Source organism: Tepidibacter sp., assembly GCF_025210165.1.
GTDB lineage: Bacteria > Bacillota > Clostridia > Peptostreptococcales > Peptostreptococcaceae > Tepidibacter_A.
In genome coordinates this window covers 1-41,908 of sequence record NZ_JAOASI010000048.1, presented here as the reverse complement: position 1 = coordinate 41,908, position 41,908 = coordinate 1, and the positions used below count along the sequence as shown (strand labels likewise).

Below are 41,908 nucleotides of genomic sequence, written 5' to 3'. Positions count from 1 at the left end.
TATAACAGATAAAGCAGATATAAAACTTGATGGGGAGAAATTAGTTATAACATCAAAGTCAACAGGAGAAAGTTCAAATATTAAAGTAGCAATTGGAGGTACAGATGCAGATGATGTTAAAGGTGTATTTGGACTTGATGCAGAAGAGGCTAAAGGAACAGATAAAGTAGAAGCTAAAGAAGGTGGAGAAGGTGGAACTTTCACTGATAAAGCTACTGTAACTAATGGAACTGATAGCAAGAATATAGAATCAGCTCTTGATGTTTCAAATCATGAAAACGCTACTAATGCTATAGAAACAATAAATGAGGCTATAACAAAAGTATCTACTCAAAGATCTAAGCTTGGAGCATTCCAAAATAGACTTGAGCATACTATTAACAACTTAGGTACTGCTTCTGAGAACTTAACAGCAGCAGAATCAAGAATAAGAGACGTTGATATGGCTAAGGAAATGCTTGCATTCTCTAAGAAGAATATATTACAACAAGCTTCTCAAGCTATGCTTGCTCAAGCTAAACAAGCACCACAAGGTGTACTTCAATTATTAAGATAGTAAATTTTTAGAGAATAGAGCCGAAGAAATCTTCGGCTCTTTTTTTAAACACTGCAAAATTTAGAGAAAATTGGATAGAAAAGGAAGTCTATCTTACAAATTCAAGGAGGTAAAATCATGATTATTAATCACAATATGAATGCTATTAATGCTCATAGAATGATGAGTTCAAATACAGTAGTATCTGGAAAATCTATGGAAAAATTATCTTCAGGTCTTAGAATAAATAGAGCTGGAGATGATGCAGCAGGACTTGCCATATCTGAGAAAATGAGAGGTCAAATAAGAGGACTTAATCAAGCTTCAAGAAACTCTCAAGATGGTATTTCTTTAATACAAACTGCTGAGGGGGCTTTAAATGAAACTCACTCTATACTTCAAAGAATGAGAGAACTTGCAGTACAAGCAGGTAATGATACGTATACAAGTGAAGATAGAGATCAGATTCAAAATGAGATTAACCAATTAACTTCAGAAATTAATAGAATATCAAGTACGACAGAATTTAATAAAAAGAAGCTTCTAAGTTCTGGAAGTGGTGAAGACGGTGGTGTAAATGAGACTACTGCAAAAGCTAACATTATAAAAGGGCTTAAGAATAGTGGATGGCTTGAAGTAGCAGCAAATAATATAAAAGAAGCTTATGGGTTAGAAGGTTCAGGAAACAATGATATAGAAGTAGAATTTGTATCTAATGAAAAAGGAGGAGCAGCAGCTACAGCTATTCGTACTGCTGAGGGAAAATTAAAGCTTCAAATAGATTTAAAGGATTTTGGTGAGAGCAGTGGTGAGAATGGAGATACTGGTGGAGGCCTTTATGCTGACCGTATAATAGCTCATGAAATGACTCATCTTATAATGTATGATTCATTTGGAGATAAGGTAGGTGGAAATACAGGAATACCTACTTGGTTTATGGAAGGAACAGCTGAAGGAATAGCTGGAGCAGATGAAAGACTTAAGAATGTTATAGGAAAAGATGACCAAAGTGGAATAAATACTACTAAGCTTGATGCATTGGTAGATAGAGCATATGAGTTATTAGATGGTAAAGAATGGGATGCGAGTGGCGATGATAAGGCACAAATGGAATATGCAGCTGGTTATGCTATGCTTAAGTTTATAGCCTCAACAGCCAATGATAATTCAAAATCTATGAAGGACATAATGTCTGATATAAAATCATCTAATAAAACAGGGGCGGAAGCTCTTAAAGATGCTATTGAAAATAATATAGCTGGAAGTTACTCAGATTTTAAAAATGATTTTAAAACTAATTTAAAGGCATATCTGCAAAATACTGGTAAAGTAGAACTTAACTGGGGTTCTAAAGAATCAGATGTTGGATCTATACTTGGTAAAGATCACGGTGGAGCTACTAAATTAAATGCAGAAGATGTAGTTGATGAAAGTAAGTCTACAGGAAAAACTGTTAATGGCTTTGATATTAAATGGCCAGAGGAAGAGTTGGCATCATCGCAGATTGTTTTACAAATAGGAGCGAATAAAGGACAATCAATGACAATAGAGTTACAAGATATGAGTGCATCAGCACTTGGAGTATCTAGTACAGGAGGAACTGGAGCAACTGAGGAAACAGAAGGTGAAGAAAAAGAAGCAGTAGCGGCTAGTAAGGATTTCCAAATCACAACTCCTAATAAAACTTTAAAAGTTTCTATGGGAAAATCAGCAGGAGCTAAAGGAAATGATATAGAAGTAGAGTTTACAAAAAGTAATGGTGCTACAACAGCAACTTGGACAGGAAATAAATTGACTATACAACTTTCTGATGATACTCAAAATGAAAATACGGATGCTAAAATAAATGCAGCTATACAAGCCGCAGTAAATACTCCAGAGGGAATAAAAAAAGATGAGATAAATGTATCAGGATTAGATTCTACAGCTACAGGTGAGGATTTATCAGGAGCAACTCTACCAGCAAAAGCAAAACTTGAAGGTGGAGAGGATGCAGAAGAAGCTAAAAAAGGTCAAGATGGTAAAAGTTCTTTCACTAAAGAAGCTGGTGTAACTAATGGAACAGACAGTAAGAGTATAGAATCTGCAATAGATGTATCTACTCACAAAAATGCAACTAATGCTATTGAAACAATAAATAATGCAATAAGTAAAGTATCTACTTTTAGATCAAAGCTTGGGGCGTATCAAAATAGATTAGAGCATACTATAAATAACCTTAATAATACAAGTGAGAATTTAACAGCGGCAGAATCAAGAGTTAGAGATGTGGATATGGCTAAGGAAATGCTTACATTCTCTAAGCAGAATATATTACAACAAGCTTCTCAAGCAATGCTTGCTCAAGCTAAGCAAGCGCCACAAGGTGTACTTCAGTTACTAAGATAATATTTTATTAATTAAAAAAGAGTGGGGGAAAATATCCTCAGCTCTTTTTGAGAATAAATTTAAATTTTCTGATCATTATAAAAAAGAAAAGAGATGATATTAATGTCTGATAAAAAGCAAAGAAAGGTATTAATTCCTCAATACATGAATCAATTTAGATGTATAGGGTCTGAATGTGAAGATACATGCTGTGTGGGATGGAATATAGAAATTGACAAAAATACATATAAAAAGTATAGAAATTGTAACAATAAAAATTTAAAAGCAAAACTTAAAGATAAAGTTAAGAGAAATAGATCTAATACATCTGAATTTGATTATGCTAAAATAAAATTAAATGAACATGGCTCATGCCCTTTTTTAGATGATAATAAGCTATGTAGCATTCAGAGTAGTCTAGGCGAAGAATATTTATCTTTGGCATGTACTATTTATCCTAGAAATCCTAATAAATTAAATAATTCATTTGAAAAATCTGGGAGTATATCGTGTCCAGAAGTAGCTAGATTAGCTCTTTTGAATCCAAAAAAAATGGAATTTGATGAAATTTATGAGGATATAAAACCGAGGCATATTACAAAACGAAGTCTACATAATAATAAATTTACTGAACATTTTTGGAAATTTAGAATATTTACAATATCTTTATTGCAAAACAGGAATTTTAAATTATGGGAAAGATTGATAATTTTGGGGCTTTTCTATGAAAAGGTAGAAGAATATATCAAAGAAAATAAATCTAATGATATACCAAACCTTATAGCTAAATATACTAGCATGATAGATAATGGAGTTTTTGATGGAATGCTAGACAATATTCCAACTCAAACTACTTTACAAATGAAAATTCTAAAGGAATTAATTGATGAAGCAATATATAAAGGAGTTAGATCTAAACGATATATAGAATGTCTTAAAGAGTGTTTGTATGGAATTGGTTATGTTAAAGGAACGGATATAGAAAAAATCGGATAAATATATAAAAATATCTACAAAAAATATTACAATTCTTATATGAATGAAAAAGAATATATTTTAGAAAATTATTTGGTTAATTATGTATTTGAAAATCAATTCCCTTTTGTTGATATAAATAGTACTGTATTTGAGAATTATGTGATGATGGTTATTCATTACTCATTAATAAAATTGAATTTAATAGGAATGATAGGATATCATAAAGAAAGTTTTTGTGACGAGCATATAGTAAAGTTGATACAATCTCTAGCTAAAAATGTAGAACATAATAAAAAATTCTTAAATCATATAAAGGAACTTTTGAAAAAAAATAATGCTACATCAATGGCATATATGTCTATATTAATCAAAAACTAAACGCAGAGTCGAGTTAATTTTTCGACTCTTTTTTTTATGTAGTATAAACATAAATATGCATAATACCGATAAATAAAATATATATAATTTATGTAGGAGGAAGAGTTTAATGAGAATTGATTCTAACACATTTGACAATCAAATGACAGGGTTTAAGTCAGAGGTTTTTGACCAAAAAAATAATACTAATAAAGAAGAAAAGGTAGATTTAACTAAAAAAATTCAAAACAAAGAGGAAAATGTAGCTCTGCCAGGGGAAAAAAGACTTATAGAAGCTATTGAAAAGGCTAACAAGGGAATGACAGGTGAGAATACTAGCCTAAAGGTTTCTATACATAAAAAAACTAATGATATAGTGATTAAATTAATTGATAGAGAGACTAAAGAGGTTATAAAGGAAATACCATCAGAAAAAATAATAGATATGGTAGCTGAGATGTGCGAGAGAGCAGGTATTTTTGTAGATAAAAGAGGATAAGGGGGGGTGATTATATGGCACCAATGAGAATCGGTGGATTGGCATCAGGGATGGATACGGATGCAACTGTGAAGCAGCTTATGGATGCTGAGAAAATAAAACTTATTAAATATAATCAAAATAAGCAGATTAAGTTGTGGACTCAGGATGCTTATAATAGTATAAACAAAGATATGGCAAATTTTATAGTAGATACTAAAAAGGATTTAGATGTAGGTATAACTGGAAGTATAAGCGGAGCTTCTTGGCTTAAGAAGGCTTCTTCATCTGATGAGGATATATTTAAAGCAAGTACTAGAGCTGGAGCTGTTCCTGGAAATCATAAAATAAAGGTTAAGAAATTAGCGGAAAATGTAAACTTAGCAAGTACTAAAGCCGTTGATGAATCTACTCGAACAGAGGATATTACTTTTAAGATAAGAGGAACCGAAATTACTTTTAAAAAAGATGAAAGTTATTCTGATTTAGCTAAAAAGATAAATAATTCAGTATCAGGTGTAAGAGCTAGTTATGACTCTAAGTCGAAAAGGTTTTTCTTATCTACGTCTAAAACTGGAGAAGATAATAGTTTAGAATTGGATAATGAAAGCAAGATTTTCACAGAAAAATTAAATTTAAATTTAGCAGGGTTTACAGATGTAAATATAGCTTCAAGTAGTGAAGATATAGAGAATAAAAAACTAAAGGATTTAGGAATAACATTTCCATATAGCTTAAAAATAGAAGGAAAAACTATTAAGCTATCAGAAAATGATAATATGGAAAGTGTAGCAGAGAAGATAAATGAAGAAATGGAAAAAGACCCACCTTTAAATGTGGAAGCTAGATATGAAAATGGAAGGTTTCATTTGGTAAATAAAACAGGAGCAAATATAAATCTACAGGAGGATTCACAAAAGCTTTTTGAGAATAAATTAAAAATAGCTGATATTAATGGTAAACTCCATAAATCAAAAGCTGGTGAAAATGCCATAGTAGATTTTGATGGAGCAGAGAATATAAAATATTCTTCAAATCAATTTACAATCAATGGTATAAGTGTTGATTTAAAGTCACTTCCAGCAGATACTGATAAAGAATATAATATAAATATTGAAACTGATGTTGATGCTGTTTATGATAAAATAAAAGGTTTTGTAGATAAGTATAACGAGCTTGTAGATAAATTAAACAAAAAAATATCAGAAGAAAAATATAGAGATTATAAGCCTTTAACTGCTGAAGAAAAAGAATCTATGGGAGATAAGGATACAATAAAGCTTTGGGAGGATAAAGCTAAATCTGGGCTTTTAAGAGATGATAGTAGTATAAATAGAATATTAAATTCAACAAGAACAGGTCTTTATGAGAGTGTTTATTCTGATTATACTGATGATAATGATAATAATAACGATGAAAAGCTAATAGGATTTTCTCATTTAACACAAATAGGTATAACTACAGGTAAATATCAAGAAAATGGAAAGCTACAGATTGATGAAGATGACTTAAGAGAAGCTATTGGAAACGATATAGATGCGGTAGTTGATTTATTATTTAGTAAATCTGATATAACTGAATTAGATATAAGGAATGCAAAAACAGCAGATGAAAAAAATAAATTAAGAGTTCAAAAACGAGCAGAATCAGGTCTTATAACTAGGCTTTATGATGATATTGCTGATGGAATGAAAGGAATAATAGATAAGTCTGGAACTGGAGGAGAATCAGATCTTTATAGAAAGGTAAAGTCTAATATTCTTGTGGATTTTGTTACTAAGGGTGGATCAAAGAGTTCAATTGATAAGGATTTAGTAAAAATAGAAAAGCAGATAATTAGTGAAAAGAAGAGATTAGCTAGAAAGGAAAATAATTATTACAAAAGGTTCGCAGCTCTTGAAGCCGCTATGAACAAGATGAACTCTCAAAGTGCATGGCTTGCATCTCAATTGGGAGGAAGTTAGATAAATTTAAAGGAGGAATAAACTATGGCAATGAGAAATCCCTATGCACAGTATAAGAATCAATCAGTGAATATAGCAACTCCAGAGGAACTTACATTGAAATTATATGAGGGCTGTATAAAATTTATAAATATAGCTATGATTGCAATAGATGAAAAGGATATTCAAAAATCGAATACTAATATAATAAAGGCTCAAAATATAATAAGTGAGCTTAATATAACATTAGATATGGATTATGAAATATCTAAGAACTTAAGACCAATATATGAATATTTACATTCAAGACTTATAGAGGCTAATATTAAAAAGGATAAGAATATACTTGAAGAGGTTAAAGAATTTGTAGTTGAATTTAGAGAAACTTGGAAAGAAGCTATGAAACTTGCAAGACAAGGAAAGTAGGTAATTTTGATGAGTGTGAATGAATTGATAGATATTTTAATTCAAACCAGTGAAATTAAATATAATCTAATTTCTGAAGTATATGAAATAACAAAAGCTCAGAGTGCATGTATAAATAATTCTAATACTGATTATCTTCTTGAGAATATAGAGAAGAAGCAACAAAAAATAAATGAGATAAATGATATAGATAAAAAGTTTTATTCAGCATATATAAATGTAAAAGAAAAGCTAAAAATAGAATCAATTGAAAGTATAGACACTCAAAAATATCCTAATATTAAGGATTTAAAGAAAAATGTATCAAATATATTACGTGTTACTAAGAATATAGATGATTTAGATAGAATTAATAATCAAAGTGTAAAAAAAGAATTTGATAAAGTAAAAGAAGAAATGAATAATATCAAAAAAGAGCATAAAGACTTAAACAAAAATATAAAGGCATACAAAGGATATAATACAAAATATAATCATACCCAGGGAGTTTTTATGGATTATAGAAAATAAAAAGGTGGGATAATTATGGATATTGGAGCTATGTCTATAGGACTTAGTCAAGCTAAGCTTGCACAACAAGTAAGTCTTTCTGTTATGAAGATGGCTATGAATACATCAAATCAAAAATCGAATGTTATAAATGAAATGATTAATACAGATGCTAAGGTTATGGAAAAATCTATTACACCTCACCTTGGAAATACTATTGACATTAAATTATAAATTTGATAAGATATTATGGTTGATATTATAGGTCTGTGGTTGAAAGTCCAAGCCAGTCGCAGGCAAAAGGATCCACGTAAGTTAATTCAAAAGCGAGTTAATGATCATGGTGCGGCTTAGATGTAAGTCCTGCCGATACAAAATCGAGAGGGTTAGTAGTGAGGCAAACCCGAGCGAAATCTCCAGCAGGCGAGTGTGGGGTCAAAAACCAGGTCAGCTATAATATGAAAAAAGAGCATCTATAATAGATGCTCTTTTTTCATATTATATAATAATCAATAGTTCGACAATTTAGAAAAATTAAAAACTAACAACCTTGTGGACTTTCGTCAAAAAAGTCCACAACTAAAAAGCAGTTATAAACTTTATTAACAGGTTTATACACATTATCCACAGGTATACTTAGAAGTTATCCACTACAGATTTTAATGATATTAATCATAAATATTAATAAATTAATATATTGTATAATATTAATTCATTTTGATTTTAAAAAGTTTTGCCTGTAAAATTCTTTAAAAAAAGCATTAATTTAATTTTAAAAAACTGTTTTAATAATATATTAGTGGGTAAAATAATATTAATAAAATTTATTTTAAAATAACTATTTTTAAAATCCAAATTTTGTATTATAATAAGTATAATTTCAAAGATATTTACATAAATAAAATTATTTATGTGATATATGCAACAGTTTAGATAATGGAAGGGGATGGCTTATATGAAATTAACTATAGTGGGAAAAAACATTGAATTAACAGAAGGAATCAAATTATCAGTAGAAGAAAAGTTAAGTAAAATAGAGAGATATTTTAACGATGATATAGATGTCAGAGCAACTGTTAGTGCTAAAAAAAGTAGACAAACTATAGAAGTAACAATAATCCCTGTAAGTGGAAATATAATAAGAGCTGAAGATTCAGAAGAGAATTTATATGCAGCTATAGATGTAGTTGTAGATAAGTTAAGTAAGCAGCTTAGAAAATATAAAACAAAGCTTATAAACAAGCATCAAGATAATGCAAGTATTAGATTTGAGAATATAGACAGTTCAATTGAACGTGATAGTAATAGTGAAATAAAGATAGCAAGAAGGAAAAGATTTGGCATAAAGCCTATGCATGAAGAAGAAGCAATACTTCAAATGGAGCTTTTAGGACATAGTTTCTTCGTATTTACAAATGCAGAAACTAATGAAATGAATGTAGCATATAAGCGTAAATCAGGTGATTACGGTATAATAGAACAGGCATAAAAAAGGTGGGATACATATCCCACCTTTTTCATTTTAATGTAATTGCAGTGAACAATCTATAAAGGGAATTTTTGCATATAATTTAGAAATTTACATTAATATAATTTTATTTATTAACTTCGCTATGTTAAAATATATATTAATGAAAATTAATACAAAAGAGAGGTAAATAATATGAGCTTTTTAGAAGATTTATTTGGATTTTCGGGAAAAAGAGAAATAAAGAAGATTGAAAAGGTTGTAGATAAGATAGATCAGGTGGAAAGTAAGTTTGAAAGTATGAGTGAAGAAGAGCTTAAAGATATGACTAATGTATTCAAGGAGAGATTAAGAACTGGAGAGACACTTGATGATATATTAGTTGAAGCATTTGCTGTTACTAGAGAAGCATCAAAGAGAGTTCTTGGAATGAGACATTATAGAGTTCAGTTAGTTGGAGGAATAGTTCTTCATCAAGGAAGAATTGCTGAAATGAAGACAGGAGAAGGTAAGACTTTGGTTGCAACAGCTCCTGTATACCTAAATGCTTTAAGTGGAGATGGGGTACATGTAATAACAGTTAATGACTATCTTGCTAAGCGTGATAAAGAGTGGATGGCAAAATTATATGAATATCTAGGATTAAGTGTAGGGGTTATAGTTCATGGGCAAACTCCAGAAGAAAGAAAAGAACAATATAATTGTGATATAACCTATGGTACTAACAATGAGTTTGGATTTGATTACTTAAGAGATAATATGGTTATACATAAGGAACAGATGGTTCAAAAGAAACTAAACTTTGTAATAGTTGATGAGGTGGATTCTATATTAATAGATGAAGCTAGAACACCTCTTATTATATCTGGTGCTGGAGATAAGTCTACAGGGCTTTACTTTGCAGCAGATCAGTTTGTTAAAATGTTAAAGAATGAAGATGATTATGTAGTAGATGAGAAAGCTAATTCTGTATCACTGACTGAAGATGGTATCCAAAAGGGAGAAAAATTCTTTGCAGTTGAGAATTTAACTGATATGTCTAATATGGAAATATACCACCATATAAACCAGGCTCTAAAAGCCCATAATCAAATGAAGAGAGATGTTGATTATGTAATTAAGGATGGAGAAATAGTAATAGTAGATGAATTCACTGGAAGACTTATGTTTGGAAGAAGATATTCAGATGGACTACATCAAGCAATAGAGGCAAAAGAGGGACTCAAAGTACAAAGAGAATCAAAGACTCTTGCTACTATAACATTCCAGAATTACTTTAGAATGTATAAGAAGATTTCAGGTATGACAGGTACTGCCAAAACAGAAGAAGAAGAATTTAGATCTATATATGGTATGGATGTTGTTCAAATTCCTACTAATAAACCTATTCAAAGACAAGATGGATCAGACTCTATATATAGAACTGTAAATGGAAAGTTTAAAGCAGTGGTAAGAGAAATAGAAGAAAGACATAATAACAAGCAGCCTGTTCTTGTAGGTACTATATCTATAGAAAACTCTGAACTGTTATCTTCTATGTTAAAGAAAAAAGGGATACCTCATAATATTCTTAATGCAAAACAGCATGAGAGGGAGGCAGAAATAGTATCTCAGGCTGGAAAATTAGGTGCAGTAACTATTGCGACTAACATGGCTGGTCGTGGTACAGATATTATACTTGGAGGAAATCCTGAATTTTTAGCTAAGAATGAATTAAAGAAAAAAGGATATAAGGATGATATATTAGCACTTGTAACATCTCATATAGAAATTGATGATGAGTATATTCAAATGGCTAAAAAAGAGTACAATAAATTATATGCTGAAATAAAAAAGGAAACAGATAGAGAACAAAAAGAGGTACTAAATGCTGGAGGTCTTTGTATAATAGGGACAGAAAGACATGAATCAAGAAGAATAGATAATCAGCTTCGTGGTCGTGCTGGACGTCAAGGAGATCCTGGAGTATCAAGATTCTATATAACACTTGAAGATGACCTTATGAGATTGTTTGGTAGTGAAAAAATTATGGGAGTTGTAGACAAATTAGGAATGGACGAAGATACACCTATAGAGCATAAGATACTTTCAAAATCCATAGAAGGAGCTCAAAAGAAGGTAGAGGGCAAGAACTTCTCTATAAGAAAACATGTTCTTCAATATGATGATGTTATGAACAAGCAAAGAGAAATAATATACAAGGAAAGAAGAAGTGTTCTTGAGGGTGAGAATATAAAAGAAAATATAACTAATATGATAAAAAATACTATAGACAGTTCAGTTATGATATATACAGCAGATACTGATTATCCTGAAGAGTGGGATTTAGAAGGATTAACGGATCATTTATATAATATATTTTTACCAAAGGGAAGTATAGAATTTAATAATATAGAAGAGCTTGATAGAGATAAGATAAAGACAGATATAATGAACATAGCCATTGATTTATACAATCAGAAGGAAAAAGAAATAGCAGATGAAAGAATGAGAGAAATAGAGAGAGTTATCCTACTTCAAGTAGTAGATACGAAGTGGATGGATCATATAGATGCTATGGAACAATTACGTCAAGGTATAGGTCTTAGAGCAATAGGTCAAGAAGACCCTGTAAGAGCATATCAATTTGAAGGATTTGATATGTTTGAGGAAATGATAAAGTCTATACAAGAAGAAACTATCAAATACTTATATAACTTTACAGTAGAAGAAAAAATAGAAAGAAAACAAGTTGTTGATATAGACAACTTATCTACTGCATCAGATGAGCCTGGTAATAAGACTGTTGTAAAGAAAGACGAGATAGGAAGAAATCAAGTTTGTCCTTGTGGTAGTGGTAAGAAGTATAAAAAATGCTGTGGAAGAAATGTATAGGAGTGATTATAAGTGCTTAATATACAAGAATATAATCAAAGAATAGATGAGATGAAAAATTCAATAGAAGAATTGAGGGCTTCTCTTTGACATATCAAAAATAGAATATAAGATACAAGAACAAGAAAAGAAAATGTCCGAGCAAAATTTCTGGGATAATAATGAAAAAGCTCAAAAATTACTTCAAGAAAACAAGCTGCTAAAAGAGAATATAGAAGAATTTAGAAATCTTGAAAACTCTTTAGAAGATATAAATGTATTAATAGAGATTTCTCTTGAAGAAGATGATTTATCTCTTGAAAAAGAGGTAAATAAATCTATAGAAGATTTAGTCTTGGATATAGATAAAATGAAAATAAAAACTCTTTTAAATGCAGAATACGATAAAAACAATGCCATAATGTCTATACATGCAGGAACAGGTGGACTTGATGCTCAGGATTGGGCAAAAATTCTACTTAGAATGTATACAAGATGGGCAGATAGTAAGGAATATAAAGTTTCTTTACTAGATATAATATCAGACCCTGAAGCTGGAATAAAAAGTGCTACATTATCAGTAGAAGGAATTAATTCATATGGTTATCTAAAAGGAGAAAAGGGAGTTCATAGATTGGTCAGAATTTCTCCCTTTGATACATCGGGAAAGAGACATACATCATTTGCATCTGTAGATGTAATACCAGAGCTTGATGATGATACAAGTGTAGATATAAATCCTAGTGATTTAAAAATAGACACCTATAAGGCATCAGGAGCTGGGGGACAGCATGTAAATAAAACAGAATCAGCTGTTAGAATAACTCATATACCAACAGGGGTTGTGGTTCAATGTCAGAATCAAAGATCACAGCATTTAAATAAAGATAAAGCTATGAAGATGTTAATGGCAAAGCTTATAGAGCTTAAAGAACTTGAACAAAAAGAAAAAATAGAAGATATACAAGGTGAGTATTCACAAATAGCATGGGGAAGTCAGATAAGATCATATGTATTTCAACCATATAAGTTAGTTAAAGATCATAGAACTAATCTAGATATTGGAAATGTTCAAAGTGTAATGGATGGGAATTTAGACCCATTTATGAATGAATATCTAAAATATACTAAAAAATAGGGAAGAGACTAAGTCTCTTCCCTATTTATGTGCTACATCATAATATCAACCAACATACCTTTTATTCCATCAAGTTTTTTTATTACAGAAAGTCTATCAACTTCTTGCCCTATAAATTCTTTAGTTAATGAACTAAGCTCTCTATCTACATTTTTTACAATTCCATAAACTCTATGACGGCCTCTTCGATCTAGAAAGTTTTGTTGAGAGAAGGAATGAGAATTATTAACTGCCACATTTAGGAATTCTTTTACTAATTTTTTATATTCAATCAAATCCTTAAGATATAGCTTTTCACCTATCTTATCAGATTGCTCACTTATTTTGTCATAAAGCTCTGTAAGATGCTCTTTTACTTTATCAGATTTTATATTTTCAAACTTAGCTTTAAATTCGGCTCTTTTGATTTCTTTTGACTTATTAACTTTATTAACATTAGATATCTGATTTATATTATTAACCTGATTAACCCTATTCAAAATCCTATCTCCTCTCTTTTACGGACTATATTTATATTATCGGCAAAATAAATACAAATTTTATATGTTATTTAATATATTTTAAATATAACCTATGTGAGTCTTTAAATCAAATTAATAGCCTAAACTTATAATTAATTCATGTCGATAATTAATTATAACTAATTAAAAAAGGGTGAGAACATGATAAATAAAGTTTCAGCAGAAGCTGCATATAGTGCTGTAAGTGATGCCTATAATAATTTGAATACAACTTCAAAGGTTAGAGGTAGGGTTGTTGAAATTAAAGAAGATAACGTAACTATAGATACGGGTGATAAGAAGCTACTTAATTTAAAGCTTAAAGATAAGATAGATGCAAAAGAGGGAGATACAGTAGTAATAGATAAAAAAAATATAATAAAGTCTAAGAAAATAGACGATATTAGATATAAAAAAACTACTGAGAATGAGAAAATAGAATACTCAGACATACTAAAAAAACTAGATATAGATGTAAGTGATGAAAATTTAGAAGCAGTTAAGACTCTAAAAAACAATGATATAAGTATAACTAAAGAAAATATCATGTCCTTTGTATATAGTAAAAAATCACTGGATGACATTATAGTAAATTTAGATTATGATAGTGCTGTTAAGATAATGGATAAGGGCATTGATATTGAGAAGGATTCACTTCAAAAGATATCAGATACTATACAGGAGGTTAAGAATGAGAAGGATAATTTTTCATTTTTAAAATTATTTAAGCATAAAAAAGAGCTTACAACGGATGAAGCTGAGAAAATAACTGAGAAATTGTATGGAAGTAAGATGGGTAAGGATATAACTGATATAGTAAAAACTCTACACAAAAAAGGTGTCAATATAACTAAAAAAAATATAGAAAGAGTAAACGATATATTCTATAAATTAGATAAATTACAAGATGTAGAAGAAGATACCTTTATAGACACACTTAAAAATAGTATAACTCCTACAATAGATAACTTGTACAACATAAAGAACTTTGTAAAAAAAGGAGCAATAAAGGTTGCTGATAAGATAAATTCTATATCTACTAAAGCTTATGAATCTTTTTTACCTAAGGTAAATAATATTACACAAAAGCAGCTTGATTTATTAAAGGATGATATAAAAGAAAGTCTAGATAGAATGCAAATAAGTGTTACAGATGATAATATAAAGCTTTCTCAGAAAATGATACGAAATGAGTTAGATTTTACAAAAGAAAATATTCAAAGTATAAAGGAAATGAAAGAATCACTAGATTATGTAATTAAGAATTTAAACAAAGAAAATCTAGCATCTATGATAAAAGAAAACATAGATATAGAAACTATGGATATAAGAGATATAGCTAATGAATTGAAAAATATAGATAATATTAGCATAGTATCTAGCACGTATGAAAAAGAAGTGGATAATATAATAGAAAAATTACAGAATTTAAAAGAATTAGATGAAACTGATTTAGTGAAGCTTATAAAAAAGGACGTAGATTTTAATTTAAATAAATTAGACAAGGTTGTATCAAATTCTAATAATGATAAAATTAAAGACATTGATAATTTAACTTATAATTTAGAGAATATAGATAACAAGGAAGCTGATACGCTTATAAAAAATAAAGATTCTGCCATAGAAGAAACTATTAATATAGATAAAGAAATTAATGTAGATAAAGAAATTAGTGTAGATAAAGAGATTAATGTAGATAAAGAAATTAGTGTAGATAAAGAGATTAATGTAGATAAAGAAATTAATGTAGATAAAGAAATTAATGTAGATAAAGAAATTAATGTAGATAAAGAGATTAATGTAGATAAAGAAATTAATGTAGATAAAGAAATTGATGTAGATAAAGAAATTGATGTAGATAAAGAAATTGATGTAGATAAAGAAATTAATGTAGATAAAGAGATTAATGTAAATAAAGAGATTAATGTAGATAAGGAGATTAGTATAAATAAAGATATAGATTTTGTTGTAGAAGAAGCTAATGTTGAAAATAATATAGAGTTAACAGCAAAATCTATAAATAAAATAACTAATATATTCAAGGATGTAAAGAATTTGGGATTTAATAATATATCTTTTAACTTAAGGAATTCAATACCTATGACATTAAACAATATATATGTATCCCATAAAGTTCTTAGTGGGGAAAAAATGGAAAATATTGATTATAGAAAATTAGAAATTCCTACAAAGCTTCAACAAAACAGTGAAAATATAGTTGAAAAACATGTGAAGGACAATATCAATTTATTTAAGACACAAGATAATGATAATAAGGTTATGAATTTAAATAAGGCATTTGAAGTAGCTAAGTCTTTAATTCAAAATAAAATGAATTTAAGTAGAACTAATATCCAAAAGGTATATAGTGCATATAATCAATATGAATATATAAAAGATAATTTAACAAGTAATATGATTAAAGAAAGTATAAAGCAGAATAATCCTATAGAAAATATGAGCCTAAAAGAAGTTGATAATTATATAAGAGAATTTACTAATACGGATAGAGTAAATATTAAAATAGATAAGTATATTAAAAAGCTAACTGATAATATAAAAAACATAAATAAAGAAAAAAATAATTGTATAGCTTTTAATATAAAGAACAATAAAGATATGACCTTAAAAGAATTTCAAAGTACATCTGACTTTTTTAAAAATAAAAATCAGCTAGGCCATAAAATATCAAGCCTTATAAATGCAATAAAAAAGAATGGTAAGCTTGAGAAAAAAGAAGAGGGTAAATTGAAAAAGTATACAAGTCAAATAGAGAATACAGTCAAAAAATATTCTGATAAAATAAAAAAAGGAGATTTTAAGCCTCGCAAGGCTTATGAAGATATAAATGAGGATATAAAAAATATTAGAGAAAATATAGATTTAACCAAAGAACACAACAAGGATATTGATGAAAGACATAAGGAAGCAAAGGAATCACTTGATAGAAGCTATATATCAAATAAGGATGAAAAGTTTATTCAGTATCCGATTATGATAAATGAACACTTCTCGAATTTAAATATGTACTATAAAAATAGAAAAAATTCATCTAAAAATATAGATAAGGATGATATGGATGTAGTTCTTAGTCTTGATACTAAGAATTTAGGTAATATAAATATTCACTTAGGAGTAAATAAGTCTAAGGTTAAAGTGAAGATTGGATTAGACGATAAAAATAATATAAATTATATAAAAGATAATAAAGATATATTAAATAGTTTTTTAGAAGATATAGGGTATAATCTAGAAAACATAGAGTTTGATTTTGATAAAGAAAATATAATGGATATAAAAAATGAACAAGAAATAGAAAGTGATATTAAGGGATTTTTAGATGTGAAAATTTAGAGGTGATACTATGGATGAACAAAAACTAAAAAGTGATAATGATTTAAATGAAGATATTCCTGAAGAATTAATAGATATTGTGTCTAAAGTCCTACTTTTTGTTGAAAATATAGACGAAAGAAGGAGTAAAAAAGGTTAAAGTTTTTGTTAATATAGGACGATAAAATATATGGAATTAAAAATAAGGGGAGGAATTAATAAAATGAGAATTAATCATAATGTACCTGCTATGAATGCACATAGATTACTTAATGTTAATAATGCTTTTGCAACAAAATCACTTGAAAAATTATCTTCAGGTAAGAGAATAAATAGAGCTGGAGATGACGCAGCTGGAATGGCTATAACAGAGAAGATGAGAGCTCAAATAAATGGACTTAAAATGGCTTCAAGAAACTCTCTTGATGGAGTATCTTTAGTTCAAACAGCAGAAGGAGCTATGGGAGAGATTCACTCTATGCTTCAAAGAATGAGAGAACTTTCTGTTCAAGCTGCTAATGGTACAGCAGCAGATTCTGATAGACAAGCTATACAAGATGAGATAAACCAATTGACATCAGAGGTTAATAGAATAGCAAATGGAACAGAATACAATACAAGAAATATATTAAAGGGAAATGAGGGACCAGACAGTAATACTTCAGTTCATAGAATGTCTACAGGAAAGCCAGCTCAAGCTAGAGGATCTGTAGATATAAATTCACTTGCACCAGGAAGTTTTGATCTTAAAAGTGAGCAGTTATCTATATGGATAGATGGAGAGGAAAAGGTAGTTAATTTAACTCAAACTAATGGATCTACTACAGTAAAAGATTTTATGGAGCTTGTAAACGATGCTTTAGGAGATTCAGCAAAAGCTGTAATAGATAAAAATGGAAGTATAGAAATAACAACTTCTTCGATAGGTGGATTAAGCAATATAGAAGTTAAAGGTAGTACTGCAGTAATTACTAATGTATTTGGAGCATCTCCTACAGCAGCGGAAAAAACAGCAGATGCTGATTTGAGTGGTTCAGTTGGATTTGATAATGCTACAAAAATTAAATTAAACGGAGTAGATGTACCGCTAATAAATATAAAGGGTCTAGGTGCTGGATATGATGCTAAAACTAACATTGATACAGTTGTAGCTAAATTACAACAAGACATAGATACAACTTCACTAAATGGGAAGTATAAGGTATCTAAATCAGGAGATAAGTTGGTTATAACTTCTACTGAAAAAGGACATTTAGAAAAAGTAGATTTAACAGGTTCAGATACAGCAACAGGTGCAACTTTGCTAGGTTTTACTACTTTAACAAAGGTAGATGGTACAGGATTCAATTCCAAGGCTACGGGAGTAGCAGAAAATGCAACTAATATAGCAACGGGAAGTTTTTACTTTGATGGAGTTCCTGAGATTGGATCGGTTATCAAAATAGGAAATGAAACAATAGAGTTCTTTGATAGTAGTGTATCTCCATATGTAGGTTCAAATAGACCTATTGATATTGCTGGTAAAACTACACCTGAAGCTGTTGTAGATGAAATAGTTAATAAGTTTGCAACAGGAATAGATAGAGTGACTTTAAGTGAGGATACTAACTTTGACTCTGGAGCAGGAACTTCTAATAATGCTAGATTGATTATAGAATTCAATAAACCTGGGTTTGATGGGAATTTAGTATATCTTGAGGGAACTCCTAAAGATTTTACTACTAATCTTCAAGTAGGAGCAAATACTGGACAAGAGTTTCGCCTTCAAATAGGAAATATAAGAGCTAAGGAATTAAAGATAAGTGCAGATAATCCAACGAGAAATCCTGGGGTTAAAGGTGCTTCTTATGTAAAGACAGGTGCAACTGTTACAGATGGTATTTCTTCTAGTATGGTTGAGTATGCAATAGATGTGAGTTCAGAAGACAAGGCTTCTGCTGCTATTAAGGTATTTGATAATGCTATAGTTCAAATAGCATCTGAAAGATCAAAGCTTGGTGCTACTCAAAATAGACTTGAGCATACTATTGCAAATCTTGATAATACTAATGAGAATTTAACAGCTGCTATGTCTCGTATAGAGGATACTGATATGGCACTTGAAATGGCTAATTTCCAAAAACTAAATGTACTTCAACAAGCTGGAGTATCAATGCTTGCTCAAGCTAATCAACAACCACAATCAATTCTTAAATTACTAGGTTAAGATTGGAGGTAATTAGATGATAGAGAAAGAATATTTAGCCTCAAGAGTTGCAGCGGCTAATGAAGCGCAGCTTGTAGCCATAGTTTATGAAGGGCTAATTGACACATTAAATGAATGTATTTCTAATATAGACAAAAAAGAAAGTATAGATGATTTAATTGATAAGTGTAGGGACATATTAGCAGAGCTTATATCTACTTTAAAAGGAGATTCTGAAGTGCCCAATAGATATAGAAGTTTATATTTATATATTAATAACATTATAACTGAAGGCTATATTATGAAAGATAAATCTAAGTTTGAAGAAGCTATAAAGGTGATAACACCTTTATATGAAGGCTGGAATGAGCTTGGACAAAAGATGTATATAGATAATATACAGAAGAACAAAGCACCAAAGCTGGTTGCTGGAATGACATATAGTAAGGGTTATGTTAATGAAAGTGTAATGAATAATCAAGATAGATGGGAAAAAGGATAGTAAAAAGTCTCGCATTATTTATAATGCGAGACTTTTTATTATGTAATGTAAGGAGAATAAGTTAGATAAAAATTGAAAAAAATACCAAAAAAGTATCGTATTGAATTAAACTAGTTTTTGAATATATAGTTTTTTTGATATAATAATTTTGTAAGTCTTATTATAGGGAGAGGTTAATATGAATATAGAAAATATACTTCAAGAAGAATTGAATTTAAAATCTTCTCAGGTAATAAATACTATAAAATTAATAGATGATGGAAATACTATACCATTTATTGCTAGATATAGAAAAGAGATGACTGGAAATTTAAGTGATGTTGTTTTAAGGGAGTTTCATGATAGGTTAAATTATCTTAGAAATTTGAAAAATAGAAAAGAAGATGTTATTAGAATAATACAAGATGGTGGAAACTTAACTGAAAAGATAAAGCTTGATATACAAAAGGCTAAAACATTACAAGAGGTTGAGGATATTTACGCTCCATTTAAGCCTAAAAAAAGAACTAGGGCTACTATTGCTAAAGAAAAGGGATTAGAAAAATTAGCTATTTCTATAATAAATTACGATATAGATGATATACATAATGAAGCTAAGAAATATATAAATAAAGAAAAAGAGGTTGAAAATGAAGAACAAGCTATAAAAGGAGCTCTTGATATAATAGCTGAAACTATATCTGAAGATGCTTATCTTAGAAAGAATATAAGAAGAATAGCTTTAAATGATGGAGTAATTTTATGTAAAGGAAGTACAGATGAAAAATCTGTATATGAAATGTATTACTCTTACTCCGAAAAGGTTAAGACTATGGCTCCTCATAGGATTTTGGCTGTAAATAGAGGTGAGAAAGAAAAATTCTTGAAGGTCAAATTAGAGCTTAATGATGATTTAATTATAGATAAGATAAGAAATTCTTATGTAAAGAATAAATCAAATGAATTGTCAGGTTATATTGAGCAAGCTATAAATGATTCTTATAAAAGACTTATATTTCCTTCAATAGAAAGAGAAATAAGAAACAATTTAACTGAAAAAGCACAAGAAAGAGCTATAAAGGTATTTGGAGAAAACATAAAAAAATTGTTACTTCAACCTCCTGTTAAAGGGAATGTAGTTATAGGATTTGATCCAGCCTATAGAACAGGATGTAAGATAGCTGTAGTTGATGAAAATTCAAAACTACTAGATACAACTACAATTTATCCTACAAAGCCTCAAAATGATGAAGAGGGATCTAAAAAGGTTTTAATAGATCTTATAAATAAGTACAATGTAAATATAATAGCAATAGGAAATGGTACTGCATCAAGAGAATCAGAGATGTTTGTGGCTAATTTAATAAAAGAAATAGATAAAGATGTAAAATATATAATAGTAAGTGAAGCAGGTGCATCTATTTATTCGGCATCATCATTAGCTACAGAGGAACACCCAGATATTAATGTATCTTTAAGAGGTGCAATATCTATAGCCAGAAGACTTCAAAATCCTCTTGCAGAGCTTGTAAAAATAGATCCTCAGCATATTGGGGTTGGACAGTATCAACATGATATGAACCAAAAGAGACTAGGACAAGTTCTAGATGGAATAGTTGAAGATAGTGTAAATTCTGTAGGAGTTGATTTAAATAGTGCATCTTATTCTCTTCTTGAGCGTGTAGCTGGAATAAGTAAATCGGTTGCTAAAAATATAGTACTATATAGAGAGGAGGTTGGGGAAATTAAATCTAGAAAAGAACTTAAGAAAGTGAAAAGATTAGGACCATCAGCTTTTGTTCAGTGTGCAGGATTTTTGAGAATAGATGATTCAGAAAATATGTTAGATAATACAGGAGTTCATCCTGAGAGCTATGATTCATGTGAAAAGTTAATAGAAAGATTAGGATATACACTTGATGATATAAAAAATAAAAAAATAGAAGAAATAGATAATAGAATCAAAGATTTGGGAATAGAAAATTTAAGCTCGGAATTAAATATAGGGGTTTTAACTCTAAAAGATATAATAGATGAAATTAAAAAACCAGGAAGAGATCCTAGAGATGAGAGTATAAAACCTGTATTTAGAAGTGATGTTTTAAAAATAGAAGATATTAAAGAAGGTATGATACTTAAGGGGACTGTTAGAAATGTAGTCGATTTTGGAGCTTTTGTAGATATTGGAATTAAGAATGATGGATTAGTTCACAAATCACAAATGAGCGATAGATTTGTTAAAAATCCAATGCAAATTGTATCTATAGGAGATATAGTAGATGTTAAAGTTATACAAATAGACCTACAAAAGCATAAAGTATCACTTTCTATGAAGGGGATTTAAATTATATGAGTATATGTAAATCATTAAGTGTGGTGAGTAAGCTAAATAGCAATATGATACTTAGTACAAAGCTTTATAGAGACTATACGATATTATACAAATATATTAGATTTATTTTACATAAAAAAAATAGAGTAATTATAATGGTTGATAAGGTATATGAAAAAGGTTTTATGGACGAAAAAAAATTAAAGCAGTATGGTTTGTATGATTATATAAAATCTAATAAAATTATAGTGAAAAATTGTGCTGAATTTATAGAAAATATGGACTTATTTGGTGAGTTAAAGCAAAATAGTATAAATTTAGGTTACGAGAATACTTATACAATAGGACTTTGTTCTAGACAGATGAATATAAAGATAGAATTTATAAAAAAATCTATTGAAAATGGATATAGATACTGTTGTTATTATAATGTACTTGAGCTACAAATAGAAGACTTACTAGAAATATCTACTTATTATGAAGGTATATTGTTTGAAGATGATAAATCTGTTGAAATATACAATAATAAAAAATTCGAAGAACTTAAATTGATACTTGAGAGTATACAATCATCAGTATTAGCAAAGAAAAATACATACGATAATGTAAAGGATCTTGAGAAACTTAATTTATTTTTAGGTAGTGTAAATAAGATAGATAGCTTAGATGATTTTTTAAAAAAATTCTTAGAGCTTGTAAGCGGTATAACTTCTTGTGAAAAAAGTGGCATATTGACTAAATCTGAGTCCGAAGATTTTCAAGTATATTATGGAATAGGAGAAACATGTGAATGCATTAAATCTTATGTAGATATAGAATATAATGAAAATGAATTAATAAGAACTATTGAGAGAAACAATAAGGTTATAGTATTTTTGAATATAAATGAATTCACTGTTATTTATTTGTGTTTTGATAAGGATAAAAAACAGTATATAAATAAAGATGTACTTGAAATATACTCTTCTTCTGCTAAAAATGTAATGAATTCATTTTTAGAAAAAATAAAAAATGATAGAATAATAAGCCAGAATGAAAAGTTAAAGGCATTGGGTGAAATATCTAATGGGGTAGCACATGATTTTAATAATATATTGGCTACCATATCAGGATATGTTGAGTTATCTCTTGTTAAAAGACAAGATGATAATGTTAGAGAATATTTGGAAATTATAAAGAGAGCTTCTCTTGATGGAGCTGAGATGTTAAGAAGAATTCAAGAATTTACTAAAAATATAAGAGAAGAAGAAAATTCCTTTTTTAGATTTGAAAGAATTATGAAGATAGTTATGAATATGATAAATCCTAGAATTAATGATACGGCTATGCTTGGAATAGAGATAAATATAAATGAGGATTTAAATGCAAAAGGGAATGTTAAGGGAAGAGAATGTGAAATAAGAGAAGTGATGATAAATATATTAAATAATGCTATAGATGCTATGCCAAGTGGAGGAAACATAAATATAAAGACATACAATTTAGATAATAATATTTACATAGAAATAGAAGATTCAGGTGAGGGAATACCTAAAAATATTTTAACAAGAATATTTGACCCGTTTTTTTCTACTAAAGGTGTAAATGGAAATGGAATAGGGTTATCAGTATCATATAAAATAATAAAGGATCACGGAGGAAGTATAAAGGTTCAAACTAAAGAAGGCGTGGGAACAAAATTTATAATTTATCTTCCTATGCATTTAGAAGAAGTTATTAGTGTAAACACTGATAATGAAAAGAACGATGAAAAATATTATAAGATATTAGTTGTAGATGATAAAATACAAGTTGCAATGGCAACTGGAGAAATCATAAAAAGTATAGGAAAAGAAGTTGATATATGCTATAGTGGCAAAGAAGCATTACAAAAACTAGAGGATCAAAAATATGATTTAGTAATAAGTGATTTAGCAATGCCAAACTTAAATGGAATAGAGCTTGCAAAAAAAATAAAAAGTAAATATAAGGATATAAAATTTGTTTTAATGACAGGCTGGTTAGGTGATATAGATAATTATAATGATATGATGATTGACTATATATTAGAAAAGCCATTTGGTATAGAGGAAATAAAAAAAATATTACAAATACTCAATTAGGAGGAGTATTATGTTTCAGTGGGGAAATATAGGGGTCATAGGTTCATCTAAGTTATTTGCAGTTGATTTGATGAAAGAGACTATAGATGAAGCATTAGATAACAATAGTAAATGTATATTCTTAGGATATAAAACAGTACTTGAATCTATAGGCAGTTATAGTGATGATGATGTGATTGTTATAGAAAAAGATGAATTTGAAGTAGAAGAATATACAAGAGATAAGAAGTATTTGAATATGAGTATAGTTATAACTTCTGATTGGATAGATAAATATAAATATTATATTTCAGAGAATATAAATAAATATATGAATATTATAACAGATAAAAATTATAAGATATTAGCATTTTTTAACATAATGGATTTTGAACTCGACCTTATAGATAAATTTTTATCTATATATAATAAATTAATATTTGAAGGCGAAAATAAAAGACAGATGATAGATATTAAAGAACTAAGCAATATAAAATTTTTATTAAAATCTATAAAAAAATCTAAAATAGATAATCTGAATCTTCAAAAAAATAAAAGAAATCTAGAAATTTTAAATAATTCTATAATAAATTTTAGTTTTGAGAGTAATCTTGAGAAATTAATAAATAGTTCTATAGAAACTGTACTTGAAATAACAGAAGCGGATTATGGTTCTATAACAGTTTTATTTAGTAATAATAAAAAAATAGAAAAAGAATACTCTTATTCTAATATAGATATGACTTATAGCTATAGAATACACTGTAATGGAGAAATAGTTGGAATATTGACTCTTGGATATCGAGAAAATTATAATAAAGAAAGAGCAGATGAATATATAATAGATGTTATATGTAAGAGTTTAGGAGATATAATATACGCTATAAAGGAAAAAGAAGAAGGGAAGCTTCTTAAAAAGACAGATAAAAATATAAGATATACTGGAGAACTTGCTGGAGGAATAGTACATGATCTTAACAATATATTTTCTATAATAAAGGGATATACTCAGTTGCTTAGTATAAATAAACAGGCATATAGCATAAAAGAGTATATAAAAATAATTGAGGATGGAGCTAATGAGGCTATATATAAGGTTAAAACCTTGCAGGATTTCTCTAGGAATATAAAAGAAGATAAGAAATATGTATTAATAAATGATATAATTAAAAAAGCTATAGAGACTACGAGACCTAAATGGGAAAATATGGCTTATATAAAAGGCAGCAATATAGACATAGTATCCAATCTAAATAGTAAAAAAACTATATTCGCACAAGAATCTGATATACGAGAAGCAATTGTAAATATGATATTAAATTCGGTAGATTCTATGGTAAAAGGTGGAAATATATATATAAATACTTATGATATAAAGAATGAAGTATTAATTGAAATAATAGACGAAGGAAAAGGAATGGACAAAGAGATATTGGATAAAATATTTGAACCATTTTTTACGACAAAACAAAAAAGTACAGGACTTGGTCTTAGTGTAGTTAAGAAAAATCTAGAGGTAAACAGAGGAAAAATAGAAGCTACTTCTATTAAAGGTCATATGTCTAAGTTTGAAATAAGACTGCCTATAAGAGAGGAGAATGCAGAGTGTTATGTATAAAAAATGCTAAAATAAATACAGTAACTAATGGAATTGTAAAAGGAGATATACTAATAGAAAATGGTAAAATAAAAGAAATCGGAAAAGATATAGTAGTGCCTCTTGATGTGAAAGTTGTAGATGCACAAGAAAATTATGTGTTTCCAGGTTTTATAGACCCTCATACTCATGTTGGAATGTGGGAAGATGGAATGGGGTATGAAGGTGCTGATGGAAATGAAGAAACAGATCCTATAACACCTCATTTAAGTGCTATTGATGCTATTAATGCAATGGATAGAAATTTTAAAGAAGCATATGAGGGTGGAATAACTACTGTAGCAAGTGGTCCTGGAAGTGCCAATGTAATGGGAGGACAGTTTGTAGCTTTAAAAACATATGGAGACAGAATAGATGATATGGTTTTAAAGACGATAGGAATGAAAATAGCCTTTGGAGAAAATCCTAAATCAGCATATGGAAAAGAAGACAAAACTCCACAAACAAGAATGGCAACAGCAGCTCTACTTAGAGAAACATTAAAAAGAGCAAAGTTTTATCTTGAAGACATGATAGATTATCAAGAAGATGAGGATTGTGATAGACCCGAATATGATATTAAGTTAGAAGCGTTAATTCCTGTTCTGAAGAAAGAAATACCACTTAAAGCTCATGCACATAGAGCTGATGATATATTTACAGCTATTAGAATAGCAAGAGAATTCAATCTAGATCTTACGATTGATCATTGTACTGAAGGTCACTTAATAACAAAACATTTAACTAAAGAAAACTATCCAGTTCTTGTAGGTCCATCTTTATCAGAAAGATGCAAGATAGAGCTTAGAAATTTAACGTTTGAAACACCAGGAATTTTATCAAATGCAGGACTTAATGTTTGTTTAATGACGGATCATCCTGTTGTTCCGATTCAATATCTACCTCTTTGTGCATCTCTTGCAGTAAAAGCTGGAATGGATAAGGATAAGGCTATAGAAGCTATAACTATAAATCCTGCTAAGGTTTTAGGACTTGACGATAAAATCGGATCTATAGAAGTTGGAAAAGATGCAGATATAGTTATATGGAATAATCATCCACTTGATATTCAAAGTAAAGTTATATGTACTATAATAGATGGTGAGATAGTTTACTTTGACAAATTATCAGAAAAGTATTAATATAATATTATACAATTAAAAAGTATGAAGATAATCTTCAGGGCAGGGTGAAATTCCCGACCGGCGGTAAAGCCCGCGAGCCATTTGATGGCAGACTTGGTTAGATTCCAAGGCCGACAGTAGAGTCTGGATAAAAGAAGATTGATATATATTATATGTATTTATATATCTTGATTATAAAGCCTGTAGAATATCTTCAGGCTTTAATTATTTGGGAGGTATAGTATGTATAATCAAGTTACTACAAAAAAGAGTCTTTTTACTACATCTGTTTTAGCAAAAATATCTATTTTATCTGTTATTTCATATTTAATAATGTTTGTTGAATTTCCAGTAGTATTTGCACCAGGATTTTTGAAATTAGATTTTTCTGATATACCAGCTATAATAGGAGGATTCGCTCTAGGGCCAGTGGCTGGAGTGTTTATAGAACTTATAAAAAATATATTACACTTTGTAACAAAGACTTCTACGAATGGTGTTGGAGAAATAGCTAATTTTTTAATAGGGGGAGCTTTCGTATTTATATCCTCTGGAATATACCATCTTAAAAAGAGTAAGAAAAATGCTATAATTGGATGTTTAATAGGAACAATAGGTATGAGTATAATTGGAGCTTTGGCTAATCAGTATATACTTATTCCGTTTTATGCAAATTTGTTTCCAATAGATGCAATAATTCAAATGGGAACTGTTGTAAACAAGAATATAGTAGATGTTAAGACTTTGATATTATATGGAGTTGTACCGTTTAATATATTCAAAGGGATTGTAATGTCTGTTATTACAGCTATATTGTACAAGAAGGTTTCTTGCATAATAAAGTAAATTTAATAAAAGGATAATAAAAGCCGTGAATAATATTCATGGCTTCTGTTTTTTGTATTATTATAATTTTTCGTGTTTTTTGATATAATAAGGTGCATAGTAATTATTTGGTCAAAACTAAGGTTGGATAGGAGCAAAAACATGGAAACTATATATTTAAAGAATGAACAAGAAACTAGTGAAATTGGATATAGATTGGGACAACTTTTAAATAAAGGCGATGTAGTTTGCCTAATAGGAGATTTAGGTGCTGGAAAAACTACTATAACAAAGAGTATAGCAAAGGCGCTTGAAGTAGATGATTATATTACAAGCCCTACCTTTACTATAGTGAATGAATATGATGGAAGATATTCTCTTTATCACTTTGATGTATATAGAATATCATCTAGTGAAGACATGTATGAGATAGGATTTGAAGAGTATGTATACGGTGAAGGTATATGTATTATAGAGTGGGCTAATTTAATAGAAGATATACTTCCAGATGAATACATAAATATAGAACTTAATTACAAAGATGATGGTAGAGAAATGATACTTACTGCTTATGGTAAACATTACGAGAACATAGTAAAGGAGATAATTAAATAATGAAGGTACTTGGAATTGATACATCTTCAAAGGCTGCATCAGTTGCTATTATGGAAGATGATAAGCTTATATCAGAATACACTATAAATAACAACAAAACACATTCACAAAAACTCATGCCTATAATTGAGAATATGTTTAAATTAAATGAAATGAGTGCTGATGATATAGATTTGATATCTGTATGTGTAGGTCCAGGGTCATTCACAGGACTTAGAATTGGGGTTGCTACTTCTAAGGCTATAGCTCATGTAAGAAATATACCTATAACTATAGTAAATTCACTTGAAGCACTTGCCTTTAATATGAGTATGACAAATAAAACAATATGCCCTATGATAGATGCACAAAAAAATCAGGTTTATACTTGCAAATATTCTTGGGATAAAGAATTTTTATTAAAAATAGAGGATATAGACGTAAAAAAAGTAGATGATTTAGCTCAGGAGCTTAAATCTTCATTAGAAGAATTTATATTAATTGGAGAAGGTGTAGACTTACATAAAGAAGTTTTTGAAAATATAGATAATGTATATATAGCTCCTAATGCTCATAAATCATCAAGAGCATCTAGCGTATGTGAAATAGGTATTGATAAATTCAAAAAAGGTGATACAAAAACTCATTACGAAGTAGTACCTTATTATATAAGAAAATCTCAGGCAGAGGTTCAATATGAAGAAAAGATGAAGAGGTTAAAGGAAGATGGAAAATAATATAGTTATAAGAGATTTAGAAGAAAAAGATATAGATGATTTAGTTGAAATAGAAGAACTTTGCTTTAAGTCTCCGTGGACAAAGAACTCCTTACAAAAAGAACTTAAAAATAAACTTGCTAGATATAAGGTAATAGAAAAAAATTCAAGAATAGTAGCATATGCAGGAATATGGTTAATAGTAGATGAAGGCCATATAACAAATGTTGCTGTCCATCCTGATCATAGAGGTCTAGGATATGGTAATAAAATAGTAGAAGCTTTAATACATGAATGCAGAGAAAACAACGTAGTATCTATGACTCTTGAGGTTAGAAAATCAAATGATACGGCTATTGGTTTATATAAAAAATACGGTTTTAAATTATCTGGAATAAGACCTGGATATTACACTGATACTCAGGAGGATGCACTTATTATGTGGAAAGATATAGAAAAAGGAGAGTAAATATGAAGGATATAATAACTTTAGCAATAGAAAGTAGTTGTGATGAAACTTCAGCTGCCATACTTAAAAATGGAAGAGAAGTTATATCTAATATAGTTGCAACTCAAATAGACCTTCACAAAAAATTTGGAGGAGTAGTTCCAGAAGTTGCTTCAAGAAAGCATGTAGAGAATATAGATGCTGTAATTCAAAGTGCTTTAGATGAAGCTAACATGACATTTAATGATATAGATATAATAGGAGTAACACATGGACCAGGACTTGTAGGAGCCTTACTTGTTGGACTATCTACAGCAAAGGCTCTGTCATTTGCACTTGACAAGCCTTTAGTTGGAGTTAATCATATAGAGGGACATATAAGTGCTAATTTTATACAGGATAAAGAATTAAAGCCTCCTTTTATATGCCTTATAGTATCTGGTGGACATACTCATCTTGCTGAGGTTAAAGACTATGGTAAATACGAGATACTTGGAAGAAGTAGAGATGATGCAGCAGGGGAGGCATTTGATAAGATAGCAAGAGCGATGAAGCTTGGATATCCAGGAGGGCCTATAATAGATAGATTATCTAAGGTAGGAAATAAAGATAGTATTAAATTCCCTAGAATATATTTAGAAGATGATAGCTATGATTTTAGCTTTAGTGGGCTTAAATCATCTGTTCTAAATTACCTAAATGCAAAAAAGATGAAAAATGAGGATATAATAGTTGAAGATGTTGCGGCATCATTCCAGCAAAGTGTTGTAGAAGTACTTACAAACAAAGCTATAAAAGCAGCAAAGGAAAAGGGGTATGACAAAATAGTTTTAGCTGGAGGAGTGGCAGCAAACTCTGGACTTAGAGAAATGCTAGTAAATGAATGTAAAAAACATAATATAGATGTTAAATATCCATCCCTAGATTTATGTACAGATAATGCTGCTATGATAGGATGTGCAGCTTATTATGACTATATAAATGGTAAAGTAGATGATCTTAGTTTAAATGCAGTTCCAAATCTAAAGCTTGGACAAAAATAGGGCTTATTAAATAAGCCCTTCCCATGATTCATATAAATTTTCTAATTCTGTTTCAAGTTCAGATTTTTTAGAAGTAACCTCTTTTGACTTTTCAGGGTTAGAATAAACATCTTCTTGGCACATAAGTTCATTTAGATTTTCTATTTCAGATTCAACTTCCATTATTTCTTTTTCTATATTTTGTCTTTGAACTCTTAATTTTTTTTCAGATTGTTTCTTTTCTCTTTCTTTTCTTTTTTCTTCTTTTATTTGAGTTTTAGTTTTTTCTTCAACTGTCTCGGTTGTAATATCATTTAATTGTTTTTTCTTTTCTATATAGTAATCATAATTACCTAGATACTCTTTTATTCCATCTGGTCCTAGAAGAATTATTTTATCTACAACAGTATTTAAGAAATATCTATCGTGTGAAATCACGAATAAAGTACCTTCATAATTAGATAAGGCTTCTTCTAACACTTCCTTAGAGTTTATATCTAAGTGATTTGTAGGCTCATCTAAAAGTAAAAAATTAGACTTTGAAAGCATAAGCTTTAAAAGGGCTACTCTAGCTCTTTCTCCTCCACTTAAGGTTGATATTTTTTTGAATACATCTTCATCTTCAAATAAAAATGCTGCAAGCATAGTTCTTAGGGTACTTTGCTGAAGTGATTTATTTTCATTCCAAATTTCATCAATTATAGTATTATCTAAATTAAGAGTCTTTTGCTCCTGATGAAAATAACCTATATTAACATTTTTACCTAATTTGAATTGTCCTTCTATTAGTTCTAAACTATTCATTAAAACCTTAAATAATGAAGATTTACCTATTCCATTAGGACCTATAAGGGCTACTTTTTCACCTTTATATATATTGAAATCAACATTTTTAAACAATATATTATCATCATATCCAACAGATAAAGTCTCAACACCTAATACATCATTACCACTAGATATACATGGCTCGAATCTAATACGAGCCTTTTTAGCAGCTGCATCAGGCTTTTTTAAAACATCTATTTTATCAAGAGCTTTTTCTCTACTTCTAGCTCTTTTAACTTGCTTTTCTCTTCCGAAGGATTTTAATTTTTCGATAACTTCTTCTTGCCTTTTGATCTCTCTTTGTTGATCTTCATATTTTTTTTGCTCTATTTCTTTTTCTATTTTTGATTTTTTTACAAACTCAGAATAATTACCATTATAAGCACTTAAAGTCTTGTTATGAAGCTCAAATATCCTATTCACAGTTTGATCTAAGAAGTATCTATCATGAGAAATTATAAGAACACTTCCTTTGTACTGCTTTAAGAAAAATTCAAGCCATTCTACAGCGTCTGTATCAAGATGATTTGTAGGCTCATCCAGTAAAAGGAGTGTAGGCTTTTTAAGTAAAAGCTTAGCTAGAAGAACTCTGGTTTTTTCTCCTCCTGACAATATATTAACGTTTTTGTCCAGATCATCATCAGAAAAACCAAGTCCCTTAAGAACTCCTTTTACCTCTGATTTGTAACCATAGCCATTTTTATCAGAGAACAATTCTAGCTTGCGAGAGTATTCATTCATCAATTTTTCAAGCTCTTTAGAATCTATTTTTTCACTTTGAATTGATATATTTGTTTCCATATCACGAAGTTCTTGCTCCATATCTATAAGATCATTAAAAACTGTTAAAACCTCATCTAATATATTATTTTTAGATTCAAAGTTCATATTTTGCTCTAAATAACCTATTTCAGTACCCCTTGATATGTATATATCACCATTATCATAAGAATATTCACCTGATATTATCTTAAATAAAGTAGTTTTACCAGTTCCATTAATGCCGACAACACCTACTTTATCTCCTTCATTTACTGTAAAGCTTATACTGTTTAATATAGAATCTACTCCAAAACTTTTATTTATATTATTACACGATAGAACAATCATAATTTGTAACCTCCTACTAATTTAAAACAAATCTAAGTAAAATTATAAAGTTTAAACAAGATATAATCAAGTTTTGTATAGTAGATTAATAAACATCGATAAAAATATGTATTAATCGACAACAAATGTGATATAATAGTAGGTATGGAAATTGACATACAAAAAAGAGTTTGTTATAATTATATCAAAAGAAATTATATGAAGTAGGTGAAGGAATGTCTAAACAAATTTCGATGGCTGTAATAAGAAGATTACCAAAATATTATAGATACTTAAGAGACTTATTAGATAGAGATATATATAGAATTTCATCTAAAGAATTAAGTGAAATAATTGGTTTTACAGCTTCTCAAATAAGACAAGATTTAAATAACTTTGGGGGATTTGGACAACAAGGATATGGATATAATGTTGAAGAACTATACAATGAAATTGGAAAAATATTAGGTATAGACAGAGGGTACAATACTATAATAGTTGGAGCTGGTAACTTAGGGCAAGCTATTGCTAACTATTCTGGATTCCAAAAATCTGGATTCAAAATAAAAGCTTTATTTGAAGCAAACCCTAGACTTATAGGGCTTAAGATAAGAGATTTAGAAATATTTGATATAGATGATATAGAAGAATATATAAAAAATAATGATATTAAAATAGCTGTAATATGTACACCAAAGGAGAGGGCTCAAGATATAGCTGATAGATTATTTGAATCGGGAATAAGTGGAATATGGAATTTTGCACCAGTGGATTTAGTTTCACCAGAGAATGTAGTAGTTGAAAATGTTCACTTAACTGAGAGTTTATTTACTTTATCGTATTTACTCAATGAAAAGAATAATTAGAAAAAATAAAGAAGCTATCAAATGATAGCTTCTTTATTTTTGAATTTATTTTTATTATTCAGGTTGAGGTGCATCTACTGGACATACTCCAGCACAAGCTCCACAGTCGATGCAAGTGTCAGCATCTACAACATATACACTATCTCCAGCTGATATACAGCTAACTGGACATTCAGGTTCACAAGCTCCACAGCTTATGCAAGCGTCATTAATTTTGTAAGCCATTTTAAATTCCTCCTCCAAAAAAGTTATAATTTTCTATTTGATTATAGCAGAAATATAGAAAAATAACAACTGCTAACGGTATTATTATACGCATAAAGTTTATTTGTAAACAAGTTTTTAATAGAAACTAAAATTTGACAAACTAATAACTTAAAAGTATAATTAAAGAATAATAGGTGATGGAGTTCACCTTAATTGCTTAAATGCTGATGACTCCTATAGATATTAATATCTATAGGAGTTTTTTTTGTGTATAAAAAATAGTAAAGGTAGGTAATAAAAATGGCAAGTAGTTTAGCTTTAATTGTAATATTAGGTCTTATAATGAATGAATTATTTGAAAAAATGAGGCTTCCAGGATTACTAGGAATGTTGATTTTGGGAATAATAATAGGACCTTATGGCTTTAACTTAATAGACAATGGTGTTTTAAATATATCTTCTGATTTGAGAAAAATAGCACTTATAGTAATTCTTCTTCGAGCAGGACTTGGTATTAGCATAGTCGAACTTAAAAGAGTAGGTGTTAGTGCTGCTAAATTATCCTGTATACCAGGGATTATGGAAGGACTTACAATAGCGTTTTTATCTATGAAAATATTGGGATTTTCATTTATACAAGGTGGAATATTAGGATTTATAATAGCAGCAGTCTCTCCTGCGGTAGTTGTTCCTCAAATGCTAGAGCTTATGAACAATAATCTTGGAACGAACAAAGGAGTGCCCACATTAATAGTAGCTGGAGCATCTATAGATGATGTATTTGCAATAACAATATTTACAACATTTTTAGGGTTATACTCAGGATCTCATATAAATATAACTATGAAGTTAATTGGAATACCTGTATCTATACTACTTGGAATATTACTTGGATTAATAATAGGTATAATGGTAATTAAAATACTTAAAATCTACAATATACATGATACAAAAAAGGTTTTAATAGTTTTAGGTGTAGCTATATTACTCACAACTTTAGAAGATATTTTAAAAGATACAGTTGAAATAGCTTCATTACTTGGAGTTATGACTATGGGATTTATAATAAGAGAAAAATCATCTAATCTATCAAGTGTATTATCGGGTGGATTCAATCATATATGGTTATTTGCACAAATACTTCTATTCGTGCTAGTAGGAGCACAAGTAAATACATCTGTGGCATTTGAATCAGGGTTTAATGGAATAATTATAATATGCATAGGCCTTTTAGCGAGAAGTATAGGTGTGTTAATTTCTGTTAAGGGAACGGATTTAAACTATAAAGAAAGATTGTTTTGTGTTATATCATATACTCCAAAGGCAACTGTACAAGCTGCAATAGCTGGGATACCATTAGCATTAGGAGTTGAATCAGGAGAGGTAATACTTGCAATAGGGGTTCTTGCAATATTATTTACAGCACCTATTGGAGCGTTAGGAATTAAGTTATCTTCTAAGAGATTTTTAGTTCAAGAGTAAGGTTTTAAAATGTTGATAAAAATTAAACTAATATTGAAAAATAACATAAAATTGTAATATACTATTTAGTATATAAATATAATAAGCATATACAAATAACAGGATAAAAAAGGAGAGAACTCATTTGAAAGATTTATTAGAATATAATCCTATAATTGCAGCGGTAAAAAATGATAAAGGGTTACATGATGCAGCAAAGTCTGACTGTGAAATAATATTCTTATTATATGGAGATGTGATTACACTAAAGGAAAAGGTTGATTTTTTAAATAAAAATAATAAAAAGGTTTTTGTTCACCTAGATATGATAACTGGGTTTGCGTCTAATCCAATAATAATAGACTATATGGTATCTAATATGAATGTAGAAGGAGTTATAAGTACAAGGGTTAATATGATAAAAAGAGCTATAGATAAAAAGCTTAAAGTTGTGCAAAGATTTTTTATAGTTGATTCTATATCTTTAGATTCCGCTCTTGAAAGTCTTAAAAAAGTTAGACCACAAGCAGTTGAAATAATGCCAGGTATAATGCCAAAGGTTATAAAAAAGGTGAATTCACAACTTAAAATACCTGTTATAGCAGGAGGTCTTGTTGAAACTAAGGAAGAGGTTATGGATATTCTTAAAAATGGAGCATCTTCTATATCCACTACTAATAAAAGTATATGGGAAGAGTGAATCGTTGGAATTTTCAAAAAACTATTGACGTTTAACTAACTCTAAATTATAATAGGAATATAATAATTGAATAAATAAAAGCTGGAGACGAGAGAGCTATAGTAAATAATAAATGAAAAATTATTAATATTATAGTTCTCTCTTTTTATATATTTAAATTTAGCAAAAAATTATGCTTAACAGTTTAAGAAAGAAGTCTAAAGTTAAGATTCTCCAGAAATAAAGACTTTTTCTAAGCATCAGGAAAACATTTTCACGAATACTAATACTATTGGGGGTGTAATTTTGAAGCATTTAGGAACTATTATAGGAACAGCTATCGCGGGTATGTTTGTAATGTCCGTTTGGGGTGCATTTGTAGTACCTTATGGAATCGCTGGTGGTTGGTTTGCAGGATTTTTAATAATTGGAGTTATGTGGTACATGAATCATTATATTGGAATTTTAAACAATGAAGATGGAGCAGCTTGGGTAGATATGGCTTTGGGAATTGCAGTAGCAGGTCTTACTAGAGATGCATTTTTAGCAGGAAGCTTTGCGCCTATATCAAATTCAATGCTTACTTTATTAATTGTAATTGCTGGTGGAGTAACAGGTGGTATAACAGCAGGTCTTATACAAAAAGATGTATTGAATAAAAAAGAATCTGAATCAGAATCTGTTTAGAGGGGGGAATTTGTAATGACTTTAAAATTAGCAATTGGAACATTTGCTGGAGCATTTATATTTCCATTTATGATAAGGCTTGTATGGGGAAAATTAGTTGAAGATTTTGGACCTATAGGAGGCTGGATGGCAGCTGCATTTATCGTTGGTCTTTGTTGGACTTTAAATCATGGTGTAGGAGCTATACATCAAATGGAAGGTGGCGGATGGATAGATATGGCATTTGCCGCAGGTGCTGGATTATGGGCAGCAGCAGCAGTTGTTGACAAAGCAGATGTTGGAAAATCTATACCTACGATTATATGTTCAGTAATTGGAGGAACTCTTGGAGGATTTTTATTATCAACTTTTTTATAATGAGTAGGAAATTATAATCATCTTGAAATTGTGGATAAATATAATTTTCGTTATGAGTTTCAAAAAAGTCTACATTGAAAATCTTCAAAAGGAAGACTATTTTATAATGTAGGAAATTATAAAAAAAATTAATTTAGTAGATTTGTTTATTGATATATAAATATACTTATCTTAAAATAATAAAGTGGGGGGAATTGTAATTATGCAAAAGAAATACATTATGTCTTTAGACCAAGGAACTACAAGTTCGAGAGCTATATTGTTTGATAAAGATGGCAAAATAGTAGGTGTATCTCAAAAAGAATTCACTCAAATATATCCTAAGGCTGGATGGGTTGAACATGATGCTATGGAAATTTGGGGAACTCAAAGTGGAGTTGCAAGAGAAGTTTTAGAAAAAACTGGCATATCTCCTGAAGAAGTTGCAGCAATAGGTATTACAAATCAAAGAGAAACCACTGTTGTTTGGGATAAAAATACTGGAAAGCCTGTATATAATGCAATCGTATGGCAATGTAGAAGAACAGCTGAGATATGCGATAAATTAAAAGAAAAAGGTCTAGAGGATAGTGTAAAAGATAAAACAGGTCTTGTAGTAGATGCTTATTTTTCTGGTACTAAAATTAAATGGATACTTGATAATGTAGAAGGAGCTAGAGAAAAAGCTGAAAATGGAGAATTATTATTTGGTAATATAGATACTTGGTTAATTTGGAACTTAACTAGAGGTAAGGTTCATGTTACTGATTATACTAATGCATCGAGAACAATGATTTATAATATAAAAGAATTAAAATGGGATGATGAATTACTTGAAGCCCTTGATATTCCAAAATCAATGCTTCCAGAAGTTAAGCCATCAAGCTGTGAATATGGAGTTACTGACGAGTATACATTTGGTGGAGCTCAAATTCCTATAGCAGGAGATGCTGGAGATCAACAAGCTGCTTTATTTGGTCAGGCATGCTTTGATGAAGGTATGGCAAAGAATACTTATGGAACTGGCTGTTTTATGCTTATGAATACAGGAGAAAAGCCAGTAGCATCTAGAAATGGATTATTAACGACTATAGCTTGGGGCGTAGACGGAAAGGTAGAATACGCTCTTGAAGGAAGTATATTCATGGGTGGAGCTTCTGTTCAATGGTTAAGAGATGAACTTAAAGTTATATATGATGCTAAACAATCAGAATACTATGCATCTTCAGTTGAAGATACTAATGGAGTATATATGGTTCCTGCATTTACTGGACTTGGAGCACCTTATTGGGATATGTATGCAAGAGGAGCAATAGTAGGTCTTACTCGTGGAGCTAAGAGAGAACATTTAGTAAGAGCAACTCTTGAATCTATAGCATATCAAACTAAGGATGTTTTAGAAGCTATGCAAGATGATTCAGGTATAGAGCTTAAAGGACTTAAGGTTGATGGAGGAGCTTGTGCTAACAACTTCTTAATGCAGTTCCAAGGAGATGTATTAAATGTTCCTGTTAATAGACCAGAGGTTATAGAAACTACTGCTCTAGGTGCAGCTTATCTTGCAGGTCTTGCAGTTGGATTCTGGAAGGATAAAGAAGAAATAAAAGAAAAGTGGGCTATAAATAGAACCTTTACTCCTGAAATGGAAGATGAAAAGAGAAAAACTCTTTATAAAGGATGGAAAAAAGCAGTAAGAAGAGCTATGGAATGGGAAAAAGAAGATTCAGCTGAATAATTTAATTAAATAAATTTAAACTTAATGTTTAAGGCAAGGAGAAGAGAGATAGCCTAATATAGGATATCTCTCTGTTTTTTTAACTGACAATTTTTGGGAATTTACAATTTATATTAATTTAATCATATTGATATAAGTTTTAAGTTTCTAATGCTTAACTTTGATAATGATTTTACAATGAGGAGGAATAAACATGTTTGATGTAGCTGTAATAGGGGCTGGTGTTGTAGGAGCCAGTATAGCTAGAGAGCTTTCTAAGTATAACTTAAATGCGGTTGTATTAGAAAAAGGAGTTGAAGTTTGTCAAGCAACTACAAAAGCTAATAGTGCAATAATTCATGGTGGGTACGATGCTGTTGATGGAACTTTAAAGGCAAAGCTAAATGTTAAAGGAAATGAAATGTATGAAGACTTATGCAATGAGCTAGATGTTCATTTTAATAGAATAGGATCTTTAGTTGTTGCATTTTCTGAAGAAGAAATGGAGACTGTAAAGGATCTTTATGAAAGAGGAGTTGCAAACAAGGTTAAAGGTCTTGAAGTATTAAATAAAGAACAAGTTAAAGAGGTAGAGCCTAATATAAGTGATGAAGTAGTAGGAGCTTTAAGATGTAAAAGCGCTGGAATTATTTGTCCATTCAACTTAACTGTTGCTTTAATGGAAAATGCTATTACTAATGGTGTTAAGCTAAATACAGAATCAGAAGTAACTAATATAACTAAAAATGAATACTTTAATATAGAAACTAAAAAAGGAAATATACAAGCTAAATATGTTATAAATGCAGCTGGATTATATGCTGATAAGATAAACGAAATGATAGGTGGAGAAGAATACCATATTATAAGCAGAAAGGGAGAATACAGGGTTTTAGATAAATCAGAAGGAGATATTGTAAAGCATGTATTATTCCAATGTCCAACTAAAAAAGGTAAAGGAGTATTAGTTACACCTACTGTTCATGGAAATGTACTTTTAGGACCTACTGCTGAAGAAGTAAGAGATTCAGAGGATGTATCAATAACAAAGAGTGGCTTAAGTTTTTTAACTAAGAATGCTAAAAAAAGCATACCAAGTATTGATTTGTCAAAGACTATAACATCTTTTTCAGGAGTTAGAGCAACTCCTAATACTAAGGATTTTATGATATTTGCATCAAGTAAGGCTAAAGGATTTATAAATGTTGGAGGAATAGAATCTCCTGGACTTAGTGCAGCACCAGCTATAGCTGATTATGTAATAGATATATTAAAAGAAGAAGGATTAAATCTTGAAGCTAAAAAAGATTTTAATCCGTATAGAAAAAAAGATAAGCCATTCTCTCATATGAGTAATGAAGAAAGAAAAGAAGCTATTGAAAAGGATATAAATCATTCAAAGATTATATGTAGATGTGAAACTACAACAGAAGCTGAGATAATAGATGCAATTCATAGACCAGCTGGAGCTAGAACTGTTGATGGAGTAAAAAGAAGAGTAAGACCAGGAATGGGAAGATGTCAGGGAGGTTTTTGTGGTCCTAGAGTAGTAGAAATATTAGCTAGAGAGCTTAATTTAGACATGGAAGATGTTTTAAAAGACTATGAAAATTCTAAAATGATATTAGGAAAAGTAAAAGAAGCAAGGGGTGAAAAGGTTGAAATATGATGTTGTTGTAGTTGGAGGAGGACCAGCAGGACTTGGAGCTGCTGTTGAAGCGAAAAAGCACGGAGCAAAAAAAGTATTAATAATAGAAAGAGATAGAGAACTTGGAGGAATACTTAATCAATGTATTCATAATGGATTCGGTCTTCATGAATTCAAAGAAGAACTTACAGGACCTGAATATGCAAATAGATTTATAAAAATGGTAGAAGAAAATGATATAGAATATATGCTAAATACTATGGTTCTTAGTATAGAAGATAAAAATATAATAGCACTTGGAGAAAAAGGTCTTATAGATATCGAAGCTGTTGCAATAGTTCTTGCAATGGGATGTAGGGAAAGAACAAGAGGCGCAATAGACCTTGCAGGTTATAGACCAGCAGGAGTTTATACAGCAGGAGCAGCTCAAAGATTCATGAATATGGAAGGTTATATGGTAGGTAAAAAAGTAGTTATATATGGTTCTGGTGATATTGGACTTATAATGGCTAGAAGAATGACTTTAGAAGGGGCTAAGGTAGAGGCTGTAGTTGAAGTTAATCCTCATTCAAGTGGACTTACTAGAAATATAGTTCAGTGTCTAGATGACTTTGATATTCCTCTTTTATTACAGCACGGAATAACTTATGTTCATGGAAAGGATAGGGTTACAGGAGTTACTATATCAAAGCTTGATGAAAATAGAAACCCTATAGAGGGAACAGAGAAAGAAATAGAGTGTGATACAGTATTATTATCAGTAGGACTTATACCTGAAAATGAGCTTTCAAGTGATACAGGAGTTGATCTTCATAATACAACTAAAGGCCCTATTGTAAATAATAAGATGCAGACTAATGTTGATGGAGTGTTTGCATGTGGAAATGTTGTTCATGTTCATGATTTAGTTGACTTTGTTACTAAGGAAAGTAGAATAGCAGGAAGAAATGCCGCATTATATGTTTTAGATAAAATAGAGAATAACGAAACTGTTAAGACTAATCCTGGAGATGGGATAGGATATATAGTACCTCAACAAATAGATACTAAATTAGGAGAAGAAGTTAATCTATTTATGAGAGTTAGAAATATATACTCTAATAAAAAGCTAGTTGTTAGAGATGGAGATGAAGTAATACTTCAAAAGAGAAGACCTCATATGATACCTTCAGAGATGGAGAACTTAAAATTGAGTTCGGAAATTGTTAAAAATCTAAAGGGTAATATCAGTGTTTGTGTAGAGGAGGCTTAATAATGGAAAAAAACATTACTTGTATAGTATGTCCTGTTGGATGTAGAATGACAGTTAAAAAGAATGAGGATAAGAGTTATACAGTTACAGGAAATACATGTAAAAGAGGAGAAAAATACGGAGTAGAAGAAATGACAACTCCTAAGAGAATGGTTACAACTACTGTTAAGATAAAGGATGGAGCTTTAAGGTTAGTACCTGTAAAAACTAGTGATTCAATACCAAAAGAGCTTATATTCAATCTTATGGAGCTTCTTGATGATATTGAGATTGAAGCACCTGTGATGGTTGGAGATGTAATTGTTGAGAATGTATTAGGTACTGGGGTTAATATTGTTGCTAGTAGGGATATGTGTAAGGTATCATAAAAGTTAATAAAAATAAAAATGAAGGTTATGAAGATAACCTTCATTTTTATTATGCAAAAGTATAGTCAATTTAAGTTATAAGCCTAATCGCAAATAAAGGGGATTCTAATACCGAGAATATGTTAAATTTTTTGCATAAAACTAAGCATTCTGTCTTATTGAAGGTGCTAAAAGTTCTAAACTCCCGTTGGTCAGACAACGAACTTTCTTAACGCACCTTCAAACGACACAATACAAGTTTTAAGCAAAAATATTTAAACCATTCTCTAACATTAGAATCCCCTTTATTTGAGGGGGTTGTAACCCCTAAGCGTATCATAGTGAATTTTACAAAATAAGACTTAAAATTACAAAATATTACTGATAATATTTAGGTATGGAAAATAAATGTTAAGGAGTGGTATTATGAAAAGGAATTTTAAGTTTTTGTTTACTTTGGTAATGATAGTTGTAAGTATGATTTT

37 protein-coding genes and 2 riboswitches are annotated in these 41,908 nt (G+C 29.7%); of the genes, 34 read left to right on the top strand and 3 right to left on the bottom strand.

Going from position 1 to position 41,908, the window contains the following annotated elements; genetic code table 11:
* The 12 genes from N4A48_RS08905 to prfB all read left to right on the top strand — a co-directional run.
* Positions 1 to 556, top strand: a 556-nt coding sequence (locus N4A48_RS08905) for a flagellin (RefSeq protein WP_293665551.1), incomplete at its 5' end; no start/stop codon positions are given.
* A 117-nt stretch (positions 557 to 673) separates the two neighbouring features.
* Positions 674 to 2,923, top strand: a complete 2,250-nt coding sequence (locus N4A48_RS08900; protein WP_293665550.1) for a flagellinolysin — start codon at positions 674 to 676, stop codon at positions 2,921 to 2,923.
* Between the two features lie 102 nt (positions 2,924 to 3,025).
* Complete coding sequence (fliB, locus tag N4A48_RS08895; protein ID WP_293665549.1) at positions 3,026 to 3,898, top strand: flagellin lysine-N-methylase; 873 nt, start codon at positions 3,026 to 3,028, stop codon at positions 3,896 to 3,898.
* Positions 3,899 to 3,937: 39 nt separating this feature from the next.
* The gene (locus N4A48_RS08890; protein ID WP_293665548.1) at positions 3,938 to 4,258 is read left to right on the top strand and encodes a hypothetical protein; all 321 of its coding nucleotides are present in this window, start codon (positions 3,938 to 3,940) and stop codon (positions 4,256 to 4,258) included.
* Between the two features lie 109 nt (positions 4,259 to 4,367).
* Complete coding sequence (locus N4A48_RS08885; RefSeq protein ID WP_293665547.1) at positions 4,368 to 4,736, top strand: flagellar protein FlaG; 369 nt, start codon at positions 4,368 to 4,370, stop codon at positions 4,734 to 4,736.
* A 14-nt stretch (positions 4,737 to 4,750) separates the two neighbouring features.
* Entirely contained in the window at positions 4,751 to 6,679 is a 1,929-nt protein-coding gene (gene fliD / locus N4A48_RS08880) for a flagellar filament capping protein FliD (protein WP_293665546.1), read from the top strand.
* Positions 6,680 to 6,703: 24 nt separating this feature from the next.
* Positions 6,704 to 7,084, top strand: a complete 381-nt coding sequence (gene fliS / locus N4A48_RS08875; protein ID WP_293665544.1) for a flagellar export chaperone FliS — start codon at positions 6,704 to 6,706, stop codon at positions 7,082 to 7,084.
* 15 nt (positions 7,085 to 7,099) lie between these two features.
* Positions 7,100 to 7,594, top strand: coding sequence for a flagellar export chaperone FlgN (gene flgN, locus N4A48_RS08870; RefSeq protein WP_293665543.1), 495 nt, complete (start codon positions 7,100 to 7,102; stop codon positions 7,592 to 7,594).
* A gap of 15 nt (positions 7,595 to 7,609) precedes the next feature.
* The gene (locus tag N4A48_RS08865) at positions 7,610 to 7,807 is read left to right on the top strand and encodes a YjfB family protein (RefSeq protein WP_293665542.1); all 198 of its coding nucleotides are present in this window, start codon (positions 7,610 to 7,612) and stop codon (positions 7,805 to 7,807) included.
* 721 nt (positions 7,808 to 8,528) lie between these two features.
* A complete protein-coding gene (hpf, locus tag N4A48_RS08860; protein ID WP_293665541.1) occupies positions 8,529 to 9,062 on the top strand; it encodes a ribosome hibernation-promoting factor, HPF/YfiA family in 534 nt (177 codons plus the stop codon).
* Positions 9,063 to 9,236: 174 nt separating this feature from the next.
* Complete coding sequence (gene secA / locus N4A48_RS08855) at positions 9,237 to 11,915, top strand: preprotein translocase subunit SecA (protein ID WP_293665540.1); 2,679 nt, start codon at positions 9,237 to 9,239, stop codon at positions 11,913 to 11,915.
* Between the two features lie 12 nt (positions 11,916 to 11,927).
* A protein-coding gene (prfB, locus tag N4A48_RS08850; protein ID WP_293665539.1) for a peptide chain release factor 2 occupies positions 11,928 to 13,032 on the top strand; the annotation gives its coding sequence in 2 pieces (ribosomal slippage) (positions 11,928 to 12,002 and positions 12,004 to 13,032; 1,104 coding nt in all).
* 32 nt (positions 13,033 to 13,064) lie between these two features.
* Here the strand turns inward: prfB and N4A48_RS08845 are convergent.
* On the bottom strand, positions 13,065 to 13,511 hold the full coding sequence (locus N4A48_RS08845) for a YaaR family protein (protein WP_293665538.1): 447 nt from the start codon (positions 13,509 to 13,511) through the stop codon (positions 13,065 to 13,067).
* A 183-nt stretch (positions 13,512 to 13,694) separates the two neighbouring features.
* On the opposite strand from N4A48_RS08845, the gene N4A48_RS08840 reads away from it, so the two are divergent.
* The 13 genes from N4A48_RS08840 (at position 13,695) to tsaD (ending at position 30,330) form a co-directional block, all read left to right on the top strand.
* On the top strand, positions 13,695 to 16,886 hold the full coding sequence (locus N4A48_RS08840; protein WP_293665537.1) for a DUF6240 domain-containing protein: 3,192 nt from the start codon (positions 13,695 to 13,697) through the stop codon (positions 16,884 to 16,886).
* A 10-nt stretch (positions 16,887 to 16,896) separates the two neighbouring features.
* Complete coding sequence (locus N4A48_RS08835) at positions 16,897 to 17,025, top strand: hypothetical protein (RefSeq protein ID WP_293665536.1); 129 nt, start codon at positions 16,897 to 16,899, stop codon at positions 17,023 to 17,025.
* A 63-nt stretch (positions 17,026 to 17,088) separates the two neighbouring features.
* On the top strand, positions 17,089 to 19,071 hold the full coding sequence (locus N4A48_RS08830; protein ID WP_293665534.1) for a flagellin N-terminal helical domain-containing protein: 1,983 nt from the start codon (positions 17,089 to 17,091) through the stop codon (positions 19,069 to 19,071).
* A 16-nt stretch (positions 19,072 to 19,087) separates the two neighbouring features.
* Positions 19,088 to 19,552, top strand: coding sequence for a flagellar export chaperone FliS (locus N4A48_RS08825; RefSeq protein ID WP_293665533.1), 465 nt, complete (start codon positions 19,088 to 19,090; stop codon positions 19,550 to 19,552).
* 178 nt (positions 19,553 to 19,730) lie between these two features.
* On the top strand, positions 19,731 to 21,875 hold the full coding sequence (locus N4A48_RS08820) for a Tex family protein (protein WP_293665532.1): 2,145 nt from the start codon (positions 19,731 to 19,733) through the stop codon (positions 21,873 to 21,875).
* Between the two features lie 5 nt (positions 21,876 to 21,880).
* Positions 21,881 to 23,965 (top strand): ATP-binding protein, encoded by a 2,085-nt coding sequence (locus tag N4A48_RS08815; protein ID WP_293665531.1) that lies wholly within the window; start codon positions 21,881 to 21,883, stop codon positions 23,963 to 23,965.
* Between the two features lie 10 nt (positions 23,966 to 23,975).
* Positions 23,976 to 25,562 (top strand): two-component system sensor histidine kinase NtrB, encoded by a 1,587-nt coding sequence (locus N4A48_RS08810; protein ID WP_293665530.1) that lies wholly within the window; start codon positions 23,976 to 23,978, stop codon positions 25,560 to 25,562.
* Positions 25,550 to 26,722 (top strand): amidohydrolase, encoded by a 1,173-nt coding sequence (locus tag N4A48_RS08805; RefSeq protein ID WP_293665529.1) that lies wholly within the window; start codon positions 25,550 to 25,552, stop codon positions 26,720 to 26,722. Before N4A48_RS08810 ends, N4A48_RS08805 begins: the two co-directional genes overlap by 13 nt.
* Positions 26,723 to 26,751: 29 nt before the next feature.
* Positions 26,752 to 26,868, top strand: a riboswitch (FMN riboswitch).
* 79 nt (positions 26,869 to 26,947) lie between these two features.
* Complete coding sequence (locus N4A48_RS08800) at positions 26,948 to 27,550, top strand: ECF transporter S component (protein WP_293665528.1); 603 nt, start codon at positions 26,948 to 26,950, stop codon at positions 27,548 to 27,550.
* A 141-nt stretch (positions 27,551 to 27,691) separates the two neighbouring features.
* Entirely contained in the window at positions 27,692 to 28,144 is a 453-nt protein-coding gene (gene tsaE / locus N4A48_RS08795) for a tRNA (adenosine(37)-N6)-threonylcarbamoyltransferase complex ATPase subunit type 1 TsaE (RefSeq protein WP_293665527.1), read from the top strand.
* Complete coding sequence (tsaB, locus tag N4A48_RS08790) at positions 28,144 to 28,860, top strand: tRNA (adenosine(37)-N6)-threonylcarbamoyltransferase complex dimerization subunit type 1 TsaB (protein WP_293665526.1); 717 nt, start codon at positions 28,144 to 28,146, stop codon at positions 28,858 to 28,860. Before tsaE ends, tsaB begins: the two co-directional genes overlap by 1 nt.
* The gene (gene rimI, locus N4A48_RS08785) at positions 28,850 to 29,308 is read left to right on the top strand and encodes a ribosomal protein S18-alanine N-acetyltransferase (RefSeq protein WP_293665524.1); all 459 of its coding nucleotides are present in this window, start codon (positions 28,850 to 28,852) and stop codon (positions 29,306 to 29,308) included. The genes tsaB and rimI overlap by 11 nt, the downstream gene beginning before the upstream one ends.
* 2 nt (positions 29,309 to 29,310) lie before the next feature.
* A complete protein-coding gene (gene tsaD, locus N4A48_RS08780) occupies positions 29,311 to 30,330 on the top strand; it encodes a tRNA (adenosine(37)-N6)-threonylcarbamoyltransferase complex transferase subunit TsaD (protein ID WP_293665523.1) in 1,020 nt (339 codons plus the stop codon).
* A gap of 6 nt (positions 30,331 to 30,336) precedes the next feature.
* Here the strand turns inward: tsaD and N4A48_RS08775 are convergent, their stop codons facing one another.
* Positions 30,337 to 32,247: an ABC-F family ATP-binding cassette domain-containing protein gene (locus N4A48_RS08775; protein WP_293665522.1), complete on the bottom strand. Its 1,911-nt coding sequence runs from the start codon at positions 32,245 to 32,247 to the stop codon at positions 30,337 to 30,339.
* A gap of 215 nt (positions 32,248 to 32,462) precedes the next feature.
* Between N4A48_RS08775 and N4A48_RS08770 the strand changes: the two genes are divergently transcribed.
* Positions 32,463 to 33,092 (top strand): redox-sensing transcriptional repressor Rex, encoded by a 630-nt coding sequence (locus N4A48_RS08770; protein WP_293665521.1) that lies wholly within the window; start codon positions 32,463 to 32,465, stop codon positions 33,090 to 33,092.
* 54 nt (positions 33,093 to 33,146) lie between these two features.
* Here N4A48_RS08770 and N4A48_RS08765 read toward each other — a convergent pair whose 3' ends face one another.
* On the bottom strand, positions 33,147 to 33,317 hold the full coding sequence (locus N4A48_RS08765; protein WP_293665520.1) for a 4Fe-4S binding protein: 171 nt from the start codon (positions 33,315 to 33,317) through the stop codon (positions 33,147 to 33,149).
* A 166-nt stretch (positions 33,318 to 33,483) separates the two neighbouring features.
* Positions 33,484 to 33,543, top strand: a riboswitch (Fluoride riboswitch).
* Between the two features lie 56 nt (positions 33,544 to 33,599).
* Between N4A48_RS08765 and N4A48_RS08760 the strand changes: the two genes are divergently transcribed.
* The 8 genes from N4A48_RS08760 (at position 33,600) to N4A48_RS08725 (ending at position 41,444) form a co-directional block, all read left to right on the top strand.
* Positions 33,600 to 34,781, top strand: coding sequence for a cation:proton antiporter (locus N4A48_RS08760; RefSeq protein WP_293665519.1), 1,182 nt, complete (start codon positions 33,600 to 33,602; stop codon positions 34,779 to 34,781).
* Between the two features lie 124 nt (positions 34,782 to 34,905).
* Positions 34,906 to 35,460, top strand: coding sequence for a glycerol-3-phosphate responsive antiterminator (locus N4A48_RS08755; RefSeq protein WP_293665518.1), 555 nt, complete (start codon positions 34,906 to 34,908; stop codon positions 35,458 to 35,460).
* Between the two features lie 285 nt (positions 35,461 to 35,745).
* On the top strand, positions 35,746 to 36,126 hold the full coding sequence (locus N4A48_RS08750; protein WP_293665517.1) for a Lin0368 family putative glycerol transporter subunit: 381 nt from the start codon (positions 35,746 to 35,748) through the stop codon (positions 36,124 to 36,126).
* Positions 36,127 to 36,141: 15 nt separating this feature from the next.
* Positions 36,142 to 36,483 (top strand): Lin0368 family putative glycerol transporter subunit, encoded by a 342-nt coding sequence (locus tag N4A48_RS08745; protein ID WP_293665516.1) that lies wholly within the window; start codon positions 36,142 to 36,144, stop codon positions 36,481 to 36,483.
* Positions 36,484 to 36,685: 202 nt separating this feature from the next.
* The gene (gene glpK, locus N4A48_RS08740; protein ID WP_293665515.1) at positions 36,686 to 38,197 is read left to right on the top strand and encodes a glycerol kinase GlpK; all 1,512 of its coding nucleotides are present in this window, start codon (positions 36,686 to 36,688) and stop codon (positions 38,195 to 38,197) included.
* A gap of 193 nt (positions 38,198 to 38,390) precedes the next feature.
* Positions 38,391 to 39,845, top strand: coding sequence for an NAD(P)/FAD-dependent oxidoreductase (locus tag N4A48_RS08735; protein WP_293665513.1), 1,455 nt, complete (start codon positions 38,391 to 38,393; stop codon positions 39,843 to 39,845).
* The gene (locus tag N4A48_RS08730; protein ID WP_293665512.1) at positions 39,835 to 41,076 is read left to right on the top strand and encodes an NAD(P)/FAD-dependent oxidoreductase; all 1,242 of its coding nucleotides are present in this window, start codon (positions 39,835 to 39,837) and stop codon (positions 41,074 to 41,076) included. Before N4A48_RS08735 ends, N4A48_RS08730 begins: the two co-directional genes overlap by 11 nt.
* A 2-nt stretch (positions 41,077 to 41,078) precedes the next feature.
* Positions 41,079 to 41,444 (top strand): DUF1667 domain-containing protein, encoded by a 366-nt coding sequence (locus tag N4A48_RS08725; RefSeq protein ID WP_293665511.1) that lies wholly within the window; start codon positions 41,079 to 41,081, stop codon positions 41,442 to 41,444.
* Positions 41,445 to 41,908 lie beyond the last annotated feature (464 nt).

Bases quoted from the DNA above. Each gene is read 5' to 3' on its own strand.
- N4A48_RS08900 (WP_293665550.1), top strand. From the start codon at position 674: ATGATTATTAATCACAATATGAATGCTATTAATGCTCATAGAATGATG.
- fliB (WP_293665549.1), top strand. From the start codon at position 3,026: ATGTCTGATAAAAAGCAAAGAAAGGTATTAATTCCTCAATACATGAAT.
- N4A48_RS08890 (WP_293665548.1), top strand. From the start codon at position 3,938: ATGAATGAAAAAGAATATATTTTAGAAAATTATTTGGTTAATTATGTA.
- N4A48_RS08885 (WP_293665547.1), top strand. From the start codon at position 4,368: ATGAGAATTGATTCTAACACATTTGACAATCAAATGACAGGGTTTAAG.
- fliD (WP_293665546.1), top strand. From the start codon at position 4,751: ATGGCACCAATGAGAATCGGTGGATTGGCATCAGGGATGGATACGGAT.
- fliS (WP_293665544.1), top strand. From the start codon at position 6,704: ATGGCAATGAGAAATCCCTATGCACAGTATAAGAATCAATCAGTGAAT.
- N4A48_RS08865 (WP_293665542.1), top strand. From the start codon at position 7,610: ATGGATATTGGAGCTATGTCTATAGGACTTAGTCAAGCTAAGCTTGCA.
- hpf (WP_293665541.1), top strand. From the start codon at position 8,529: ATGAAATTAACTATAGTGGGAAAAAACATTGAATTAACAGAAGGAATC.
- secA (WP_293665540.1), top strand. From the start codon at position 9,237: ATGAGCTTTTTAGAAGATTTATTTGGATTTTCGGGAAAAAGAGAAATA.
- N4A48_RS08840 (WP_293665537.1), top strand. From the start codon at position 13,695: ATGATAAATAAAGTTTCAGCAGAAGCTGCATATAGTGCTGTAAGTGAT.
- N4A48_RS08835 (WP_293665536.1), top strand. From the start codon at position 16,897: ATGGATGAACAAAAACTAAAAAGTGATAATGATTTAAATGAAGATATT.
- N4A48_RS08830 (WP_293665534.1), top strand. From the start codon at position 17,089: ATGAGAATTAATCATAATGTACCTGCTATGAATGCACATAGATTACTT.
- N4A48_RS08825 (WP_293665533.1), top strand. From the start codon at position 19,088: ATGATAGAGAAAGAATATTTAGCCTCAAGAGTTGCAGCGGCTAATGAA.
- N4A48_RS08820 (WP_293665532.1), top strand. From the start codon at position 19,731: ATGAATATAGAAAATATACTTCAAGAAGAATTGAATTTAAAATCTTCT.
- N4A48_RS08815 (WP_293665531.1), top strand. From the start codon at position 21,881: ATGAGTATATGTAAATCATTAAGTGTGGTGAGTAAGCTAAATAGCAAT.
- N4A48_RS08810 (WP_293665530.1), top strand. From the start codon at position 23,976: ATGTTTCAGTGGGGAAATATAGGGGTCATAGGTTCATCTAAGTTATTT.
- N4A48_RS08800 (WP_293665528.1), top strand. From the start codon at position 26,948: ATGTATAATCAAGTTACTACAAAAAAGAGTCTTTTTACTACATCTGTT.
- tsaE (WP_293665527.1), top strand. From the start codon at position 27,692: ATGGAAACTATATATTTAAAGAATGAACAAGAAACTAGTGAAATTGGA.
- tsaB (WP_293665526.1), top strand. From the start codon at position 28,144: ATGAAGGTACTTGGAATTGATACATCTTCAAAGGCTGCATCAGTTGCT.
- rimI (WP_293665524.1), top strand. From the start codon at position 28,850: ATGGAAAATAATATAGTTATAAGAGATTTAGAAGAAAAAGATATAGAT.
- tsaD (WP_293665523.1), top strand. From the start codon at position 29,311: ATGAAGGATATAATAACTTTAGCAATAGAAAGTAGTTGTGATGAAACT.
- N4A48_RS08775 (WP_293665522.1), bottom strand. From the start codon at position 32,247: ATGATTGTTCTATCGTGTAATAATATAAATAAAAGTTTTGGAGTAGAT.
- N4A48_RS08770 (WP_293665521.1), top strand. From the start codon at position 32,463: ATGTCTAAACAAATTTCGATGGCTGTAATAAGAAGATTACCAAAATAT.
- N4A48_RS08765 (WP_293665520.1), bottom strand. From the start codon at position 33,317: ATGGCTTACAAAATTAATGACGCTTGCATAAGCTGTGGAGCTTGTGAA.
- N4A48_RS08760 (WP_293665519.1), top strand. From the start codon at position 33,600: ATGGCAAGTAGTTTAGCTTTAATTGTAATATTAGGTCTTATAATGAAT.
- N4A48_RS08745 (WP_293665516.1), top strand. From the start codon at position 36,142: ATGACTTTAAAATTAGCAATTGGAACATTTGCTGGAGCATTTATATTT.
- glpK (WP_293665515.1), top strand. From the start codon at position 36,686: ATGCAAAAGAAATACATTATGTCTTTAGACCAAGGAACTACAAGTTCG.
- N4A48_RS08735 (WP_293665513.1), top strand. From the start codon at position 38,391: ATGTTTGATGTAGCTGTAATAGGGGCTGGTGTTGTAGGAGCCAGTATA.
- N4A48_RS08725 (WP_293665511.1), top strand. From the start codon at position 41,079: ATGGAAAAAAACATTACTTGTATAGTATGTCCTGTTGGATGTAGAATG.